This is a genomic window from Enterobacter sp. V87_3, from assembly GCF_029967835.1.
GTDB lineage: Bacteria > Pseudomonadota > Gammaproteobacteria > Enterobacterales > Enterobacteriaceae > Enterobacter > Enterobacter cancerogenus.
The window spans coordinates 1-57,053 of the sequence record NZ_JASCAM010000025.1 but is presented as its reverse complement, the minus strand read 5'-3'; the positions used below and the strand labels follow the sequence as shown (position 1 = coordinate 57,053).

Genomic DNA, 57,053 nt, shown 5'->3' with positions numbered 1-57,053 from the left:
CACCTCATCTGCGGTTTGTTCCAGTTCGGGATCGGGTTTTTGGCACAGCGACCACGCCACGGCCTCAAGCCATTTCGCCACGTCGCTGTCCTGAAATACCATACCGTAAAACTCCCCGTCCTCCAGACCTGCCGCAATGCGGAAGTTGGTGATGGCGTGGCTTGGCTCCGCATCCGCAACGCGGTCGTTCAGCGCATTCCACTGATACGGGATCACCACGTCGCGCACCAGCCGCTGGTACTGGCCGAGAAACGGATCGTTAATTTTCAGGTTATGCAGGTTGGCTTCCATTAGGGTCATGACATTCTCCTCAGGACGAGACGTGACGCTGGCGCAGATCGGTGGCAATGCGCGACATCATCGGGTTATTAAGCCTGCACCAGCGGATAGAGATCGCCAGCAGCAGGTGGAAAAGAGCAGGGAGCAGCGTCTCCATGGCGGTAATGCCCTGCAAAGAGGCCGGCGTCTGGTTACCCGCGCCCGGCTGGTAGGCGACTGCGATGAACACCAGGCTGATGATCCCGGCGCTGGACGCCCACGCCAGCTTGATGAAAAACAGATTGAAGGCGAAGTTCATACCTGATGAACGCACGCCGTTTTTCCACTCGCCGTAGTCATCTGCGAAGGCCATCAGGGAGAAGTGCAGTGGCAGGGTAAAGCCCAGGATCACGCCGTTGCTGAGAATGACGACCAGCCAGAGCGTTTGATGGGCCGGCCCGCCCGGCAGGAACCACATACCCAGGGCAACAGCGGCCAGCACCAGGTTGGTGTAATAGTAGAGTTTGACGGTATCAATACGCCGGGACAGCGGATTGACGATCACCGCGCCCAGGATCGCCGCAAAGGTCACCATGGTGAAAAACAGTGAGGTATAAACGGTACTTCCCTGCAAAACGTAGGTGATGAAGTACATGTATCCGCCGCCGCGAATGTTAAAGACGTTTATCAGCAGAAATGACATCACCAGCATCAGCAGTAGCTGATCGTTCTTACGCAGGCCCGCGAGATGCTCGCGTAGCGTGAATTTGCCCATCAGCGCCAGCGGCACGCGCTCTCGTACCCAGAAGAAGCAGCACAGGAACATGATCACGGCGATGGCGCACAGCACGCCGACCCCAAGCTGGTAGCCACGGGCGGTGTTACCTTGCCCCAGCTCTGCGACCAGCCACGGCAGCCCAACCGAGACCAAAAACCCCGCGACGCCGCACAACACAAAGCGCCATGACTGGCAGGCGATCACTTCGTTGTGGCGGGTGGTCATGGTGTTGATCAGCGCGCAATAGGGCACGTTGATGGCGGTATAACCTACGGACAGGAGCAGATAGGTTCCGAACGCCCAGGCGATTTTGACCCCCATGCTGGCGTCCGGAACGGTAAAGGTCAGAACGCCGATAATCCCGATGGGAACCGCCACCCACAGTTGCCAGGGACGAAAACGCCCCCAGCGGCTCTGCGTGCGGTCGGCAATAACCCCCATCACCGGATCGGAAATGGCGTCAAACACGCGCAGCGCAATAAACAGTGTCCCCACCAGCGCGGGGGTCAGGCCAAAAACGTCGGTATAGAAAAAGGTAAGAAAATTCATAATTAAGCAGGTAATCACCGTTCCGCCCGCATCGCCGAGGCCATAGCCTATTTTTTCGCGAATGGATAAACGGTCATCTCTCGCCCGCTGTGCAACATCAGACTTTGTAATCGGTGTGGAAGTCATCAGGTCACTCCTCGGTAATCGAATTTTATTATTTTTTGCAAGGTACCTCTTTTATTCTGCATTGAACGGCTATGCCAACAAGGGAAGGGAAAAGTATAAAAAGATGACGATTCCGACCTGATGATGAAAATGTGAGTTCGATCGAGCAGCGCTGGCACTATTTGTTATTATTCAATAAATAAACGCAATTAATGCGGAGATAAAAGCGGAATGGTGAATATCTATGCTTGAATTATCCATAGCGCTTCCGATTAAAGTACAAAACGGAGGGTTATTTATTTCCCGGGGCGTGGGACGCCATCCGTCGCGTAAATTAACGTCGTGGGAAATTATCTTTGTCGAAAAGGGGACATTAACGATTCAGGAAGACGACAGGGTGTTTGAGGTAAAAGCGGGCGAGAGTTTACTGCTGTGGCCGGGCCGTCGACACGTGGGGACAGAAGACTTTCCGGGAGATCTGCGCTTCTACTGGCTGCACTTTGATATTGAGCGCGTTAATGAATCCCTGCCGCAGGCGGTTCCGCTCGGAATAGAGCAATATTGCGTTGTCAGGGATCCGCAATATGTCACCGCGCTATTTCGACAATTCCTGAGCGAACAGGAAAAGTTACAGCGAAGCGTGGCGCTGGAAATCATCGTTCTGCTGATTTTACAGCAGGTCTCACTTTCCCGGGGCTACGAAGATAAAAGCGATGAAGCGAGTACGGCCATTGCGTGGAAAGCCAAACAGCTTATTCGCACGCAATTTCATTTGCCGCTTTCCACCTCGCAGCTGGCAAAAGCGTTGCACTGTAATGCCGATTATCTCGGTAGGGTATTTCGTAAAACCTTTCATTTAACCCTGACCGAGGCCATTCACCGCCAGCGCATCAGGGCAGCAGAAAAGCTGTTATTAAGCGATGCAGCGTCAATAACCGAGGTTGCCACCCGATGCGGATTTAACGACGTTGGCTATTTCCGGCAGATATTCTCTAAACATACCGGGCTGACGCCCGCCGTCTGGAAACGGCGGTACTGTAAGGAACATATTAATTCCGGGTAATTACTGGCCGTAATAGGCATTCGCACCGTGCTTGCGCAGATAATGCTTGTCGAGCAGCGCCTGCTGCATGTCCGGTAGCTGCGGTGCAAGCTGGCGCGAGAACAGGCCCATGTAGGCACACTCTTCCAGTACGACGGCATTATGTACCGCATCGGCAGCATCTTTGCCCCACGCAAACGGGCCGTGAGAGTGCACCAGTACCGCCGGAACCTGCATTGGGCTCAGGTCTCTTTCTTCAAAGGTTTTAATGATCACTTCACCCGTCTGGTACTCATATTCACCCTCAATTTCTGCCGTGGTCATCAGCCGGGTGCAGGGTATCGCGCCGTAGAAATAGTCCGCGTGGGTGGTGCCCCAGGCCGGGAGATCTAACCCTGCCTGCGACCAGATTGTGGCGTGGCGTGAGTGGGTATGGACAATGCCGCCAATCTCCGGATAACGGCGATAGAGCGCGAGGTGGGTTGGCGTGTCTGATGAGGGTTTTTTGCTGCCCTCAACCACCTGGCCCGTGGCGATATCCACGATAACCATATCTTCAGCGGTCATCACGTCGTATTCCACGCCGGAAGGCTTAATCGCCATAAGACCGCTTTCACGGTCAACGGCGCTGACGTTGCCCCAGGTAAATGTCACCAGCCGGTGGACGGGAAGCGCCAGATTGGCCGCCAGCACCTCGGCTTTGAGTTGTTCTAACATGTCATGCCTCCTTCCTGCATACGGGCTTCAATCCAGCGGCGTGCCTGGATAATCTCCAGCACCGGTTCTTTTGCTTTTTCGGTCCACATTTCAACCAGAAACGCGCCGCGATAGTTCAGCTTCTTCAGCGTGGAAAACACGCTCACGAAATCGACGCAGCCCTCGCCAAACGGTACGTCGCGGAACTGTCCGGGACTTTGTGCGGTAACGGGCTGGGTGTCTTTCAGGTGAATAGCCGCGATACGGTCAATACCCAGCGTCAGTTCGGCGGTAACGTCGTTGCCCCACGCGCTCAGGTTGCCGACGTCCGGATAGACGCTGAACCATGGGGATGCCAGCATCTCGTCCCACTTTTTCCACTTGCTGATGGAGTTCATAAAGGCGGTGTCCATGATCTCCACCGCCAGCATCACCTGCGCGGCAGCCGCCTGCTCAACGGCCCATGCCAGTCCTTCGGCAAAGCGCTGCTGCGTACCTGCATCATGCTCTTCGTAATAAACGTCGTAACCCGCCAGTTGAATGGTACGAATGCCCAAATCGCGCGCCAGCCTGATGGCTTTGGTCATGATCTCGCGGGCGCGTTCACGCACGGTTTCGTCGCGGCTGCCAAACGGAAAGCGACGATGGGCGGACAAACACATCGACGGGATCGACACGCCTGTCTCCAGCATGGCTTCGACCAGAGAGGCGCGCTGCGTAGTATTCCATTCCAGACGCGATAGTCTCTCGTCCGTCTCATCAACCGACATCTCAACAAAATCAAACCCGCAGCTTTTCGCCAGAACTAAACGTTCCGGCCAGGAGAGATCTTTCGGCAGCGCTTTTTCGTATATACCCAACGGATGCTGTCGCATGGTTACTCTCCCCAGATGTCGCGGATTTGCTGGTGGAATGCCTGTGCCACCTGCGGCGGATGTTCTGCGCCTGCCAGGGCACGCCCGGCGATAAACGCCTTAACGTTGATTGACTTAAACAGCGGCAGGTCGGCGGGGGTAATGCCGCCGGTAATCGAGAGCTGCAAACCGATATCGGAGAGGGCCTTCATTCTGGCGAGATCCGCTTCGCCCCACTGTTGCCCACTGGCCTGTGCGTCACGTCCGCGGTGATAAATCGCCTGCTTAACGCCAGCGCGGTGCCAGGCGCGGGCATCTTCCAGCGTCCAGTTGCCAAACAGTTCCATCTGGATTTCGCCGCCGCAGCGTTGAGCCACCTCATGACCTTTTTCGACGGTGGCCAGCGGTGCGGCGCAGATGATGGTCATCCAGTTGGCGCCTGCGCCGAACGCCTGTTCCGCCAGCGTCCCTCCGGCGTCGGCCACTTTCCAGTCCGCGACGATGATGTTGTCCGGGCATTGCTGACGCAGCGCACGCACCGCATTCAGCCCTTCGGTCAGACACAGAATGGTGCCCGCTTCGACGATATCGACGCAGTCCGCTAATAACGCGACGTCGCGCTGTGCAGCTGACAGTGAAGTGTGGTCGAGCGCCAGCTGAAGTAATGGTCGGCTCATAAGTCGTACTCCTTAACGCGGGCGTGATAGCCCTGTAGTGCTGATATCAGTAACTGGTAGCGGTGGTATTTACGCTGGTAGGCCGCATGCGCGTGCATATCGGGTTCGATAACCCTGCAGGCATGGGTGAGGGCGCGCTGCGCGGTGTGAAAATCGGGATAGACACCCGTTCCCACGAGTGCGGCCAGGGCCGCGCCGGAACAGCCGGTCTCCTCTACCTGCGGCAGTTCGATAGCCAGACCACTGACGTCCGCAAGCATTTGCATCCACACATCCGAATGAGCAGGGCCGCCCGTGACGCGCAATGCCCGCACCTGGGTAAAGCGCTCCAGCAACCGGTTAAGGTGAGTCATATGGCTGAACACCACGCCTTCGTAAACGGCCTGGAGAAGGTGCGCGCGAGTGTGCAGCGCCTGCATACCGTAGAACCCGCTGGTCATCTCCAGCCCGGCATTGCTGCCGTAGAGAAATGGCAAGAAGATCACCTCACTTCCGGCTTTCGGCAAGCTGGCGACGGCGCGGTTTATCTCATCAAATGACATATCGCCCCATTGCGCTGTCAGCCATTCGAGATTGCCGGAGGACGTCGGGCTGGCCTCGTGGACGATGTAATGCTGCGGGTGAACATAGCGGCCATAGACATAAGGAAATGGCTCGTTGTCGCGAATGCCGTTGGCAATACCGCTGGTGACGGCCCATGTACCCATTACGGCATTCAGGGTGTGTTCATCATGCAGCCCGGCGCAGATCGCGGTGGAAACCACATCAAACAGTCCACCAACGACGGGCGTGCCCGCCGCGAGACCGGTCAGTGCGGCTGCCTGAGCGGTGATTTCCCCGCAAATTTCTGCTGAACCGACAATGGGCGGCAGCGCGCCGTCGATTTCATCAATACCCAGCCAGCGCGTGAGCTGTGGGTCGTACCGGCCTGTCTGCATGTTGTAGAGGTTGGATTCGGAGATATTGCTCTCTTCGCAGCCTTTTACGCCCGTGAGGCACCAGCGCAAATAGTCATGTGCCATCATCACGCAGCCAATCTGTTGATACCGCTGCGGTTCGTTTTCTTTGACCCAGCGCAGAAGCGACACGGGATGCCCCGTCCACAGCGTCTGGCGCGTTTTCGGATAGAGTTTTTCGGGAATGCCGTCCTGCTGCCAGCGCTGCACAATCTCCAGGGCCCGGCGGTCGGAGGAGAGCATCGCGTTGCCGAGCGGTTTATCCCGTTTATCGAGAAGAAACAGCCCCTTGCCCTGCGCAGAAATGCCAACGCCTTTGATCTGTTCGCCGTCTACGCCTGAATTTTTCAGCAACCGGGCGACGGTTGCATGGCAGTGCTGCCAAAGCGCGTGCATATCCCGCTCGGCGTAGCCTGCATGTGGGCTGAGCGTGGCCACCGCACGGCGTTCGATACAAACTTCTCTGCCCTGGCTGTTGTACAAACCGGCTTTCAGATAAGTACCGCCACAATCGATACCCAGCCAGAAGGGTTCTTTTTCACTCATCTTTGCTTCCCTTGCTTGCCGGGTGGCGCTTCGCTTACCCGGCCTACGATTTGGTTTTTCCCCTCTCCCGGTGGGAGAAGGGGAAGGACATCAGGCCACATGCTTATGCGGGTTCACCGAGGGATGAGGCTCTGCTCCGGCATCGCATTTTGCCGGTAATAGCAGGGCCAGCAGTGCGGCCAGTGCCAGTGATACCGCCAGGCAGTAAACGCCGGCATCTTTGCTGTAGAGGGTGATCAGCACGCCGACTGCATACGGGCCGCAGAACCCACCGAGATTGCCCAGGGCGTTAATCACGCCGCGCGCGCCGCCCGCCATCTCGGCGCTGAACAAACGCGCCGGAATCGTCCAGAACACCCCTGCGGCCGATTGCAGGAAGAATCCGCAACCCACCAGCGCGGCATAGGCCAGCCAGATGTTCTCTTTTAAGGTCACCGAGAGGAACATGCAGAGCGCAAAACCAATCAGCGGCAGGGAGACGAACAGCTTGCGTTTACCGGTGCGGTCCGAGAGTGATGAGAACAGGAACATGCCTGCAATCGCGCCGACGTAAGGCAGAACGGCGAGCATCCCCACCTGACCGATGCTGGTATGCGTCAGCTCTTTCAGGATGGTGGGCAGCCAGAGGGTGTAACCGTAAATACCGGTCTGATAGAAGAAGTTCAGGGCGATCAGCTGCCACATGGTTTTGTCGGAAAGCACAGCGCTCAGTGACGCGTTTTTTACCTCTTTACCGGCAATCGCGCGCTGCTCTGCGGCCAGCGTTTGCACCAGATAGTGCTTCTCCGCTTCAGAGATCCAGCGAGCTTCCTGCGGTCGGTCGTAAACGGTGAAGGCCCACAGCATCAGCACCACTACGGACATCAGCCCTTCGATGATGAATAACCAACGCCAGTCGAGCGCGGTGATGATCCAGCCCGATAACGGTGCGGTGATGATCCCGGCGATAGGCACAAACATAATCACAATCGCATTCGCGCGACCGCGCTCGGCATCCGGGAACCAGTTGCTGATCATCGTAAGCACCACGGGCAGCATTCCGCCTTCCGCCACGCCGAGTAAGAAGCGCAGGACCAGGAGCTGGTACTGGTTCGTGACGAGGCCCGTCAGCACCGAAATAACCGCCCACGCCACGAGCGACCAGCCGATGAATTTCTTGCCACTGCCGTGAACGGCAATCTTGCCGCCCGGTACCTGGAGAAACAGGTAGCCAATAAAGAAGATGCCGCCCGCCAGGCCCGCCATCGTGGCGGAAATACCGAGTTCTTCGTCCATACCACCGGGCATAGCAAACGCAATATTTACGCGGTCCATATAGGAAATGATGCAGGCGATAAGAATAGGGGGAATGATTCTTAGCCAGCGCTGGCGCGGAATGTTCGCGTGTAGAGCATGATTAGAAATATTCATATTTAATATCTCAGTGAATGTAACCGGAATAAGTGTTTTTATTTTTATTGTGTTGCGTTATGGAGAGCGCTAATGCCGTCGCGCAATATTGCGATGCGATGGCTGACATCAGCATTAGCATTTATTTCAAGTAATTTAATACCGGAGAATTTCAGGGATGCGGCGTTCGCCGCAGTAAAAAGTGTTTTTGCATGTTCGGTGCTGAGTAAACTGTCGATGCAGAACGAAGAAAACGGCGCATGCAGATCCTGCCATTCACCATATTCCCCACGGGTGGTCGTACCCGAAAACATCAGCGCCCCCAGTTTTCCTGCCCTGAGTGCCGCCTGGACATGCTCAAGCGGAAGGGTGGTGTTGCGACCTTCGATAGCAGAACGCGCCCAGTTGATGCAGACGCTGATATTCGTTGTGCTCACCACGTCAAGCACCTGCTCTAAAGGTAAGAATCCCTTACGTGGCGCTGGGCCGGTCATGGAATCGCAGTGTTCCAGTATCAGATCGCAGGGCCAGTCCCAGCCCGCGATCTCCTTGATGGAACGGGAGAACGCCTCGGTGGCTTGCCCTACATTGTCGTTGCCCGCCTGCGGTGCCGCCTGCATTTCCAGAGCGATTACTTTTCCCGGAAAACGGGCGTTCACGGCGGTAATTTTCTGATGAAGATGGCGGTAATATTCAACGCAGGCTTTACGCTGGTCTTCGTCGGCTGACGCCAGGCCAAATGCGCCGTTGGTAGCGCGGCGACGCATGGTTTCCATCACTGCTGTCACCACCATGCGCCAGTCGCCTGGGGTGTGCCGGAATAACCATTCATCGCCAAACGGATGAAGGTTTTCAAGGCACGGTTGTTCCAGACCGCGTATATAAGGCGTGTCGGCAAGTTCCCGCCAGAAGGCTTGCTCTTGTTGTTCCCCTTTCTGGTGAAACGAGGGTGCGCAGGGGTACGCACCAATAATAAAACCGGTGTTGGTCATTTCGCGTTCCTGTATTTATCAGTAAATTACTGTAATTCGCTGACTGCTACTTTCACCACAATCTTACGAATTTCAGAACTTGTGTTCTTAATACAGGCAGGACGGTGCACATCCTGCGGAAAAAATATGGCATAGCTGCCGGGTATCATTTCGATAAACGATTCATTTTCGCTGTCGTGATAAAAAATAATATCCCGCTGTTCGAGCAGTGATTCGCTGATTTTGTTATTACCGGTATCAATGGCGATACCTATTTTCTCTTCACCCGATGCCAGAAATTGAATATCCAGATAACGACGATGTACTTCCGGGCGATTTTCATGCGGTTCCCGGGTCGTCAGGTCGAGCACCTGGGCAAAAATAGTGCGTCCATCAATTTCGACGACACCTGGCTCAAACGTGGCGAAATCGGTAGTGCGCAGGAAATTAAGTGCTTTTTCAATTGCCTGCGGCAGGCGGCACGGATTTGGCTGTGAAATATGTCCGAATATCATGGCCCCTCCTTACAGAGACTGGATTTTCGCCCACACGCTGTCGTCGATGGTGATGCCGTCCCGGCGGTTCTCCTCCAGCAGGCGCGTAAACTCATGCCCAGGCAGACGGACGGCGACGTTTTCATCGGCGCGTTCGGCGGTGGTGATGAAGTCCATAATGCGCTGCAGTTTGGCGTCACGGGTTGGGCCGTCGATCAGGCGATCTACCTCGATGGCAATGAAGATTTGCGATACGCCGTACTCATCGCTGTTGTCCTGGGTGACTTCCGCCACGGAGGAACCGTTGGAAAGCAGGGTGGCGATCATATCCAGCACGATGGAGAGGCCAGAACCTTTCCAGTAACCCATCGGCAGAATGCGGCGATTTTTCTCAATGACGCCCGGTTCACGGGTCAGGTTGCCGTCGTCGTCGAATCCACCGTCCACCGGCAGCTCGCGTCCCGCCAGGCGATTCACTTCCAGCATGCCGTAAGAGAACATCGACATTGACATGTCCACCATGGTGATGGGGTTGGACGGGATCGCCACGATCAGTGGGTTCGTGCCGATACAGCACGCTTTTGATCCCCAGGCGGGCATGACGGCAATCGAGTTGGTCCAGCAAATGCCGATATAGCCCTTCTCCGCCGCCTGCCAGCCGTAGCTGCCGCCGCGCATCCAGTGGTTTGCGTTACGCAGTGCTACCAGACCTATCCCGTGATCGGACGCCAGCTCGGTAGCACGATCCATCATTTTTTTCGCCGTCAGGTTACCGATGGCGCGTTGCGCATCCCACTGTTCAATGGCGCCCAGCGTGGTGATCCGTTTTGGCTGAGCGTCAGGAATGATGTCGCCAGCATCAAGTTGCTGAATAAAACGCGGGAAACGGTTCACACCGTGGGAATAGACGCCGGATTCCGTGGTGCGGGCGAACATCTCCGCGCAGGCATCTGCAGTGTCTGCTTGTATGCCGCGCGCGATCAGTACCCGATTGAACGCCGCTTTCAACTCATCAAAGGTCACTTTCATCCCTGTTCTCCTGTGCTTTTAAGGGGCAAGTGTGAGTGCTTTTTTATCGCTAAATTTCACTATGCGAAATCTGATTTCAAATATAGCGATCAATTTTTGTCAGATCAACGACATTCATGATTTTCAAAATCGATTAAAATCAACTGGTTGTGTTTTTTCTGTTGAGATCGTGAACTGAGCCACACTTTGCGCTACCATCGGAGCGCGAGAAGAAAGGAGCTAATCAATGAGCATGAAAGAGAGCGAAATGACGCAAGAAAAAGAGAGGCCAGCAGGTAGCCAGAGCTTGTTTCGCGGCCTGATGCTGATTGAGATCCTCAGCAACTATCCGAACGGGTGTCCTCTTGCCCATCTCTCCGAGCTTGCCGGGCTGAATAAGAGTACGGTTCACCGGCTACTGCAGGGGTTGCAGTCCTGCGGGTATGTCACGCCAGCTCCTGCGGCGGGCAGCTATCGTTTGACCACCAAATTTATTGCCGTCGGGCAAAAGGCGTTGTCATCCCTGAACATCATTCATGTGGCGGCACCGCATCTTGAGGCGCTGAACATCGCGACCGGCGAGACGGTGAACTTCTCCAGCCGTGAAGATGACCATGCGATCCTGATTTATAAGCTTGAGCCGACAACCGGAATGCTGCGCACCCGCGCCTATATCGGCCAGCATATGCCGCTCTACTGCTCGGCAATGGGCAAGATTTATATGGCATTTGGCCATCAGGATTATGTTGCAAGCTACTGGGAAAGCCATCAGGACCAGATCCAGCCGCTGACGCGTAACACCATCACTGAACTGGATGCGATGTACGGCGAACTGGCAGAGATCCGTGAGCACAGCATGGCCCGGGACAAGGAAGAGAATGAACTGGGGGTATCCTGTATCGCCGTCCCGGTCTTTGATATTCATGGCCGCGTGCCGTATGCCATCTCCATTTCGCTGTCGACATCGCGTATGAAGCAGGTGGGCGAAAAGAACTTGCTTACCCCGCTGCGTGAAACCGCAGACGCCATCTCAAAAGAGCTTGGGTTTACGGTACGCGAGGCATAACAGACGAATCGGGCTGGTGGGGTACTATGCCCGAGCGCTGAACCGCTTCAAAAACGCCAGATTTCGCACTGAACGGCAGCGAAATCTGGCATAAGATCTTACTGGCCGCCTTCGCGCCAGGCGTTCTCAATCTCTTCGGCGAGAATTTTCACGCCCGCTTCGATTTTTTCCGGATCCGGCACGTAGTTCATGCGCATGCACTGATGCGTGTGCGGCCACGGCTTATCCAGCCCGGGGAAGAAGTAATCGCCCGGCACCATCAGCACGCCGCGTTTTTTCAGGCGCTGGTAGAGCAGTTCGGTGGTGATCGGCAGGTCTTTAAACCACAGCCACAGGAAAATGGCGCCTTCAGGTTTGTGGATCAGGCAACGTTCTTCCGGCAAATAGCGGCGAATGATCGCGATAGTCTCCTGGACTCGCTGGTAATAGAACGGCTTGATCACCTCATTGGACAGGCGCAGCAGGTCGTTATTTTTAATCATCTCGCACATCATGGCCGGGCCTATACCGCCGGGAGAGAGGCTGATAATGCCGTTCATGTTAGTAATGGCGGTGATGATTTTTTCATTGGCGATAATGATGCCGCAGCGGCTGCCCGGCAGGCCGAGCTTGGAGAGGCTCATGCACAGAACAATGTTCGGGTTCCACAGCGGGCGTGCTTCGCTGAAGATAATGCCCGGGAACGGCACGCCGTAGGCGTTATCGATAACCAAAGGGATGTTGTGCTGATTGGCGAGCGCATCCAGCTTCATCAGCTCATCGTCGGTGATGACGTTGCCGGTCGGGTTAGTTGGCCGCGAAACGCAGATCATGCCCGTCTCTTCACCGATGTGCAGGTGCTCGAAATCGACGTGATATTTGAACTGGCCTTCCGGCAGCAGCTCAATGTTCGGGCGCGCAGAGACAAACAGGTCTTCTTCGAGGCCGGAATCGGCGTAGCCGATGTACTCTGGTGCCAGCGGGAACAGCACTTTTTTGGTGGTGCCGTCGGCGCGACGTCCTGCGAACAGGTTAAACAAGTAGAAAAATGCGCTCTGGCTGCCGTTTGTCAGTGCAATATTCTGCGGTTCGATATCCCATCCGAGCTCGTCACGCAGCATGTTGGCGAGGAGCTTCAGCAGTTCGGTTTTGCCCTGGGGGCCATCGTAATTGCACAGCGCGTCGGTAGCTTTGCCGCTTTCCAGCATCTGCGCCAGCAGCGTCTGGAAATAGGTATTCATCTCCGGGATCTGCGCCGGGTTTCCGCCGCCAAGCATGATTGCGCCCGGGGTGCGCAGTCCGTCATTGAGATCTTCCATCAGGCGGGTAATGCCTGAATGGCGGGTAAATTTGTCGCCGAAAAGTGAAAACGTCATAGCAGGTGTTCTGTCTGGCTTATTATGAAAGTGGGTAACCATAACGCTAGCATCGGACAGGTGCAAATCGGGAGGAGAGGGCGGTGTTGATGTTTTATATGGTGGGTTTTGATTTATTCAGTGTATTGTTCTGATGCTTTTTCTCCCCTCACCCGGTCCTCTGCCCAAAGGGGCGAGGGTTAGGGTGAGGGGGACGTAGCGCTTAATCTCCTGCCCACACCACCATCGCTTTATCGCCGTTGTGCTCGCGCACAAAGCCGTATCCCTCCTTAAGCGACAGCGTTTTTTGAACGCCTTCACCTATTGCCGGATGGCGGGCGCGGAACTGGCCTAAAATCTGCCAGTGGGCGACGGTGGCAGCATTTTTACCCGTGACGTCCTGCCAGTTCATGTCCGAGCGCGTCCCCTGCAGCGGGTCGGAGCCGGTTGGACCAAATGGCCGCTCTGATTCATCTCCGTAATAGATCTGCACACTCCCCGGCGCGAGCAGGAGCAGCTCTGCCGCACGCTGGCCCCCTTCGCGGAAAAGCCGCGTATCATGCGACGAGAGATAGCTCAGGACGTTATAGCTCTGCAGTTTTTCGGCCATCTGCTGCCAGGTCAGGTCGATGTCGGCCAGGCAGTCCACCGCTTTCGCCGCCTGCTCCTGATAATCAAAGTTGATCATCGCATCGAAACCGTGGCGGTAGTAATCGCTCTGCATAACGCCGTGGCCCCAGGACTCTCCCGTCATCCAGAACGGGGCGTTATCGACTTTTTTGTCCGGGTTAGCGGCTTTCCACGCCGCCAGCGCCTGGCCTGCCTGGTCTTTCAGCTGTTGCCACGCATCAAGCTCAACGTGCTTCGCGGTATCGACCCGGAAACCGTCAATGCCGTAATCACGCACCCACTGGCTAAGCCAGTGCGTCAGGTAATCACGCGGGGTGAAGCCCGGAATGGCTTTCGCGTTCGTATCAGGCTTGTGCTGATAAAAGTTCGGCAGGCCGGAAGCCTCGGTCGATTCCGTTTTCAGATCCGGTAAAAAGGCCAGCGACATCGTTAAATCGTCAAAGCCAGGGTTGTCATAATCGCCGATGTCGGTGCGGATCCATTTTTTACCCCACCATGCTTCCCACGCGGCTTTATCGCTGAAATTAATGTAATCGTTAAAGCTGTGCCAGCTTTGTCCGGCCCTTGGTTTCCAGTCCGTCCAGCGCTCGCCCAGGGTTTTCTTCAGCTCATCACCTTGCAGGTATAGCGCGCCAAACTGAAACGCCTGCATGTCTGCCAGCGTGGCGTAGCCCGCGTGGTTCATCACGATGTCGAAAAGAATACGGATGCCGCGCTTGTGCGCTTCATCGACCAGATGGCGCAAATCATCTTCGTTGCCCATGTTGGCATCGAGGGTGGTCCAGTCCTGAGTGTAATAGCCGTGATAGGCGTAATGGGGGAAGTCACCTTTGGTTCCACCGCCTACCCAACCGTGGATCTGCTCCAGCGGGGAGCTAATCCACAGTGCATTGACGCCGAGCTGCTGCAGGTAGTCGAGTTTACCGGCAAGCCCTTTGAGATCGCCTCCGTGGAAGGTTCCAATTTCCTGCATGCCGTCTTTATGGCGGCCATAGCTGTTGTCATTGGTAGGATCGCCATTGACGAAGCGGTCCGTCAGCACGAAATAGACGGTGGCGTTTTGCCAGCTAAACGGCGCGGGTTTATCGGTTTCGGCGCGCTCAAGCAACAGCAGGCCGTTGCTGTTCGCCGCGGGCTGGAGGGTGATTTTGCCGTTTTGCACCGTCGCCGTCTGCTTGCTGTAAAAATCACGCACCACGGAGCCTTCCGGGAAGGTGTGGCTGACGTCGAGCGTAAGCGGTTTGCCGTCCCACGCTGGACACTGGCGGATAACGTTCGCGACGGTTTTTTCCGCCTCGCGTTGTACCGTCAACATCAGCGTCGGCGTGCCTGAGCGGGTATCAATCCGCATCTGATAGCTGCCGTCGCGAAACAGACGCCACTGCGGCGGCGTGCCTTCGCAAGGTTTGAGCGACAGCATCTCGTTGAGTTTTATCGCATCGGTCGGCTGCCAGCACGCGTTGTCAAAACTGAGCGTCAGTGGGCGGGTACCCTTCGTCAGCGTTGCCTGGCTGGTGAAAACGCCGGTGCCTTCAGCCTTAAACGCGGCAAAGCCCGGTGATGACCAGTCTGCCTGCGCCAGTGCCGGTAAAAGCAGAAAAGCGAGTGCGGTGCGTTTCATTCCAAATTCCTTCGCGGCTTTTTTAACCAGTGTGCCATCGGGAAGACGGGAACAACTCCTCCCCGCGCACGTTCTGCCAGGAGGATGCGAAAGGATGAGTGATCCCGCGCAAAATTAGGCGGTTATCTGCGATATCGCGCACATTTTTTCAGAATTGATGATTTCGTGAACACGTTTCAGATGACATGGTTTCGGATTTGGACTATTTCTATACGTGCTCTTGAAGTCTATTTTTGCTATGATTTGAGATTCCGCTCTCAAATTCGAGAAAAAAATAAGGTGTTGGAATGATGAAATCCGACCAGGAGACCTAATGATATCGACTCCCATTCGACGATATGGGGCCGCGATACTCATGTTACTCACCATGGCATTTTCGGGTGAGGTGCTTGCGAAGACGCACACGGATACAACGAGTAAGAAAGCCCACGTAATAAAGACGACAAGCAGTAAGGTTAGCAGTAAACAAGAGTATTCTCGCAATAGTGCAAAGAGTAGTTCACTTCCTGATTTGCGAAAATACCCTTCCGGGACACCACGAAAAAAAGCGTTTCTCCGGACGGTAATGCCTTACATCAAAAGTCAAAATGCTGCGATTACCGCAGATCGTAACTGGCTGATCTCGAAACAGTACGAGAGCCGCTGGTCGCCGTCTGAGCGCACGCGTCTTAAAGACATTGCGAAACGCTACAAGGTGAAGTGGAACGGTAACACGCGTCGCGTGCCGTGGAACTCGCTGTTAGAGCGTGTGGACATTATTCCAGGCAGCATGGTCGCCACCATGGCCGCAGCCGAAAGCGGCTGGGGAACCTCGAAGCTGGCGCGTAACAATAACAACCTCTTTGGCATGAAATGCGCAAAAGGTCGTTGTACTAACGCGCCGGGCAAAGTAAAAGGTTATTCGCAGTTTGCATCGGTTAAAGATTCAGTAAACGCCTACGTGGTGAACCTGAATACGCATCCGGCCTACTCGTCGTTCCGTAAGTCACGCGCCCAGTTGCGTAAAGCGGATCAGGAAGTGACGGCCAGCACGATGATCCACAAGCTGAAAGGGTATTCGACTCAGGGACAGCGTTATAACAACTACCTGTTCGCCATGTTTCAGGATAATCAGCGCTTAATCGCCTCGCACATGTAATGTAAAAAAACGCCTTCCATCGGAAGGCGTTTTGTTTTCTAGATAAGCACCTCGCTGTGCCGCTCCCGATACTCTTTCGGGGTGGTGTCATACTCTTTCCTGAACACCGAGTAAAAATACTGAAGCGACGGGTAGCCGCACATCTGTGAGATTTCGTTGATCGACAGCGACGTTGAGATGAGCAGGCTGCGCGCTTTCTCCAGTTTCTCCGCATGGATCACCGCATGGATGGTTTCGCCAACCTCCTCTTTAAACCGCTTCTCCAGGTTCGAACGCGAAATGCCGACGGAATCCAGCACCTGATCGACCTTAATGCCCTTGCAGGCGTGGTTGCGGATGTAGTGCATCGCCTGAATAACGGCCGGATCGCTTAAGGAGCGGTAATCGGTTGAACGGCGCTCCACCACGCGCACGGGCGGGACCAGTAACCGTTGCAGCGGTAGCGATTCGTTATCCAGCAGCCGATGCAGTAGCTTCGCCGCCTGATAGCCCATCTGGCGCGTTCCCTGAGCGACCGAGGATAGCGCCACGCGCGACAGGTAGCGCGTCAGCTCTTCGTTATCAATACCAATGACGCACAGCTTTTCAGGCACCGGAATGTGCAGATGCTCGCAGACCTGAAGCACGTGGCGGGCGCGGGCGTCCGTGACGGCAATAATCCCGGTTTGCGGCGGCAGCGTTTGCAGCCAGTCTGCCAGGCGGTTTTGCGCGTGCTGCCAGTTTTCCGGTGCGGTCTCCAGCCCCTGATACACTACGCCGCGATATTTCTCCTGCGCGACCAGCTGACAGAATGCGTGCTCACGCTCCACCGCCCAGCGTTTGCCGCTTGAGGCGGGCAACCCGTAAAAGGCAAAACGGTGCACGCCTTTCTCTTTTAGATGGAGAAAGGCGGCTTCAACCAGGGCATGGTTATCGGTGGCGATGTAGTGCACCGGCGGGTAGCTGTCGGGGGAATAATACGAGCCGCCGACGCCGACGATGGGGACATCGACGTCCGTCAGCAACTGCTCAATCACCGGGTCGTCATAGTCGGCGATAACGCCATCGCCCAGCCAGTCCTTGATGTTCTCGAGCCGGGTGCGGAAATCCTCTTCAATAAAAATATCCCATTCGGATTGCGACGCCTGCAAATATTCACCAACCCCTTCGACCACCTGACGGTCGTAGGCTTTATTGGCATTGAATAACAACGTAATGCGGTGACGCTTCTCAAACATGGCTGCTTTCCCAAATAAGTAACGATGCTGTTCTCAGGCTCGCCGCTTGGTGGCGGAGTCCATCCAGACCGCCAGCAACAGAATGGCGCCCTTGACGATATACTGCCAAAACGTTGGAACGTCCATCATACTCATTCCATTATCCAGCGAAGCCATAATAAATGCGCCCATCACCGCACCCGCGACGCTACCGATCCCCCCGGCAAGGCTGGTTCCACCAATCACACAGGCGGCGATGGCATCCAGCTCGGCGATGTTCCCGGCTGACGGCGAACCGGCTCCGAGGCGGGAGCTGAGGATCAGCCCGGCAATCGCGACCATCAGGCCGTTGATGGCAAAGACCGCGAGTTTGGTGCGTTCTACGTTGATACCCGACAGACGCGCCGCCTCAAGATTGCCGCCAATGGCATAAATACGCCGGCCAAACGCTGTGCGCGTTGCCATAAACATGCCGCCCAGCAGCAGAAGGGCCAGCAGTAAAACCGGCGTCGGCACGCCGCGATAATCGTTCAGTAGCCAGATTGCCCCCAGCACGATCGCCGCCGTCAGCGCCTGACGCCCCACCACGGCGGTGGACGCAGGTGCTGCCAGCCCGAGCGCCTGACGGCGCATACGGCCGCGCCACTGCCACGCGATAAAGGCCATCAGCCCGACCACGCCGATCGTAAAGCCGATGCCATCGGAGAGGTAACTCTGCCCAATTTGCGACATGGCGGCGCTGGTAGGGGAGACGGTAGTGCCGTTGGTCATGCCAATCAAAATGCCGCGAAAGGCGAGCATGCCCGCGAGGGTAACGATAAACGACGGGACTTTGCGGTAGGCGACCCACCATCCGTTCCATGCCCCGAGCAGCAGGCCCAGCACCAGCGTGACCGCTACGGTCAGTGGCAGCGGCCACCCGAGCCAGACGTCAAAAATGGCCGCTACGCCGCCGAGCAGGCCCATCATCGAACCGACCGACAGGTCGATTTCTGCGGAGATAATCACGAACACCATCCCCACGGCCAGAATGCCCGTAATGGCCGTCTGGCGCAGCAGGTTAGAGACGTTGCGCGCGCTCAGGTAAGAGCCGTCGGTCATCCAGGTAAAGAACAGCATGATGGCGATAATCGCCGCGATCATCACGAAAACCTGCAGGTTGAGCGCCTTAAGCCCGGAAAACGCGCCGGGCGTCGGAACAGCGACTTTGATATCAGACGGATTGCTTTTCGACATGACGTTCGCTCCTTAAAGCGGCTTCCATCACCTGCTCCTGCGTCAGGTTCTGGTTGATCAGGTTGGCTTTGAGTTTCCCTTCGTGCATAACCAGCACGCGGTCGCTCAGGCCCAGCACTTCAGGTAATTCAGACGAGATGACAATGACGGCAATCCCTTGCTGCACAAGCTGGTTGATCAGCTTGTAGATTTCATATTTCGCACCGATATCAATCCCGCGCGTCGGCTCGTCCAGAATCAGAATCCGGGGGTTGAGCAGCAGACAGCGCGCCAGGATAGCCTTCTGCTGATTGCCGCCGCTGAGACGCCCGATGGCCAGGTCGGGAGAGGAGGTTTTCACCTTCAGCCTGGCGAGCGACTGCAAAATGCACTGCTGCTCCGCCGCGTCGTCCAGGGCCGTCAGTGCACCGGAAAACTGACCGAGCGCGGCAAGCGTAACGTTTTGACCCACGGCCATGACCGGCACAATGCCGTCTTTTTTGCGATCTTCCGGTACCATCGCGATGCCGTGGGCAATCGCCTGCTGGCAGTTGGTGATGTGTACTGGCTGACCGTCGATAAAAATGTTGCCCTCCCAGCGTCCCGGCCAGACGCCGAAGAGACACTGAACGGCTTCGGTCCGTCCTGCGCCCACTAACCCTGCAATACCGAGGATTTCGCCACGGTACAGCGAAAAGGAGAGGGTGTTGACGCGCTTGATATGCCGGTTAACGGGGTGCCACGCGGTGAGGTTTTCGACGCGCAGGATCTCCTCGCCCACGGTATGTGGCTCGTTCGGGTACAGCGCGGTCAGTTCGCGGCCAACCATCATGGTGATGATGTCATCCTCACTCATCCCGGCGGCGTCGCGCGTGCCGATGTGCTGCCCGTCGCGGATCACACAGATGGTGTCCGAGATGGCTTTCACCTCATTAAGCTTGTGCGAAATATAGATGCAGGCAATGCCGTGATTTTGCAGGTCGCGGATGATGTTAAGCAGAACCGCCGTTTCCTGCTCGGTGAGTGAGGCGGTAGGCTCATCAAGGATCAGCAGGCGTACCTGCTTGTTCAGCGCCTTGGCGATCTCAACCAGCTGCTGCTGGCCCAGACCCAGATCGCCCACGCGCGTGTCGGGTGAAATCGCAAGGCTGACCTGCGCCAGCAGTTTTTCACAGCGCAGCGTCATGGTGTCGTAATCCAGCACGCCGTGACGGGAAATTTCAGCCCCGAGAAAGATGTTCTCCAGCACGGTAAGATGCTTCACCAGCGCCAGCTCCTGGTGAATAATGGCAATCCCTTTGCGCTCGGTATCGCGGATGTGCGCGGCCTGGAGCGTTTCGCCGGCAAACACAATTTCGCCTTCGTAGCTACCGTGAGGATAGATCCCGCACAGGACTTTCATCAGCGTGGACTTCCCCGACCCGTTCTCGCCGCACAGCGACATCACTTCGCCAGGGTTGAGCCTGAGGCTCACGTTGTCGACGGCCTTCACGACGCCAAACGCTTTGGTGATGCTTTTCATTTCAAGTAAATAAGACATAACTGCTCCGCTGACCCGATAAAGAAACAGGACATGTCGATGCGCCCCCGCAGAGCAGGGGCCGCGCTGGATTACAGTTCACTCTTTTTGTGGAAACCGTCTTTAATGACGGTGGCATCAATATTGTCTTTATTGACTTCAATAGGGGTAAGCAGGCGAGCCGGAACGTCTTTCATGCCGTTGTTGAGCGAGGTATCGGCTTTAGGCTGTTGGCCATTCCCCAGCTCAACGGCAATTTCTGCCGCCGTGTTCGCCAGTTCGGTGATGGGTTTGTAAACCGTCATGGTTTGGGTGCCTGCGATAATGCGCTTCACCCCGGCGAGGTCGGCATCCTGGCCCGAAATAGCCACTTTCCCTGCAAGCCCCTGCGCGCTGAGCGCCTGAATCGCCCCGCCTGCGGTGGCATCGTTCGACGCCACAACGGCATCAATTTTGTTATTGTTCGCGGTTAAGGCATTTTCCATAATTTTCAGCGCGTTTTCAGGCAGCCAGCCGTCAGCCCACTGATCGCCGACGACGTGAATTTTGCCCTCGTCGATATACGGCTTAAGCACTTTCATTTGCCCTTCGCGGAACAACTTGGCGTTGTTATCGACCGGCGAACCGCCCATCAGGAAATAATTCCCCTGAGGCACTTTGTCGACCAGACTTTTTGCCTGTAATTCGCCGACTTTTTCATTATCAAACGAAATATAAAAATCAATATCCGCATTATTAATCATGCGGTCATAGGCCAGCACTTTTATGCCTTCCTGTTTTGCTTCTTTAACCACATTACTGAGTACCTGGCCGTTATAAGGGATAATGACCAGCACATCGACGCCACGGTTAATCATATTTTCAATCTGTGACATCTGGGTTTCTTCGTTGCCGTTAGCGGATTGCACAAACACTTCGGCACCCAGTGATTCCGCTTTTTTAACAAAAATATCGCGATCTTTTTGCCAGCGCTCCAGGCGCAGGTCGTCAATCGCCATGCCGATTTTGACCTCTTTGGCGTGTCCGGCAAAGCTGGCTAGCAGGAGAGTAGTGCAGAGAGTAAGGGTCAGGTTCTTTATCTTCATAATTATCAGGCCTTTTTGTAGGGGTATGTGTTGCTGAGATAAAAGAAACATTCACTGCTGAGACGCAGCAAATTCTTAACGTGGAGAGGCCTGCTGGCAATTACAGATTTTTATCTTCTCATTATGATATTTGGTTTATTTCCGAATTTATGACCGCGATCGGATTTTAAAATGCGTAACGTACTAATTACATTTGATTCTGGAATAAGCGCAGAAAAATCGTTGCCAGCGCATTATTTTGCGAGCCAGCGCACAGTTGTGCATTCTCTCAATAGCAGTGTGAAATAACGTAATTGAGCAACGTTAAATGTCTATTCACTATTACTCCTGTCGCACTCTTACGCCGAATACCCTGATTATGGAGCTGAATATGCAAGCTTATTTCGACCAACTCGATCGCGTTCGTTACGAAGGCACGAAAACGACCAATCCTTTAGCATTTCGTCACTACAACCCGGATGAGCTGGTGCTGGGTAAGCGTATGGAAGATCATCTGCGCTTTGCCGCCTGTTACTGGCATACCTTCTGCTGGAACGGTGCCGACATGTTCGGCGTGGGCGCGTTTGATCGCCCGTGGCAGCAGCCGGGTGAAGCCATTGAACTGGCGAAGCGTAAGGCAGACGTTGCCTTTGAATTCTTCCACAAGCTGAACGTGCCCTACTACTGCTTCCATGATGTGGACGTGTCGCCGGAAGGCGCATCGCTGAAAGAGTACCTGAACAACTTTGCGCAGATGACGGACGTGCTGGCTGAAAAACAGCAGCAAAGCGGCGTAAAACTGCTGTGGGGCACGGCGAACTGCTTTACCAACCCGCGTTACGGCGCAGGCGCCGCAACCAACCCGGACCCGGAAGTGTTTAGCTGGGCTGCCACGCAGGTGGTGACGGCGATGAATGCCACGCACACGTTAGGCGGCGAAAACTATGTACTGTGGGGCGGGCGTGAAGGCTATGAAACCTTGCTCAATACCGACCTGCGTCAGGAGCGCGAACAGATTGGTCGCTTTATGCAGATGGTGGTCGACCATAAGCACAAAATCGGATTCCGCGGTACGCTGTTGATTGAGCCGAAGCCGCAGGAGCCCACCAAGCACCAGTATGATTACGACGTGGCAACCGTGTATGGCTTCCTGAAGCAGTTTGGTCTGGAAAAAGAGATCAAAGTGAACATCGAGGCTAACCACGCAACGCTGGCGGGCCATGCCTTCCACCATGAAATCGCCTCGGCTATCGCGCTCGGCATTTTCGGCTCCGTGGATGCTAACCGTGGTGACCCGCAGCTGGGCTGGGATACCGACCAGTTCCCGAACAGCGTCGAGGAGAACGCGCTGGTGATGTATGAAATCATCAAGGCGGGCGGCTTCACTACCGGTGGCCTGAACTTCGATGCCAAAGTACGTCGTCAAAGCACCGACAAATACGATCTGTTCTACGGCCATATCGGCGCGATGGATACCATGGCGCTGGCGCTGAAAGTTGCCGCCCGTATGATTGAAGACGGTGAACTGGATAAACGTGTGGCGAAGCGCTACAGCGGCTGGAACAGTGAGCTGGGTCAGCAAATTTTGAAAGGCCAGTTATCGCTTGCCGAGATCGCGAAGTACGCTGAACAGCATCAGCTGGCGCCGCAGCATCAGAGTGGCCATCAGGAGCTGCTGGAAAATCTGGTCAATCACTATCTGTTCGATAAATAACAGGTCTCGCCGGGCAGCGCGTTGTGTGCCCGGCCTCCGGTTTTTGTAGGCCCGGTCAGCGCAGCGCTACCGGGCATGTTCAGTTAAGGAACCCACAATATGTACATTGGGATCGATCTGGGTACATCGGGCGTGAAGGCCATCCTGTTAAGCGAGCAGGGAGATGTGCTGGCCTCGCAAACCGAGAAATTGCAGGTTTTGCGCCCGCATCCGCTGTGGTCGGAACAGGACCCGGAACAGTGGTGGCAGGCGACGGATCGCGCGATTCAGGCGTTAAGTGAACAGCACAGCCTGCAAGAGGTGAAAGCGCTGGGAATTGCCGGGCAGATGCACGGCGCAACGCTGCTGGACAGCCAGCACCGCGTGCTGCGGCCCGCCATTCTCTGGAACGATGGCCGCTGTGCAGAGGAGTGCGCACTCCTCGAAGAACGTGTGCCTGCCTCTCGCGAGATAACCGGCAACCTGATGATGCCAGGGTTTACGGCACCCAAACTGCTGTGGGTGCAACGCCATGAACCGGAGATTTTCCGCCAGGTGGCGAAGGTTTTACTGCCAAAAGATTACCTGCGCTTTCGCATGACGGGCGAGTTTGCCAGTGACATGTCTGACGCGGCGGGCACGATGTGGCTCGACGTGGCGAAGCGCGACTGGAGCGCAGCCATGCTGGATGCCTGCCATTTGACGCGCGACCAGATGCCTGCGCTCTTCGAAGGCAGCGAAGTGACCGGAACTTTAACGCCGACGGTGGCGCAACGCTGGAAAATGCCAGCCGTGCCCGTCGTCGCCGGTGGCGGTGATAACGCGGCGGGAGCGGTTGGCGTGGGAATGATCGAGGTGGGCCAGGCGATGCTCTCGCTGGGTACTTCCGGGGTCTATTTTGCCGTGAGCGACGGCTATCGCAGTAACCCTGAGAATGCGGTACATAGCTTTTGCCATGCGCTACCGGGTAAATGGCATCTGATGTCGGTGATGCTGAGCGCCGCCTCCTGTCTGGACTGGGCCGCAAAACTGACCGGCATGGCGGACGTTCCGGCGCTGATTGCCGCCGCGCAGCAGGCGGATGATCAGGCTGGCGCGGTGTGGTTCTTACCCTATCTCTCCGGGGAGCGTACGCCGCATAACAATCCGGAAGCGAAAGGCGTGTTCTTTGGTTTAACGCATCAGCACGGCCCGGCCGAGCTGGCGCGCGCGGTGCTGGAAGGCGTCGGTTATGCGCTGGCGGATGGCATGGATGTGGTGCACGACTGTGGTCTTACGCCGTCGAGCATCACTCTGATTGGCGGCGGGGCGCGCAGCAGCTACTGGCGGCAGATGCTTGCTGATATTAGCGGGTTACAGCTTGATTATCTTACCGGTGGTGATGTCGGTCCTGCGCTGGGGGCGGCGCGTCTGGCGCAGATTGCGCTGAACCCTGAAAAGTCTTTGCCGCAACTTCTGCCCCAGTTGCCGCTTGAGGCGCAGCATTTTCCTGACGAGAGAAACCATGCTCGCTACGGCGAGCGGCGCGACGTGTTCCGCAAAATTTATCAGCAGCTTTTACCGCTGATGTCTTAAACAGGTGCCGGGTGGCGCTGACGCTTACCCGGCCTACACTCCACCTGTATCGGCTTAGCTTACAAACCTGCGCGTATCGATTTTCTGCAACAGCATGGACAGCAGCAGGCTCGCTGCCAGCGTGGCGGAAAAAATCCAGATAATGTCCAGCAGTGGCCAGCTTTTCAGCTCAACGCCGCGCGTACGAAGCGCGTGGATCACCAGCGCGTGAAAACCGTAAATCCCCAGCGAGTGGCGTGAGATAAAGCCCAGCACCGGAAGCGGGCGGCTGTTCAGGGTATTTTTCACAAGCGTGAGCAGGGAAACCGCACAGATAAAGACCATCGGCCCACAGTACAGGTACCAGGTATCGGCAAAGTTGCCGCGCCACTGCAGTTCGTGCAGCGTGCCTCGTGAAATTATCCCCACGCTGAGGATAAACGCCGCCCCGCAAAGCAGGTTTAGCCCCCGTTTGCCGGTATCCATCATGCCGATGGCGCGCCCCAGCATGCCGTACAGCACGTAGTAAAACGTGTCGCCGTTGATATAAAGATCGACGGGCAGCCACTCAAAACCAGCGACTTTCTGCGAGACGGTATTCGGGTTTGCCACGATGCCAATCACAACCATTAAAGCCAGCAGCATTTTGCCGCCAATATTTTTTACCTGGATCAGCGGAGAGACCAGGTAGATAACGATAATGGCGAAGAAAAACCACAGATGATAGAACACCGGTTTTTGCAGCAGATTTTTCAGCGACAGCCCGGCGTTGATTGACGTAAACAGCGTGATGTAGAGCAGCGCGACGGCGCTGTAAAACAGCAGACACGAAACGATGTGGATAAAGTGTCTTGGCTGTGCGCTACGCTCGCCAAAAAAGAGAAAGCCAGAGATCATAAAGAATAACGGCACGCTGACGCGGGAGGCGGAGTTAAGAATATTCGCGATATCCCAGTTAACCTGACTGATACTGTGCGAGTTGGTGACATACCAGGTGGTCGTGTGGATCATCACCACCATCAGGCACGCTATGCCCCGCAGGTTATCAATCCAGTTAATTTTTGACTGCATCAGGCCCTCTGTTGTCCGGATAAAGAAAGTGTGACCATCATTGTCTTAATGCTTTCCCTTGGAAAAATCTGAGTTTTATTCATTAAACTTGTCGTCGAGACGAGAGGTTCGCAGAATGCTGACACATAATCTATAAAAGCGTTGATACTAAAAATAACAGCCCCAGACGAGGCCGGTAATAAAAATGATGATGAAGCGTGTAGTATCTCTCTTTCTGCTGTTGATGCTCGCAGGATGCAGTACGTCGCAGGAAGCCCCAGTGCAAAAAGCGCAGCAGGGGAAAATTAGCCCGGAACGCACGCTGGGCATGGAGCAACTCTGTAAAGATCGGGCGGCCCATCGCTATAACGCTGAGGCGCAAAATATTGCCGTCACCGGCTTTGAGCATTTTCAGGGGAGCTATGAGATGCGGGGGCATACCGCGCGTAAAGAGGGCTTTGTCTGTTCATTTGACGCGGACGGCCAGTTTTTACACCTCTCGATGCGCTAGAGTGCGCGTATAATCAGCAATCAGGCCGTTCATGGATTTTAGCGTGGCGGCTTATTTCCCAATTTTCCCTAAACAACCCCGTTTCGTACTGTATATCTTGCAGCCAGCGGGTATACTGATCCCTTCCTTTTGAAACCACACGTATCCAGCACGAAATACTATGCAAAAGTTTGATACCAAGACCTTCCAGGGCCTGATCCTGACCTTACAGGATTACTGGGCTCGTCAGGGCTGCACCATTGTTCAACCTTTGGACATGGAAGTCGGCGCCGGCACTTCACACCCAATGACCAGCTTACGCGCATTGGGGCCAGAGCCAATGGCTACTGCCTATGTTCAGCCTTCCCGTCGTCCGACCGATGGCCGTTACGGCGAAAACCCGAACCGTCTGCAGCACTACTATCAGTTCCAGGTGGTGATTAAGCCATCCCCGGAAAACATTCAGGAACTGTACCTTGGGTCGCTGAAAGAGCTGGGCATGGATCCGACCATTCACGATATTCGTTTCGTGGAAGATAACTGGGAAAACCCAACGCTGGGTGCCTGGGGTCTGGGCTGGGAAGTGTGGCTGAACGGTATGGAAGTGACGCAGTTCACTTACTTCCAGCAGGTGGGTGGTCTGGAATGTAAACCGATCACCGGTGAAATCACCTACGGTCTGGAACGTCTGGCGATGTATATTCAGGGCGTAGACAGCGTTTACGACCTGGTCTGGAGCGACGGCCCGCTGGGGAAAACGACCTACGGCGACGTGTTCCATCAGAACGAAGTGGAGCAGTCCACTTACAACTTCGAATACGCGGACGTGGACTTCCTGTTCACCTGCTTCGAGCAATACGAGAAAGAGGCGCAGCAGTTGCTGGCGCTGGAGACTCCGCTGCCGCTGCCAGCCTACGAGCGTATTCTGAAGGCCGCCCACAGCTTCAACCTGCTGGACGCCCGCAAAGCCATCTCCGTGACTGAACGTCAGCGCTATATCCTGCGTATTCGCACCCTGACCAAAGCCGTTGCAGAAGCTTACTACGCGTCCCGTGAAGCCCTTGGCTTCCCGATGTGCAACAAGTCTGTAAACTTACAGAATAAATAAGAGGCGGCCATGTCTGAGAAAACTTTCCTGGTGGAAATTGGCACCGAAGAGCTGCCACCAAAAGCCCTGCGCAGCCTGGCTGAATCTTTCGCTGCGAACGTAACGGCCGAGCTGGATAACGCTGGCCTGGCACACGGTAAAATTGAGTGGTTTGCTGCACCGCGTCGTCTGGCGCTGAAAGTGGCAAACCTGGCGGCGTCACAGCCGGATCGTGAAGTGGAAAAACGTGGCCCGGCGATCGCTCAGGCGTTCGACGCGGAAGGCAAACCGAGCAAAGCGGCTGAAGGCTGGGCGCGCGGCTGCGGTATCACCGTTGATCAGGCCGAGCGTCTGACCACTGACAAAGGCGAGTGGCTGCTGTATCGCGCTCATGTTAAAGGCGAAAGCGCAGAAGCGCTGCTGCCAAACATGATTGCAACCTCGCTGGCTAAGCTGCCTATTCCAAAACTGATGCGCTGGGGCGCGTCCGACGTGCACTTCGTGCGTCCGGTTCACACCGTGACCCTGCTGCTCGGCGATACCGTTATTCCTGCTACCATTCTCGGCGTCGCGTCCGATCGCGTGATCCGTGGTCACCGCTTTATGGGCGAGCCGGAATTCACCATCGACAATGCCGACCAGTACCCGCAGATCCTGCTGGAGCGCGGTAAGGTCATTGCCGACTACGAGCAGCGTAAAGCCAAAATCAAAGCGGATGCCGAAGAAGCGGCACGCCAGATTGGCGGCAACGCAGACCTGAGCGAAAGCCTGCTGGAAGAGGTGACCTCTCTGGTCGAATGGCCGGTTGTGTTGACCGCGAAGTTCGAAGAGAAATTCCTCGCCGTTCCGGCTGAAGCTCTGGTGTACACCATGAAGGGTGACCAGAAGTACTTCCCGGTTTACGCCAACGACGGCAAATTGCTGCCAAACTTCATTTTCGTGGCGAACATCGAATCGAAAGATCCGTCCCAGATTATCTCCGGTAACGAGAAAGTGGTGCGTCCGCGTCTGGCAGACGCCGAGTTCTTCTTCAATACCGACCGTAAAAAGCGTCTGGAAGATAACCTGCCGCGCCTGCAGACCGTGCTGTTCCAACAGCAGCTGGGTACGCTGCGTGACAAGACCGACCGCATTGCGGAGCTGTCCGGCTGGATCGCCCGCGAAATCGGTGCAGACGTCAATCACGCTACCCGCGCGGGCCTGCTGTCCAAGTGCGACCTGATGACCAACATGGTGTTCGAATTCACCGACACCCAGGGCGTGATGGGCATGCACTACGCGCGCCATGACGGTGAAGCGGAAGACGTGGCTGTCGCCCTGAACGAGCAGTACCAGCCGCGCTTTGCGGGTGACGATCTGCCGTCCAATCCGGTGGCCTGCGCCGTCGCGATCGCCGATAAAATGGATACCCTGGCGGGCATCTTCGGTATCGGTCAGCATCCGAAAGGCGATAAAGACCCGTTTGCGCTGCGTCGTGCCGCACTTGGCGTGCTGCGTATCATCGTTGAGAAGAACCTGAATCTGGATCTGCAGACCCTGACCGAAGAAGCGGTGCGCCTGTACGGTGACAAGCTGACAAACGCGAAGGTTGTGGATGACGTTATCGACTTCATGCTGGGGCGTTTCCGCGCCTGGTATCAGGATGAAGGCTACACCGTTGACACCATTCAGGCGGTGCTGGCGCGTCGTCCAACCCGTCCGGCAGATTTCGATGCGCGCATGAAGGCGGTTTCTCACTTCCGTACCCTGGACGCGGCGGCTGCGCTGGCTGCGGCCAACAAGCGTGTCTCTAACATCCTGGCGAAATCCGACGAGACGCTGAACGAGCGTGTTAACGCCGCCACCCTGAAAGAGCCGGAAGAGATCGCTCTGGCGATGCAGGTTGTGGTGCTGCGTGACAAACTGGAACCGTTCTTCGCCGAAGGTCGCTACCAGGAAGCGCTGGTCGAACTGTCTGAACTGCGTGAAGCGATTGACGCTTTCTTCGAGAAAGTGATGGTGAACGTAGAAGATCAGGAACTGCGTATTAACCGCCTGACCATGCTCGAAAAACTGCGCGAACTCTTCCTGCGTGTAGCGGATATTTCGCTGCTGCAGTAATGCGCCTTTTGCCCGGCGGCGCGTCGCTTCGCCGGGCCTGCAAAGGCTATAAACCCGCTTCGGCGGGTTTTTTATCGGCTAAATTTCCCCCTATCCCATCCTTCTCCCCGTGCGGTGAGATCCACCGAGGGCGCAACCGCGATTCCACCGGCATCATAGAAAAAAGCGGATGTTGTAAAATTGTAGATGGTGCCATACACCGTAAAAGAAACGTTATTGCCTATTCCGTCCACTTTTGCGCTGGGGGTATTGGCCGTAAGTGTCGGGGCTATGCCTTGTTTTTCCAGCATGACCAGGGGGTCGCCGTTTAACTTACCTGATAAGAAATAGCGGTAGACGTTACCCGTAGTCATATTGGCCCCCGCATATTCAGTAATATATAACCATGTTCTGGGAGTGAGCTGACGAGTCTCGTAGAGCTTGTCTCGAACTGTTATGCGTTGCTCGTATTGAAGATAAAAATGACCAAAAATCATGGCCGCCATGGTTATAGTGATGACCCAGTGTAGCGCCTTAAAGGTGGTGCTGTTTAACATAGTCTATGCCTTGCTGTATCCAGAATTGATCTATTGGGTCATCTCCATACGGGAGATGATTAGAATAGAAATGTCCCCAGCGCTCGGTATCAGATGTGCCGGCTATTTCTTGAGCTGCGCCGCCAGCGATATGTAATATTTTTTCGGGTATACAAGCGGCGTAACCCACAGCACCGTAATGAAAATTACCAAAATCAGCCCACGATCTGCTTCTTTGTTTGTAATCCCACGGGCCTCTGTTTCGTACTCGTTGATAAAACCATAAATAGGTTAAGGGCGTTGCCATTTCCTGTACTTCTCTACGAGCACGCGCTTGCCGGATGTGCTCATTTAATGTGTCTAATCCCTTAGGCGGATAAAGAGGAATACAAGCCATTGTAATAGTCCTTTCGTTTAATGGAGAGAAGAAAATAAGATGATTATATTTGTTATGAAATGCTTAAGATCAAACTCTATTACGTTATATTCAATTAATTCATGAATGAATTAGAGTGTGCTATCATATTTATTAATGACACAAAAGGTATTAAATAATTTTTTCTTTTTATATGTACTGTATGCTCATTCTTATTGAGGAAAGAAAATGGCAATCCCAGCGTACCTTTGGCTTAAAGATGATGGCGGCAGTGATATCAAAGGATCTGTTGACGTTAAAGATCGTGAGGGCAGTATAGAGATTTTAGCATTTAGTCATGGGCTACTTGTGCCTACAGATAATAATACCGGTAGGATAACCGGTACTCGTTTGCATTCACCTCTCACATTCGAGAAAGAGTTCGATTCATCCAGTCCATATTTTTATAAGGCTGCTGCAACCGGGCAAACGCTTAAAAGTGCTGAGTTCAAGTGGTACAAAATCAACGATGCAGGGCAGGAAGTTGAATATTTCAATATGCTTCTTGAAAATGTACGTGTTGTGAGTGTTAATCCCGTAATGCATAATTGCAAAGAACCCTCACTGCAAATTCATAACCATAATGAAGGCATACAATTACGCTATGAGAAAATTACATGGAAATACTGTGATGGGAATGTTCAATTTGCAGATTCATGGAATGAACGTCAGACAGGTTAAGCGAGCGCTTATTCTCTTAGATCTGCCTTTTACAGGACTTGCTAATTGTTATACCTCTCTGGTCGGTGCTTAACCAGCGCAGCGCTTTTAGCGTATCTGCAAAGTAGCCGACCAGTTCACACACTCAATCTTCCATCATGATTATGGATTAGTGCGGTAGCGAACTGCTCATTTTCAGCTGCGTAATTTCCTGCCAGTAACTTTCCAGTTGGTCGCATTCGAGTTCGAAAACCGGAAGGCGTGACGGAAGGTCTTCCTGGTCCAGGGTGCTTACAATTTTCAGGCAGTTCACCGGGATAGCGCTCTTACCCCTCACCCTGGCCCTCTTCCCGCAAGAGCACAAGGGGCGGGTCCGTGCACATATTTATTTGGAGAGAAATATAAAGCTGAAAATTTAACCTTGAAATGGTCAACAAATTACCGTTATCCTTACTCCTGCTAACGTCTTTCCGCTGGAGCGCCCCCCAAAAATGAACAAACACGACTGATGAATTTCGATCCTTGCTAAACGCTACCGCGTGAGCAGGGGATGTTTTGATTTCATTCAGGAGTGCTTATGGCTCATTTTGCGCAGTCCCCTTCTTTTATTTTGCATCAGGTCACCTGTCAGTTTGCGACGGGCGATATCCTTTTTGGTCCGCTGAATTTGTCGCTGGAACCCTCTCTGTGCGCGCTGGTTGGGCGCAACGGCAGCGGTAAAACGCGCCTGCTGCGTCTGCTGGCGGGGCTGGATCTCCCGGCTGGCGGCCACATTGAGCGCTTCGGAACAAGCGCGTATGTGGCGCAACAGCACGTTATTTCTCCGCAGCTTACGCTGGCTGAACTGCTCGGCTATGAGACGATTTTCGCGGCGCGAAAACGTGTCGATAGCGGCGATGCTGAGCCCGAGGATCTGGATATTCTCGACGGGCACTGGGATCTGGCGGAACGGCTGAGCGACGCGTTTATCGCCGCTAAACTTCCGCCTTTTGATCCCGAAAAGCGGGCTGATGAGCTGAGCGGTGGGGAGCGCATTCGCGCCCTGCTGTGCGGCGCGTTTACCGCCGGGGCAGATTATCTGCTGCTGGATGAGCCCACCAACCACCTCGACAGAGAAGGCCGGGCGTGGTTCTACGACCAGCTTGCCCGCTATCCGGGGGGCGTGCTGGTGGCGTCTCACGATCGTGAGTTACTGGCCCGGGTGCCGCGTATACTTGAGCTGAGCGCGTCCGGCTTGCGCAGTTTCGGCGGGAACTATGCCACCTGGCAAACCCAGCGCGAGGCAGAACAACAGGCCGCCCGCGCGGCGCTGGAACATGCGGCGACCGAGCGCAAGCGTACCCGTGCCCGCATACAAAAAGAACATGATGACAGCCAGCGGCGTTCGGCTAAAACGCTGCGCACGGTGGATACGCTGAATATTGCCTCGTTTGAGCGCGTGAAATACAAAGGGGCGGCGAAAGAGCGTGTTGGTTCCTGGAAAAAACAGCATAGCGATCAAAATGACGCGCTGAATGCCGCGGTTAGCAAGGCGCGCGAGCGGGTTGAAGAAGAAAATCCCGTGATGTTTACCTTGCCGGAAAGCCATATTGCGCAGGGGAAACAGGTGCTGGTGATGGACAATCTGGTTCTGCCCTATGTCGATCTGCCGCCAACTGACTGGCGGATGAATGGTCCGATGCGCGTGGCGCTGCGTGGGCCGAACGGCTGCGGCAAATCGACGCTGTTGAAGGTCATTCTGGGGCAGATCGCGCCGCTGTCAGGCACCTGCCGTCTGTCGGTATCATGCGCGTATCTGGATCAGCATCTTACGCAGCTGGATCTCTCCCGGTCGGTGATGACGCATCTGAACCTGCATAATACGCCGCTTGAAGAGGGCACGCTTCGGACCCGGCTGGCCCAGCTTCAGCTTGGCGCGGACAAAGTTACGCTTCCGCTGGCCGAACTGAGCGGAGGCGAGCGCCTGAAAGCCGCACTGGCCTGTGTTTTATGGCGAGAAGAGGCGGCCCAGCTGCTGCTGTTAGATGAACCCACCAACCATCTTGATTTGGCGTCGGTGCAGGCGATTGAAGCGGCGCTGGCCGATTTTCCCGGCGCGCTGCTGGTGGTGTCCCACGATGAGGTTTTTCTAAAAGGATTAAAACTGACGCATGAACTGGTGTGGCAGGAATCGGGATGGCGGTGCAAAAGCCTCTAAAACACAAACCCCCGCAAGGGCGGGGGCGGGTTATCTTTATTACGCTATCTGTTTACTAAGGGCAGGGTTGGCCTGAATCAGGCGCATCAGCTTTAATTCAGCCGGTGTGGGTTTTTCACGTTTTGATTCCCATTCCAGCACCATCGATACGCTGACACCCATCGCTCTTGCGAATTCATCCGTTTTAAGTCCTGACGCTTTACGTAACCGCTCAAATTCAGTAAAGGGATTGGACTTTTGTTTCAGGGTAATCGTCTGCGGTACATCTTTAAAAATAATCTGTTCCAGGCTGCTCAGCAGCTCAAACTCAGGATCTTTATATTCCATTGAGAACTCCTCATAAATCTCACAGCGGGATCATGAACATCAGAGAGCCTGTTAAGAATAGTCCCTATTGCAAATCGTGGATCATCACGGCAGTGATTATTTGTACAGTAAGGGTAGGTTGATTCGTTTCAGCGAAGTGGATAGTTATGCTAATCCACTGATTACACATCCTTAGGCTGCTATAGGTATTTTTTTGTAAATACTCAGCACAAAAACGGTAATAGCCGTTTTGCATGAAAAGGGTATCTTGCAGGGCTGACCTGGACTATTCTTGTAAGCCGTCAGGCACGCGTGTGCCGGTGTGCGCTTTTTTGGGTGAAAGGAGTATTAAAATGGCGACAGGAAAGTCCTGCTCTCGCTGGTTTGCGCCTATTGCGGCGTTGTTGATGGTTGTTAGCCTGAGTGGGTGTTTCGATAAAGAAGGCGATCAGCGCAAAGCGTTTATCGATTTTCTGCAGAATACGGTGATGCGCAGCGGCGAGCGTTTACCAACGCTGACTGCGGATCAGAAAAAACAGTTTGGTCCTTTTGTTTCTGATTACGCCATTCTTTATGGTTATTCGCAGCAGGTGAGCCAGGCGATGGACTCCGGTCTTCGTCCGGTGCTGGATAGCGTTAACGCAATCCGCGTGCCGCAGGATTATGTGACCCAGCGTGAACCGCTGCGCCAGTCCAACGGTGCGCTCGGCGTGCTCAGCCAGCAGTTGCAGAATGCCAAAATGCAGGCCGATGCTTCGCGTTCTGCGCTGAAGCAGGGCGAGGATCTCAAGCCGGTCTTTGATAAAGCGTATGAGAAAGTGGTCATCAAACCTTCCGACGCTTTGCAACCGCTGATCCCGGCCGCGCAGATCTTTACGCAGCAGCTGGTGCAGGTAGGGGACTTTATTAACGAACAGGGTACGCAGGTGAGCTTCGTCTCTAACGGTATCCAGTTCCCGACCTCACAGCAGGCAAGCCAGTACAATACGCTGATCGGGCCGCTGGCGTCGCAGCACCAGGCCTTTAGTCAGGCGTGGACGGCAGCCGTCGCGGCAACCGAGTAAACAAAAAAACCCCGCATCAGGCGGGGTTTTTTATAGATAATAAAAATAATGCTTGTCATTCACCTACCACATCGGTATAACTATCCCCGTCGGTTTGTTACACAGACCTAAAGCAGTTTAGTTAAGCAGTCCAGATTGTTATCCATAGATACCCTTCGTAGTGACCCTTCCTTCATCGCTTAAAAATCTGTAACGCAACCATCGCGCCGGAAGGCACAACAAATTTTTAATAAGGTAATTTCTATGTCTGGTAAAATGACTGGTCTGGTAAAATGGTTCAACGCTGATAAAGGTTTCGGCTTCATCACTCCTGACGATGGCTCTAAAGACGTGTTCGTACACTTCTCTGCTATCCAGAACGAAGGCTACAAATCTCTGGACGAAGGTCAGAAAGTGTCCTTCACCATCGAAAGCGGCGCTAAAGGCCCAGCAGCTGGTAACGTTGTAAGCCTGTAAGCTTCCAACTCAGCAGCAAAGAATTCTAAAACCCGCCTTCTGGCGGGTTTTTTCGTTTTTACTGTTGCACCTGCGGGTTAACGCAGTTCTGTTTAACCTTACCGCCCAGCGCGGCAATCAGGTTATCTACTGCGGTGGCCGCCATGTTGTAGCGTGTCTCGTGCGTTGCTGAGCCAATGTGGGGCAGGGCCACAACGTTGGGCAATGTCAGCAGCGGTGAATCGACCGGCAGCGGCTCCTGCTCAAACACATCCAGACCGGCTGCATGGATCTCACCATTTTGCAGTGCCTCAATCAGCGCCTTTTCATCCACAACCGGGCCACGCCCCGCGTTGATGAAAATGGCCGACGTCTTCATCTTCTCAAACGCAGATTTGCCAATCAGATGATGGGTTTCGTCCGTCAGGGGCAGGATCAGACAGACGTAATCCGCTTCCTGAAGCAGCGTATCCAGCTCGCAGTAGCGCGCGTTAAACCGTTCCTCGGCTTCAACGTGATGACGGCGGGCGTTGTAGAGGATCGGCATGTTAAAGCCGAAATACGCGCGCTGCGCCAGCGCCAGACCGATGCGGCCCATGCCGACGATCCCCAGCGTTTTGCCATGAACGTCCACGCCAAACCAGTCCGGGCCAATGCTCTTTGTCCACTCGCCCGCTTTGACGCGTTCGGCAACCTCCACAACGCGGCGGGCAGTGCTGAGCACCAGCGCCATCAGCGTGTCGGCCACGGTTTCAGTCAGGGCATGTGGTGTGTGCATCAGCAGGATCTTGCGGGCGTTGAGGGCATCCACGTCAAAGTTGTCATATCCTACGGAAACCGTAGAGGTGGCACGAAGCTTCGGCATTTTTTCCAGCAGTGCGGCATCCACTTTTTCGCTGGAGCCCAGCAGCCCTTCGGCATGGGCGAACGCATCGGCGTGTTGCGCTACGGTCTGCGGGCTAAGGTCTTTCACCTGGGTCACGGTGAAATGTTCTTCCAGGCGGTGGTGCAGATCGTCAGGCAAGGCTTTATACAAAATGACGGACGGCTTCATGCTAATCTCCGTTGATTTGAAAGGGTTCAGGCGTGGCGTGCGCCGACGGGTAGCTGTTGATTATTAGCAGGCTTAACAATCAGAGTTAGCCACACTGAGACGAAAAGTGCTACCCCCATAAATATGTACGATGCTGACGGGCTGCCGGTTGCGCCATTAAGATAACCAACGAACCACGAGCCAAAGAACGACCCCAGCGCGCCCATGCTGTTAATTAAGGCCATTGCGCCGCCCGCCACGTTACGCGGCAGCATCTCCGGGATAATCGCGAAGAATGGACCATAAGGTGCGTACATGGCGGCACCCGCAATCACCAGCAGGGTGTAAGAGGCCCAGAAGTGATTAGCCCCGACGGCCCAGGAGCCGATAAACGCAAAGGCAGCAATCAGCAGCAGCGGCCAGACGAACAGTTTACGGTTTTGCAGCTTGTCCGAGGCCCATGAGGCGATAATCATCGCAATGGTCGCCGCCAGATAGGGCACCGACGACAGCCAGCCCACCTCGACCATGCCGAGATTTTCGCCGCCGCTGCGGATAATGGACGGCAGCCACAGCACAAAGCCATACACGCCAATGCTCCATGTGAAATACTGTGCGCACAGCAGAATGACGTTGCGCGAGCGGAAGGCCTCGCCATAGTTGCGTACCGCCTTCAGGCCATGCTGCTCTTTGTCCAGCTGCGCCTGAAGCGCAGCTTTTTCATCTTCTGAGAGCCATTTCGCCTGAGAAGGTTTGTCTTTCACCAGCACCCACCAGCAGAATGCCCAGATAACCGCCGGGACGCCCTCGATGATAAACATTTCGCGCCAGCCGAAAGACTGGATCAGGTAGCCAGACACCACGGACATCCACAGTACCGTCACCGGGTTACCGAGGATCAGGAACGTATTCGCCCGGGAGCGCTCGGATTTAGTAAACCAGTTGCTGATGTAAATCAGCATTGCGGGCATAACTGCGGCCTCCACCACGCCGAGGATAAAGCGAATGGCGGCCAGCGCAGGAATGTTGTTCACCACGCCGGTCAGTGACGCACATCCACCCCACAAAATCAGGCAAATGAAGATCAGTTTGCGCACGCTGCGGCGTTCGGCGTAGATAGCGCCCGGGATCTGGAAGAAGAAGTAGCCGAGGAAGAAAAGCGCGCCCAGCAGCGAGGAGACGCCTTTGGTGATCCCGAGATCCTCGGTGATCCCTGCGGCGGATGCGAAGCTGAAGTTGGCACGATCGAGATACGCCAGGCTGTACGTGATGAACACGATAGGCATGATGTACCACCAGCGTTTTACTGCATTGGTCGAACTGTTCATAGGCTTGCCTCTGTTGTTGAGGTTGTTACCCCCTCACCCGAACCCTCTCCCCAAAGGGGAGAGGGAATGATTAGCACCCTCTCTGTTAGAGAGTGGGGGGAAGGATCTATTCGTTAAGCTGTGCGCGCGTCGGTAACCCTTCGCTGTCGCCCTGGACCTGAATGGCCAGCGAGCCGATTTTATTGCCCCGGGCGACGGCCTGCGGTAAGGCTTTACCCTCCAGCAGTGCGCTAATAACTCCCACGGCAAAACCATCGCCTGCGCCCACGGTGTCGACCACGTTCTCAACCTTGATCGCAGCGACGGCACCCTGCTCGCCGTCGGCGGTTTTGAACCATGCGCCATCCGCACCGGTTTTCAACACCACGGCTTTTACCCCCTGGTTCAGATAAAAGTCGGCAATCCCTTCCGGCGTGCTTTCGCCGGTGAGGATCATCCCCTCTTTGATGCCGGGGAGCACCCAGTCGGCCTGGAACGCCAGACGGTTCAGCTTCTCGACCATCTCCGCTTCACTTTTCCAGAGCACCGGACGCAGGTTCGGATCGAAAGAAATGGTTTTTCCCTGCGCTTTCATGGCAGCCGCAGCGTGATCCAGAAGCGCATATGAGCTTGCCGAAAGCGCAGCCGCCACGCCGCTCAGGTGCAGATGGCGCGCCGCAGAAAAGTAGGGCGCATGGTAGTCCTCGACGGAGAGATGGCTTGCCGCCGATCCTTTACGGAAATACTCCACGGTGGGATCGGTTCCATTTTCAACTTTCGATTTGAGCTGAAAGCCGGTGGCGAAACGCCCATCGAGAGTCACGCCTGCGGCATCAATGCCCTCTTTTTTTAAGGTGTCGAGAATGAAATGACCAAAGCTGTCGTCGCCCACGCGGCTGACCCAGCCGACGTTCAGGCCCAGACGGGCAAGCCCGGTGGCGACGTTCAGCTCTGCTCCCGCCACGCGCTTCATAAAGTGTTCTACCGTGCTCAGCTCGCCCGTTTCGGTGGCGACAAACATCGCCATGGCCTCGCCGACAGTGATGACATCCAGCGTCTTGTGCATGGTTTACTCCTCGCGCAGCAGGTTAACGTAATGACGGGTGACGGCCATTAAATCCGCCCCTTCCAGTGGGAACTCAATGCCGCGCGGTGCATCGGCTGGAAGCTGGTTGAGCAGATCCAGCCAGCGCGCGTCGGCGTGGTCCGGGGGAATGGCGCGGAACTGCGCGTTATGCGCAACGGCGGCTTTAACGTGGATATAGCTCACCGCGGGAGCCAGATGGCGCGCGGCCTCCTCCGGTGAGTCACCGACCCAGAGCCAGTTGCCCATGTCGAACGTCAGCGTGACGGGCAGCGCCATCACCCGGCAGGCCGCCTTGAAGCGCTGCATCGGAGCGAGTTGACCGCAGTCGGTTTGGTCGTTTTCCACCACCAGCGCCATGCCGCTTGCATTCAGCAGGGCACGCAGGGCCTCAAGAGGCTGCTTGTCGTTGAAATGACCCAGAGAGACTTTCAGCCAAAGCGCGTTTAAGGTGCTGGCTTCCGATAAATAACGCGGGAGGTCCGGGTTAAGCGTGCCGTCCGGCATAAACAGGGCGGCAGGGGCGGAGTAGCACGCCAGCAGGCCCAGCAGTTCGATCGTTTCGCTCAGCGCGGGCAGCGTCAGCAGCTCGTCATGGCTGAACAGTTCGCGGCGGATCTCCACGCCGTCGGCACCGGCTCCAGCAATCACGGGGAGCATCGCCCGTTGACCGCCTGCCTGCCGGACCTGGTCTGTGCCATAGGCGGCGGTGACCACCATTATTTTCCTGCTCATTGCCTGACTCCATCGCAACATTGATACTATTACGCTAGATGGAACCGGTTCCAAAGAAAAGTTCAGGATGTTGAATTTATGATCGGCATCACGGAGGGAGGGTTAACGGGCGGTAGAGCCGCGAACGATCAGTTCGCCGGAGAAGACCTGCTCGCGCACGGCCTCGCTGGCCCCTTCAATGCGGCGAACAACCTGTTCCACGGCGGCGTAGCCTATCTGCCAGGTCGGCTGTTTGAGGGTGGTAATGCCCACGCCGGCCAGTTCCGCCCACTCCAGTTCATCAAACCCGAGCAGGCCAATATCGCTGCCCCAGTGCAGGCCGATGCGCTTCAGCGAGCGGGCAACCTGGAGCGTCAGCGCCCCGTTAGCGGAAATCACCGCTTTGCGCATCCCCCGGTGGCGGGTGTGAAACTGGCGCAGGGTGTTATCGAGCTGGCTGGCTTCGTGAAGCGCGACTTCCGCATTTTCAGCGATCGCGCCGGTATACCGCTCCAGCGTGCTGCGAAATGCCGCGAGTCGTTCACGGCGGGTGTTGACCATCCCCAGCGGCTCGCTGAGGAACAGGATCGCCTCGAAGCCTTGTTCAATCAGATGCTCGGTGGCGGTGGTGGCGGCCTGCGTGTTATCCAGCCCAACGACATCACAGGCGAACTCCGGGATTTTCCGGTCGATCAGCACCATAGGCAGGGAGGATTGCTGCAGGCGATTTAACCCCTCTTCACGCATCCCCACCGCGTTGACCACGATGCCTTCTACCTGGTAGCTGCGCAGCAGGTCAAGATAGTGCAGCTCCTGGTCCACTTCGTTATTGGTATTACACACCAGCGGCGTAAAGCCTTTTTCGCGGCAGGCTGCTTCGATACCGCTCAACACGTTAACGGAGTAGGGGTTGGTGATATCGGCGATGATCAGGCCAATAAGGCGGGTGCGCCCACGCTTGAGGCCGCGCGCCATGATGCTGGGGCGGTAGTCGAGTTCGGCAATGGCCTGTTCAATACGTGCCAGCAGCGCGTCGGACAGCAAATGTTTCTCGCCGTTGAGATAGCGTGAAATGCTGGTTTTACCGGTTCTGGCGGCTTTCGCCACGTCGCTGATGGTAGCCCGTGTTGATTTGCTCATCGCTAATTTCCCTGAAGTGCTTGAGAACACCTTAGCGGGAAAATCTGACGAATCAAGTCATTTGCCCGGTGGCGCTGCGCTTACGAGAAGTTGCGGTCTGATGCCCTCATCCCAACCCTCTCCCACGGGAGAGGGCGCAAACACTAAAAACGGCAACGGGGTTGCCGTTTTGCTTTTACCTACTGCACAGGACTTAACGTAATCTCTACGCGGCGGTTCTGCGCTTTGCCTTCCGCCGTGCTATTGCTGGCGATCGGATTCGCCGGCCCCATGCCGCTGGTGCGGATACGGTTCGCGGCGACGCCCTGGGTGATCAGGGCGCTGGCCACGGAATCAGCACGTTGCTGGGACAGACGCATGTTCAGATCCTGGCTGCCGGTGCTGTCGGTGTAGCCAATCACGTTCACGGCGGTTTTGCTGTACTCTTTCAGCACCATCGCCACGCCGGTCAGGGTGTTCGCGCCAGCCGGTTTCAGCGTTGCGCTGCTGCTGTCGAAGGTGACGTTGTTTGGCATGTTCAGAATGATGTTATCGCCGCTGCGCGTCACGCTAACGCCGGTACCCTGCATTTTGTCGCGCAGTTTCGCTTCCTGCACGTCCATGTAATAACCGACGCCGCCGCCCAGCGCCGCACCGGCTGCTGCGCCAATTAACGCCCCTTTACCGCGATCTTTCTTAGAGGAGGAGAGCGCGCCAACGCCCGCCCCGACCAGCGAGCCAATGCCCGCGCCGATGCCGGATTTACCCGCTTCGCGCTCACCGCTATAAGGGTTTGTTGTGCAGCCTGAAACCGCCAGGGCGCCGCTCACCAGAGCAGCAATGACGAGTACACGTTTCTTCATCTTATTTCCTTAATCCTTTTTATTCTTTGCCACTACGCGCGTGGCAGTTGATTATGACGTCCGGATCTGGAGAAAATTCCGGGTATAACTCTGAAATTTGTGACAAACCATAAACAGCCTCAATAAGAAGGCCGTCAACCTGCACGCAACCAGGAGCGCACGCTTTGAGCACCTCGATAAAAACCATTCTGACCGCCGCCCACTGGGGGCCGATGCTGGTCGAAACGGACGGCGAAAATGTGCTGTCATCCCGCGGGGCATTGCCTACGCAACACCCTAACTCCCTGCAGACCGCCGTTCGCGATCAGGTGCACAGCAACGCCCGCGTGCGCTGGCCGATGGTGCGTAAAGGGTTTCTGGCGTCGCCGGATAAGCCGCAGGGCATTCGCGGCCAGGACGAGTTTGTCCGCGTCAGCTGGGACGATGCGCTGGCGCTGATCCACACGCAGCATAAGCGCATTCGCGAGAGTTACGGACCCTCGTCGATTTTTGCAGGATCGTACGGCTGGCGTTCTAACGGCGTGCTGCATAAAGCCGCGACGCTGCTGCAACGCTACATGAGCCTGGCGGGCGGCTATACCGGACATCTGGGCGATTACTCGACCGGCGCGGCGCAGGCGATCATGCCTTACGTGGTGGGGGGTAACGAGGTCTATCAGCAGCAGACCAGCTGGCCGCTGGTGCTGGAGCACACTGAGGTGGTGGTGCTGTGGAGCGCCAACCCGCTCAATACGCTTAAAATTGCGTGGAATGCCTCCGACGAGCAGGGCATGTCCTACTTCGACGCGCTGCGTAAAAGCGGCAAGCGCATCATCTGTATTGACCCCATGCGTTCAGAAACCATGGATTTTCTCGGCGACAGCGCCGAATGGCTGGCCCCGCACATGGGAACCGACGTGGCGATGATGCTGGGGATTGCCCATACGCTGGTCGAAAAAGGCTGGCAGGATGAAACATTCCTCAACCGCTGCACCACCGGTTTTGATCGCTTCGCGGAATACCTGATGGGGAAATCCGACGGCATCGCCAAAACGGCGGAGTGGGCGGCGGACATTTGCGGTATTGAGGCCGATAAACTGCGTGAACTGGCCGCGTTATTCCACAACCACACCACCATGCTGATGTCCGGCTGGGGGATGCAGCGTCAGCAGTATGGTGAGCAGAAGCACTGGATGCTGGTGACGCTCGCGGCCATGTTGGGGCAGATTGGCACGCCCGGCGGGGGTTTTGGTCTTTCTTATCACTTTGCCAACGGCGGTAACCCAACGCGTAAAGCGGCGGTACTGGCGTCGATGCAAGGCTCGGTGCAGGGCGGCGTGGATGCGGTCGATAAAATTCCGGTGGCGCGCATCGTTGAAGCGCTGGAAAACCCAGGAGGTTTCTATCAGCACAACGGTATGGATCGCCACTTCCCGGATATTAAGTTTGTCTGGTGGGCGGGCGGGGCAAACTTTACCCACCATCAGGACACCAACCGCCTGATCCGCGCCTGGCAAAAGCCGGAGCTGGTGGTGATCTCCGAGTGCTTCTGGACCGCGGCAGCTAAACACGCCGACATCGTTCTGCCTGCGACCACCTCGTTTGAGCGTAACGATCTCACCATGACCGGGGATTACAGCAACCAGCATATGGTGCCGATGAAGCGCGTCGTCCCCCCGCGTGATGAAGCGCGTGACGATTTTGAGGTGTTTGCGGCGCTGAGTGAGCGTTGGGAAGCGGGGGGCCGCGAGCGCTTCACCGAAGGTAAAACGGACCTTGAGTGGCTGGAAACCTTCTACCAGATCGCCGGAGAGCGCGGCGCAGCCCAGGGCGTGACGCTGCCGCCTTTTGCCGCCTTCTGGGAAGCGAATGAAATTTTTGAGATGCCCGAGAGCGAACAGAACGCCCGGTTTATCCGCTTCGCGGAGTTTCGTCGAGATCCGGAACGTTACCCTCTCAAAACCGAGAGCGGGAAAATTGTTATTCACAGCCAGCGCATTGCCAGCTTTGGGTATGCCGATTGCCCGCCGCATCCGATGTGGCTGGAGCCGGACGAGTGGCACGGCAACGCGCAGCCGGAACAGTTGCAGGTGCTTTCTGCCCATCCGGCGCACCGTCTGCACAGCCAGTTGAACTACAGCTCACTGCGCGAACAGTATGCGGTTGCCGGGCGAGAGCCCGTCACGCTGAATAGTGCTGATGCAAAAGCGCGGGGAATAGCCGACGGCGACGTGGTACGCGTGTGGAACGCACGCGGGCAGGTGCTGGCCGGCGCGGTGGTGAGCGAGGGCATCCGCCCTGGCGTTATCTGTATTCATCAGGGAGCATGGCCCGACCTGGAGCCGAGCGAAGGCGGGATCTGTAAAAACGGTGCCGTTAACGTCTTAACCAAAGATCTCCCCAGCTCGAAGCTGGGGAACGGCTGTGCGGGAAACACGGCGCTGGCCTGGGTTGAAAAGTATCAAGGGCCGACGCTTACGTTAACGGCGTTTGATCCGCCTGCCAGCACATGATCCACGTTGGGTGGTGGGTATCATCCTGCCAGGCGCTGTCTTCAATACGAAAGCCCTGTGCGTGATAGAAATTCACCGCCCGCTCGTTCTTCTGATACACCTCCAGGCTTAAATAGGGGTAGAGCTGCTGTACATGGTTCAGCAGCGCACGCCCAATCCCTTTGCCAATAAAGGCTGGCGCGACAAACAGCGCGCCGACAAACTGCGAGTGCATCACGCTGATAAACCCGCAGAGTTGCCCCTCATCTTCCCATACCCACGTTTGCGCCGCCGGGAGATAGACGTCCCGCACCATCGCTTCGTTCTCTTTCCAGTACTCTGCGTCGATAAAGGGATGCGCGACGGTGGTGCTTTCAAGCCACAGACTGAGGAGCGGAGCGGTATTTTCACTTTGCCATTGGCGGATCATCGTGGCCCCCCGGGTGGCAGAAACATTCCGTAATATGGTCGTTCACCAGCCCGCAGGCCTGCATAAAGGAGTAGCAGATGGTGGTGCCGGTGAATTTGAAGCCGCGTTTTTTCAGCGCCTTTGAGAGGGCGTCCGAGGCGGGCGTAGAGGTTGGGATCTCCGCAAGCGTTGCGGCCCGGGTCACGACGGGGGTGTTATTCACAAACGACCAGACAAACGCCGAGAACGGCTCGCCGCTTTGCTCCATGGCAAGCCAGGCACGGGCGTTACCAATAATGGCCTGAATCTTCCCGCGATGGCGGATAATACCGGCATCCTGCATCACCCGTTCGACATCCTCGTCGGTCATGGCGGCGACGGCGACAGGGTCAAACTGATGGAAAGCGTTGCGGTAGTTTTCTCTTTTTTTCAGCACGGTGATCCACGACAGGCCCGCCTGTTGCCCCTCCAGACAGATCATCTCAAAAAGTTTTTTGCCGTCGGTTTCCGGTACGCCCCATTCCTTGTCGTGATAGTCGATATAAAGCTGATCCTGGCTTACCCAGCCGCAACGTTGCATAGGTTATCTCCCTTATGGCTTCAGAAAGTGCAAAATTTTCAATCTGTCAGGCTTGACGTGTCTGCTAAAAAGACAATAGTTAATACAAGGCTATCTGCCTGCAAACTCTTCCCAAATAATGACAAATATCGCCGAATTCGGCTCTCTCTGGAGTCGCTTTGATGATGATAAATACGATCAGTGGTCGCCATGCTGTTTTTGGCCTGGTGGGTATTTCAGCGTGCGTGCTTTATTCGCATAGCGCGTTTGCCTGGCAACAGGAATATATCGTTTCAGACGCCCAAAATAATACGGCAGAACGTTATACATGGGACGCCGATCACCAACCGCGTTATGAAGATATTCTCGCAGAACGCATTAATACGTCACAAAATTCGGCGGGCTTTACCCTGAATACCGCCTCTGGCTTACCCTCCGAAGCGCCGGAAGGGGTGAGCATCGGGTGGAATTTTCCCCTGCAGGGGCAGATGACGACAGGTCCGGTTGCGGAATGGCGCTACGATGGCTCGGCACCTTCGATGGCGAATGAGTTTGGCGATACGCTAACAACCCAGTCGCTGACCGACCCGCTCTGGCATGCCAGCATCAGTTCGCTTGGCTGGCGTCTGAACACAAAGGTGGGCGATCTTCGCCCCTGGGCGCAAATCAGCTACAACCAGCAGTTCGGGGAAAACCAGTGGAAATCGCAGTATGGGATGCCCCAGACCCCCGCACCTGCGCAGAGCGGCAGCTGGATGGATGTGACCGTCGGAACGGATATCCCATTCAATACCCATATGGCAGCCTATGCGTCTTTAGCCCAGGGCGAGGGGAACATCGCGGGTGAGGAGACGCTCTATACGCTCGGCGTGAGCGCTAAATTTTAACAATGCGGTTTTTTTTAACGTTGGCTTTACATTGAAAGCATAATATTCACGCGGTTTTCAGCGATAGTAGACACTAACATTATTGCGCTTCGTTCGCTGGCAAGGCCGTTCATTCCCGATTAATGGCATTTCATTCCCGTCTTCCTGCATTTCATGCCATTTTCCCCCAGGTAAATCACGGTTTTGTTTATCGTTGTCCATAGCGAATTCCTTTACTTTCTCTTGCAGGACAACTGCCATGAACACATCGACATATAACCGCACCCGTTGGTTAACGCTATTTGGCACTATCGTTACCCAGTTTGCGCTGGGATCGGTCTACACCTGGAGCCTGTTTAACAGCGCACTCTCCGATAAGCTTGGCGCATCGGTAAGCCAGGTGGCGTTCTCCTTCGGCTTGTTGAGTCTCGGGCTGGCGATCTCCTCCTCGGTTGCCGGTAAGCTTCAGGAGCGCTTTGGCGTGAAGCGCGTGACCATGGCGTCCGGTATTCTGCTGGGCCTGGGCTTTTTCCTGACGGCACATTCCAGTAACCTGATGATGCTCTGGCTGAGCGCCGGCGTGCTGGTCGGGCTGGCGGACGGTGCGGGCTATCTGCTTACCCTGTCGAACTGCGTTAAATGGTTCCCGGAGCGTAAAGGCCTTATCTCCGCCTTTGCCATCGGCTCTTATGGCCTGGGCAGCCTCGGTTTTAAATTTATCGATGCCCATCTTCTGGCCTCTGTGGGCCTCGAAAAAACCTTCATGATTTGGGGCGCTATTGTCCTGGTGATGATCCTGTTCGGCGCAACGCTGATGAAAGATGCTCCTCAGCAGGAGGTCAAAAGCGTTAACGGCGTGGTGGAGAATGACTTCACGCTGGCGCAGTCCATGCGTAAACCGCAGTACTGGATGCTGGCCGTCATGTTCCTGACCGCCTGCATGAGCGGCCTGTATGTGATTGGCGTGGCGAAAGATATCGCGCAGGGCATGGTCAAACTGGACGTGGCGACGGCAGCTAACGCGGTGACCGTGATTTCCATCGCTAACCTCTCTGGCCGTCTGGTGCTGGGTATTCTGTCGGACAAAATCGCCCGTATCCGCGTCATCACGCTGGGGCAGGTGGTGTCGCTGGTGGGCATGGCGGCGCTGCTGTTTGCTCCGCTGAATGAAGTGACCTTTTTTGCGGCGATTGCCTGCGTGGCCTTTAACTTCGGCGGCACCATCACCGTGTTCCCGTCACTGGTGAGCGAATTCTTTGGTCTGAACAACCTGGCGAAGAACTACGGGGTAATTTACCTGGGCTTCGGTATCGGCAGTATTTGCGGGTCGCTGATTGCCTCTCTGTTTGGCGGTTTCTACGTGACCTTCTGCGTCATATTCGCGTTGCTGATTATTTCCCTGGCACTGTCGACCACCATCCGCCAGCCGCAGCGTGAGGTGTATAACGAAGCACATGCCTGATGCAGCAAAAAGAGGCCGTCACGGCCTCTTTTTTTGCGCTGCAGAATGCGCTTCCAGACTTGTTTTTTTGTAAAAATTTATACGAATCACATTCTCTGCTGCCACTTTTCTCTTCCGCTGTGGTCTACTTACCGCGCTTGTAGACGTTTCTGATAACGCTTTCCTACGCACATACTTACTCTGTCTGCTTTCTCCATGAGATTCAGCGGGTCTTTATACCCCTTCCCCCAGGGTTGTTTGCATGAAATACATTAGGTCTCTTACCCAGCAAAGATTATGTCTGATGCTGGCTGTCTATATCGGATTATTTCTGAATGGCGCGGTACTGTTCAGACGAGTGGAAGGTTATTTCGAGCACCTCACCGTAAGAAATGGAATTTTTGCTGCTATTGAAGTGTTCGGCTCTATCCTCGCCACCTTCTTCCTGTTACGCCTGCTCTCTCTTTTTGGCCGACGCACCTGGCAAATTCTGGCCTCGTTGGTGGTGATCATTTCTGCTGCCGCCAGTTATTACATGACCTTTATGAATGTGGTCATTGGTTACGGCATTGTGGCGTCGGTAATGACCACCGATATCGATCTCTCCAAAGAGGTAGTCGGAAAAGGCTTTATCGTCTGGACGATTTTAACCTGCCTGGTCCCGCTCTTCTTTATCTGGAGTAACACCTGTCGTTATACGCTGTTACGTCAGCTGCGCACGCGTGGGCAGCGGGTCCGTAATGTCGTCGTCGTGTTGCTGGCCGGCCTGCTGGTGTGGGCGCCTATTCGCCTGATGGAAAAACAGCAAAAGAGGATCGAAAAAGCGACGGGCGTGGATATGCCAAGCTACGGCGGCGTGGTGGCCAACTCCTATTTGCCATCAAACTGGCTGTCGGCTTTGGGCCTGTATGCCTGGGCACAGGCGGATGAATCCAGCGATGTGAAATCGCTGATTAACCCAACGAAAAAATTCACCTATCAGGCACCGGCTGACGGGCTTGATGATACCTACGTCGTCTTTGTCATCGGCGAAACGACGCGCTGGGATCATATGGGTATTCTTGGTTACGATCGTGATACCACGCCAAAACTGGCGCAGGAGAAGAACCTGGTGGCTTACCGGGGTTATTCTTGTGATACCGCGACCAAGCTCTCACTGCGCTGTATGTTTGTTCGCGAAGGCGGAGCCAGTGATAACCCGCAGCGCACCCTGAAAGAGCAGAACGTGTTTGCCGTGCTCAAGCAGCTTGGGTTCAGCTCAGATCTTTTCGCCATGCAAAGTGAGATGTGGTTCTACTCGAATACCATGGCGGATAATATCGCCTACCGCGAGCAGATTGGCGCCGAGCCGCGTAACCGTGGCAAAAATGTGGATGACATGCTGTTGCTTGCAGAGATGTCACAGTCTCTGAAAAACCATCCGCAAGGTAAGCACCTGGTTATTCTGCATACCAAAGGGTCGCATTACAGTTATTACCAGCGTTACACGCGCGATTTTGCCAAATGGCAGCCTGAGTGCGTGGGCATTAATAAAGACTGCAGCAAGCAGGAACTGATTAACGCCTATGATAACTCGGTGCTGTATGTCGATACTTTCCTGAGCCGGGTGATTGACGAGCTGCGCGATAAGAAAGCCATTGTTATTTACGCCGCCGATCACGGCGAGTCTATCAATGAAAAAGAGCACTTGCACGGTACACCACGCAAGCTGGCACCGCCTGAGCAGTTCCGCGTGCCGATGATTATGTGGATGTCCGATAAGTATCTGGAAAACCCGGAAAAGGCGAAGATGTTTGCGCACCTCAAGAAAGAGGCAGAGATGAAAGTCCCACGCCGCCACGTTGAGCTGTACGACACCATTATGGGCTGCCTGGGGTATACTTCACCGAACGGTGGGATTAACGAAAATAACAACTGGTGTAAACTTCCCGATAATGCTGCAAAAGCCGCGCAGTAGCGGGGCTGGCGAGATTATCGCCAGTTGAATGGCTTTTTTAAATTAAGGGATTGACGGGGGCGCACCTCAGCAGTAAGATGCGCTCCGCATTCGGCGAGTAGCGCAGCTTGGTAGCGCAACTGGTTTGGGACCAGTGGGTCGGAGGTTCGAATCCTCTCTCGCCGACCACATTTAAAAAAGGGCTAACCGCAAGGTTAGCCCTTTTTGCATTAGCAGCTTACTGATCCCGAGTAGCCAAAATCCCCCGTAGGCCTGCATCTTCCTGCCTGATAACTATTTTGTGACATAATCCATTGTATTTTTTTATATATGGATTGATCTTTTTTCGCGTTGCTTATGGATAACCTCAGCATTTTTCGCTGTGCGTTTTAACGTTCGCGGAATTTAGTGCTCAGATATTCACCATTCCGCAAGAAAATTTACCCGATCTGAATAAAAGTTAATCACTGGATGTTGCAGAATATGAAGATATTTGTGCTGCAACATGGCGATTAGCATAAATTTCCCTGCTGAAAACGGGCCCCGAAGGTTTTTTTAATCTTTGTTTGCGGTTTCTCACACTCCGCGTAAATCCCCGCCACCTGTATTGACGTTTTCACATTCTGTTGACAGATTGTAGGGCATGAGGGGCATTTCAGGGAGGATCTGCGCTGCAACTCAAACGCTCTTCTGAAAGGATTCTCCATCCCTTTAACGCCTACGGGCACCACCGACCAGACCGGGTAAAAAATAAATAAAGGTCAGGCGGCGTAACACAACAAAGCAAAACATCACATTGGAGCAGAATAATGAGTATTTCCTTGAAGAAGTCAGGGATGCTGAAGCTTGGTCTGAGCCTGGTGGCTATGACCGTTGCAGCAAGTGTTCAGGCAAAAACCCTGGTTTACTGTTCTGAAGGCTCGCCGGAAGGCTTTAACCCACAGCTCTTTACCTCTGGTACAACCTACGACGCTAGCTCAGTACCTATCTATAACCGTCTGGTTGAATTCAAAACCGGTACTACGGAAGTGATTCCGGGTCTGGCTGAGAAGTGGGATGTCAGCGAAGACGGTAAGACCTATACCTTCCACCTGCGTCAGAGCGTGAAGTGGCAGGACAGCAAAGAGTTCAAACCTACGCGCGATTTCAACGCCGACGACGTGGTGTTCTCCTTCGACCGTCAGAAAAATGCCCAGAACCCGTACCATAAAGTGTCCGGCGGCAGCTATGAATACTTCGAAGGCATGGGTCTGCCTGACCTGATTGCTGAAGTGAAAAAAGTGGACGACAAAACCGTTCAGTTCGTGCTGACGCGTCCGGAAGCGCCATTCCTGGCCGACCTGGCAATGGACTTCGCCTCTATTCTCTCTAAAGAGTATGCGGACAACATGCTGAAGGCCGGTACGCCTGAGAAAGTGGATCTGAATCCTATCGGGACCGGTCCGTTCCAGCTGCTGCAGTACCAGAAAGACTCCCGTATTCTGTACAAAGCCTTCCCGGGCTACTGGGGTACCAAGCCGCAGATCGACCGTCTGGTCTTCTCCATCACGCCTGATGCTTCTGTGCGCTACGCAAAACTGCAGAAAAACGAATGTCAGGTTATGCCGTACCCGAACCCGGCCGACATTGCGCGCATGAAGCAGGACAAAAACATCAACCTGCTGGAGCAGGCGGGCCTGAACGTGGGTTACCTCTCCTTTAATACCGAGAAGAAACCGTTTGATGACGTGAAAGTCCGTCAGGCGCTGACCTACGCGGTAAACAAAGAAGCGATCATCAAAGCCGTTTATCAGGGCGCTGGCGTTGCCGCGAAGAACCTGATCCCACCAACCATGTGGGGCTATAACGACGACATCAAGGACTACACCTACGATCCTGAGAAAGCGAAAGCGCTGCTGAAAGAAGCGGGCCAGGATAAAGGCTTTACCGTTGAGCTGTGGGCGATGCCTGTTCAGCGTCCATACAACCCGAACGCGCGCCGCATGGCGGAAATGGTTCAGGCTGACTGGGCGAAGATCGGCGTTCAGGCCAAGATCGTGACCTACGAGTGGGGCGAATACCTCAAGCGTGCCAAAGCGGGCGAGCACCAGGCGGTGATGATGGGCTGGACCGGCGACAATGGGGATCCGGATAACTTCTTCGCGACGCTGTTCAGCTGTGCGGCAGCGAAAGACGGTTCCAACTACTCTCGCTGGTGCTACAAGCCGTTTGAAGACCTGATCCAGCCGGCGCGCGCGACCGACGATCACAACAAACGTATCGAACTGTACAAACAAGCGCAGGTTGTTATGCACGATCAGGCTCCGGCGCTGATTGTTGCTCACTCCACCGTGTACGAGCCAGTGCGTAAAGAAGTGAAGGGCTACGTGGTTGATCCACTGGGCAAACATCACTTCGAAAACGTGTCTGTTGAATAACTAAAAGCGTAAGGGGTGCAGTAGCACCCCATGCCCGGCGGCGCTGCGCTTGCACGGGCCTACGAGTGTAGGCCGGGTAAGCGTAGCGCCACCCGGCAGTAGTGCTTTATTTCCTCTCTGAAGGGGAGGGAATAAGATTTGTGAGCAATACAGACGTCGCGCCGTTGGGCGTGCGTCATCAGAGAGAATCCGGGTTATGTTGCAGTTCATCCTCCGACGTCTGGGACTTGTCATCCCCACGTTTATCGGTATCACCCTTCTCACTTTTGCCTTCGTCCATATGATCCCCGGCGACCCGGTGATGATTATGGCGGGCGAGCGTGGTATTTCCCCTGAACGTCATGCCCAACTGCTGGCGGAACTCGGCCTTGATAAGCCGATGTGGCAGCAGTACCTCCATTACATCTGGGGCGTTCTGCACGGCGATTTAGGGATTTCACTGAAAAGCCGTCTTCCGGTGTGGGACGAGTTCGTGCCGCGGTTTAAAGCGACGCTGGAACTGGGTATCTGCGCCATGATTTTTGCAACCGCGGTGGGTATCCCCGTTGGCGTACTGGCTGCCGTTAAGCGCGGTTCAATTTTCGATCATACGGCCGTTGGCCTCGCGCTGACCGGCTACTCCATGCCTATCTTCTGGTGGGGCATGATGCTGATTATGCTGGTGTCGGTGCAGTGGAATCTGACGCCGGTGTCCGGGCGCGTCAGCGATATGGTCTTCCTTGATGATACCAACCCGTTGACCGGCTTTATGCTGATCGATACGGCTATCTGGGGCGAGGAGGGCAACTTCATTGATGCCGTGGCGCACATGATCCTGCCTGCAATGGTGCTGGGCACCATTCCTCTGGCGGTCATCGTGCGTATGACCCGTTCCTCGATGCTGGAAGTGCTGGGCGAAGACTACATCCGTACCGCGCGTGCTAAAGGGCTGACCCGTATGCGCGTAATCATCGTTCACGCCCTGCGTAACGCGATGCTGCCGGTGGTTACCGTTATCGGCCTGCAGGTGGGAACACTGCTGGCAGGGGCGATCCTGACGGAAACAATCTTCTCCTGGCCGGGGCTGGGACGCTGGCTGATTGATGCATTGCAACGCCGTGACTATCCGGTGGTGCAGGGCGGTGTGCTGCTGGTTGCGACGATGATTATTCTCGTCAACCTGCTGGTCGATCTGCTGTACGGCGTGGTGAACCCGCGTATTCGACATAAGAAGTAAGGGGCCATCATGTCACAAGTAACTCAAAATAAAGTGGTCGCGGCGCCGGTTCCTATGACCCCGCTGCAGGAGTTCTGGCACTATTTCAAGCGCAACAAAGGCGCGGTTATCGGGCTGGTCTATGTCACCATCATGATTCTGATTGCGGTGTTTGCGAACGTGCTTTCACCGTATAACCCGGCGGATCAGTTCCGCGATGCGCTGCTCGCGCCACCTGCCTGGCAGGACGGCGGCAGCCTGACACACCTGCTGGGGACCGATGACGTGGGCCGCGACGTGCTGTCGCGCCTGATGTACGGTGCGCGCCTGTCGCTGCTGGTCGGCTGTCTGGTGGTGGTGCTGTCGCTGATCATGGGCGTGGTTCTTGGTCTGATTGCCGGCTACTTCGGCGGTATTGTAGATAACATCATCATGCGCATCGTCGATATCATGCTGGCGCTGCCAAGCCTGCTGCTGGCTCTGGTGCTGGTGGCGGTCTTTGGGCCGTCGATAGGTAACGCCGCCCTGGCGCTGACCTTCGTGGCCCTTCCGCACTATGTCCGATTAACCCGCGCGGCCGTTCTGGTTGAAGTGAACCGCGACTATGTGACCGCTTCACGCGTGGCGGGAGCAGGCGCCATGCGCCAGATGTTCGTCAACATTCTTCCTAACTGCCTTGCTCCGCTGATTGTTCAGGCGTCGCTTGGTTTCTCTAACGCCATTCTTGATATGGCCGCTCTTGGCTTCCTTGGCATGGGTGCGCAGCCGCCAACACCGGAGTGGGGCACCATGCTCTCCGACGTGTTGCAGTTCGCACAAAGCGCCTGGTGGGTCGTCACCTTCCCGGGTGTGGCGATTCTGCTGACGGTGCTGGCATTTAACCTGATGGGTGATGGTCTGCGTGATGCACTTGATCCCAAACTGAAGCAGTAAGAGGCACGAGATGGCGTTATTAACTATAGATAAATTATCGGTGCACTTCGGAGACGAAGGCACACCGTTTCGCGCCGTGGACCGCATCAGCTACAGCGTAAATCAGGGCGAAGTGGTCGGCATTGTTGGGGAATCTGGTTCCGGTAAATCGGTGAGTTCACTGGCGATCATGGGGTTGATTGACTATCCCGGTCGCGTGATGGCAGAAAGCCTGACCTTTAACGGCCAGGATCTGAAGCGCATCTCCGAAAAAGAGCGTCGTCAGCTGGTGGGCGCTGAAGTGGCGATGATCTTCCAGGACCCGATGACCAGCCTCAACCCCTGCTACACCGTTGGCTACCAGATTATGGAAGCCATTAAGGTGCACCAGGGCGGCAATAAGAAAACGCGTCGTCAGCGGGCTATCGACCTGCTGACGCAGGTGGGAATACCTGACCCGGCATCGCGTCTGGACGTTTATCCGCACCAGCTCTCCGGCGGGATGAGCCAGCGCGTGATGATCGCCATGGCGATTGCCTGTCGGCCAAAGCTGCTGATTGCCGATGAGCCGACCACCGCGCTGGACGTAACGATTCAGGCGCAAATCATCGAACTTCTGCTGGAGCTACAGCAGAAAGAGAACATGGCGCTGGTGCTGATTACGCACGACCTGGCGCTGGTGGCTGAAGCGGCACATAAAATTATCGTGATGTACGCAGGGCAGGTTGTGGAAACCGGCAACTCGCACGATATCTTCCGCGCGCCGCGTCACCCGTATACCCAGGCGCTGTTGCGCGCGCTGCCGGAGTTTGCTCAGGATAAAGCGCGTCTGGCCTCGCTGCCGGGCGTGGTGCCGGGCAAATATGACCGTCCGCAGGGCTGTCTGCTTAACCCGCGCTGCCCGTATGCGACGGACAAATGCCGTGTCGATGAGCCAGAGCTGAATATGCTGGCTGACGGCCGCCAGTCGAAATGTCACTACCCACTCGATGATGCCGGGAGGCCAACACTATGAGTACGCAACAGGCCGCCATGCAACACATGCTGTTGCAGGCCATCGACCTGAAAAAACATTACCCGGTCAAAAAGGGGATGTTTGCCCCTGAGCGTCTGGTGAAAGCGCTGGATGGCGTATCCTTTACCCTCGAACGCGGTAAAACGCTGGCGGTGGTGGGGGAGTCGGGCTGCGGTAAATCTACCCTGGGCCGTCTGCTGACGATGATCGAAACGCCGACCGGCGGTGAGCTTTATTATCAGGGTCAGGATCTGCTCAAACACGATCCGCAGGCGCAGAAACTGCGTCGCCAGAAAATCCAGATCGTCTTCCAGAACCCGTACGGTTCTCTGAACCCGCGGAAAAAAGTGGGGCAGATTCTGGAAGAGCCGCTGCAGATCAACGCTAATCTGAGCAAAGAACAGCGTCGTGAAAAAGCGCTGGCGATGATGGCGAAGGTGGGTCTCAAAACCGAACATTACGATCGTTACCCGCACATGTTCTCCGGCGGCCAGCGTCAACGTATCGCCATCGCCCGTGGTCTGGTGCTTGACCCGGACGTGGTGATTGCCGACGAACCGGTTTCAGCGCTCGACGTTTCCGTGCGCGCGCAGGTGCTGAACCTGATGATGGATCTGCAGCAGGAGCTGGGGCTGTCGTACGTATTTATCTCGCACGATCTCTCCGTGGTGGAGCACATTGCTGACGAAGTGATGGTGATGTATCTCGGGCGCTGCGTGGAGAAGGGGACCAAAGACCAGATCTTTACGAATCCTCGTCACCCGTACACCCAGGCGCTGCTCTCTGCTACGCCGCGTCTGAACCCGGATGACCGTCGCGAGCGCATCAAGCTCACCGGCGAACTGCCAAGCCCGCTAAATCCGCCGCCGGGGTGTGCGTTCAACGCTCGCTGCCGTCGCCGCTTTGGTCCCTGCACGCAGTTGCAGCCGCAGCTGAAGGATTACGGTGGACAACTGGTGGCCTGCTTCGCGGTCGATCAGGATGAAAACGGCGAGAAGCCGCAGGCGTAAACAAAAAAACCGGCACTGAGCCGGTTTTTTTATACCTGAAAGATTACTTCCGCAACCGGATCTGGTCGACAGCGTGTTTCTCACTCTTGGTGAGGATCAGGCTGGCGCGCTCGCGCGTTGGCAGGATGTTCTCTTTGAGGTTCACGTAGTTGATCTCATTCCACAGCCCCGTCGCGACCTTAATAGCCTCTTCTTTAGAGAGATGCGCGTAGTTATGGAAGTAAGAATCAGGATCGGTGAACGCCCCTTCACGGAACTTCAGGAAGCGGTTGATATACCAGCTTTGCAGCAAATCTTCCGGCGCATCGACATAGATAGAGAAGTCCACGAAGTCAGAAACGAATACGTGATGCGGGTCGTGAGGATAATCCATCCCGCTTTGCAGCACGTTTAACCCTTCGAGGATCAGGATATCCGGCTGCACTACCGTTTTGTCGCCGTCCGGGATGCGGTCATAGATTAAATGCGAATACACCGGCGCGGTCACGTTCGGCGCGCCCGATTTCAGATCAGAGACGAATTTCACCAGCCGGTGCATATCATAGGAGAGCGGGAAGCCTTTCTTCTTCATCAGACCGCGCTCTTTTAACACCTCATTCGGGTGCAGGAAGCCGTCGGTGGTGATCAGCTCCACGCTGCGGTGTTCCGGCCAGCGGCTCAGCAGCGCCTGCAATACGCGCGCTGTGGTGCTTTTACCCACCGCCACGCTGCCCGCAATGCTGATGATATAAGGAATGCGTTGGCCATTGGTTCCGAGGAACTGCTCCAGCACCGCCTGACGGCGCAGGTTGGAGCTTATATAGAAGTTAAGCAAGCGAGAGAGGGGAAGATAGATCTCTGCCACCTCTTCCAGGGAGAGATCTTCGTTTATCCCTTTTAACCGTGCGATTTCGCCTTCCGTCAGCGTCATGGGGACGGAGTCACGCAGGGCAGCCCACTGGCTGCGGTTAAACTGAAGATAAGGCGTCATTAACGTTTGCTCTTTTTTGCTCATAAGCATGCTTCTGTGAACCGCCACAGACCGGCGCGTAACGGCTCATCACATAGTTAATTTTGGACAATGGGCAGGAGGTTAACACCAGATGACAGGAATAATAAGAAAAAATATGGGAAAGCGGTGCGTTACGCGGGAGCCATCACGCCAGAGTAACGCAGGGTAAAACGGGGGGTTCCGCTGATTTTTTGTTCGCGAGTGAATGATTTTACAGCACTCGACGCTACTTTCGAATAAAATGTGAGCGAAAGAACGTTTTATGCAATTTTTTAGTTGCATGACTGCGCAGGTCTCCATAGAATGCGCGCTACTTGATGCCGACTTAGCTCAGTAGGTAGAGCAACTGACTTGTAATCAGTAGGTCACCAGTTCGATTCCGGTAGTCGGCACCATCAAGTCCGGTGGGGTTCCCGAGCGGCCAAAGGGAGCAGACTGTAAATCTGCCGTCACAGACTTCGAAGGTTCGAATCCTTCCCCCACCACCACTTTCTGGCAGCGAATATGCCGCCGGAGCTGGTTGGAAAAATTGACCAGCTCGAACTTAAAAAGAGAGAAATCTCTTTTTTTGTTACAGAAAGAACTGGGTAGCCGAGTTTCAGGATGCGGGCATCGTATAATGGCTATTACCTCAGCCTTCCAAGCTGATGATGCGGGTTCGATTCCCGCTGCCCGCTCCAATACGTGCTGATATGGCTCAGTTGGTAGAGCGCACCCTTGGTAAGGGTGAGGTCCCCAGTTCGACTCTGGGTATCAGCACCACTTCACTTCTCCTCCCTTTTCTCTCTGTTTCAATGTAAATGTATTCAACAGTTCAGGCATTTCGCCTGGTTGATGTGGTGATATCACCGATTTATCCGTGTCTTAGAGGGACAATCGATGTCTAAAGAAAAGTTTGAACGTACAAAACCGCACGTTAACGTCGGTACTATCGGCCACGTTGACCATGGTAAAACAACGCTGACCGCTGCAATCACTACCGTACTGGCTAAGACCTACGGTGGTTCTGCTCGCGCATTCGACCAGATCGATAACGCAC

General features: G+C 55.3%; 52 protein-coding genes and 5 tRNA genes (1 of these 57 running past the window's edge). 27 read left to right on the top strand and 30 right to left on the bottom strand.

Annotation, left to right across the window (positions count from 1 at the left end; all coding sequences use genetic code 11):
- A protein-coding gene (locus tag QLG21_RS14460) for a glycoside hydrolase family 127 protein (RefSeq protein ID WP_282484667.1) crosses the window boundary here: on the bottom strand, positions 1–300 show its 5' portion. It extends 1,656 nt beyond the left edge of the window; only the first 300 of its 1,956 coding nucleotides appear in the window; it begins with the start codon at positions 298–300; the stop codon falls past the left edge of the window.
- A gap of 10 nt (positions 301–310) precedes the next feature.
- Positions 311–1,711, bottom strand: coding sequence for an MFS transporter (locus QLG21_RS14455; RefSeq protein WP_137903447.1), 1,401 nt, complete (start codon positions 1,709–1,711; stop codon positions 311–313).
- A 223-nt stretch (positions 1,712–1,934) separates the two neighbouring features.
- Here QLG21_RS14455 and QLG21_RS14450 point away from each other — a divergent pair, with 223 nt between their 5' ends.
- Complete coding sequence (locus tag QLG21_RS14450) at positions 1,935–2,753, top strand: AraC family transcriptional regulator (protein WP_220710815.1); 819 nt, start codon at positions 1,935–1,937, stop codon at positions 2,751–2,753.
- On the opposite strand, the gene araD is transcribed toward QLG21_RS14450, so the two are convergent.
- From araD to yiaK, 8 genes are all read right to left on the bottom strand, one after another.
- Positions 2,754–3,449, bottom strand: a complete 696-nt coding sequence (gene araD / locus QLG21_RS14445; protein ID WP_137903448.1) for an L-ribulose-5-phosphate 4-epimerase — start codon at positions 3,447–3,449, stop codon at positions 2,754–2,756. It abuts the gene before it with no gap.
- A complete protein-coding gene (locus QLG21_RS14440) occupies positions 3,443–4,303 on the bottom strand; it encodes an L-ribulose-5-phosphate 3-epimerase (protein ID WP_282484666.1) in 861 nt (286 codons plus the stop codon). The genes araD and QLG21_RS14440 overlap by 7 nt, the downstream gene beginning before the upstream one ends.
- Before the next feature lie 2 nt (positions 4,304–4,305).
- Positions 4,306–4,959 (bottom strand): 3-keto-L-gulonate-6-phosphate decarboxylase UlaD, encoded by a 654-nt coding sequence (gene ulaD, locus QLG21_RS14435; RefSeq protein WP_102891737.1) that lies wholly within the window; start codon positions 4,957–4,959, stop codon positions 4,306–4,308.
- Entirely contained in the window at positions 4,956–6,461 is a 1,506-nt protein-coding gene (locus QLG21_RS14430) for an FGGY-family carbohydrate kinase (RefSeq protein ID WP_282484665.1), read from the bottom strand. Before QLG21_RS14430 ends, ulaD begins: the two co-directional genes overlap by 4 nt.
- 90 nt (positions 6,462–6,551) lie before the next feature.
- Entirely contained in the window at positions 6,552–7,871 is a 1,320-nt protein-coding gene (locus QLG21_RS14425) for an MFS transporter (RefSeq protein WP_282484664.1), read from the bottom strand.
- Between the two features lie 44 nt (positions 7,872–7,915).
- Positions 7,916–8,842: a DUF4862 family protein gene (locus tag QLG21_RS14420; RefSeq protein ID WP_282484663.1), complete on the bottom strand. Its 927-nt coding sequence runs from the start codon at positions 8,840–8,842 to the stop codon at positions 7,916–7,918.
- 26 nt (positions 8,843–8,868) lie between these two features.
- Positions 8,869–9,336, bottom strand: a complete 468-nt coding sequence (locus QLG21_RS14415; RefSeq protein ID WP_282484662.1) for a YhcH/YjgK/YiaL family protein — start codon at positions 9,334–9,336, stop codon at positions 8,869–8,871.
- A 9-nt stretch (positions 9,337–9,345) separates the two neighbouring features.
- Positions 9,346–10,344: a 3-dehydro-L-gulonate 2-dehydrogenase gene (yiaK, locus tag QLG21_RS14410; RefSeq protein WP_088209028.1), complete on the bottom strand. Its 999-nt coding sequence runs from the start codon at positions 10,342–10,344 to the stop codon at positions 9,346–9,348.
- Between the two features lie 226 nt (positions 10,345–10,570).
- Here yiaK and yiaJ point away from each other — a divergent pair, with 226 nt between their 5' ends.
- Positions 10,571–11,389, top strand: a complete 819-nt coding sequence (yiaJ, locus tag QLG21_RS14405) for an IclR family transcriptional regulator YiaJ (protein ID WP_101736798.1) — start codon at positions 10,571–10,573, stop codon at positions 11,387–11,389.
- 98 nt (positions 11,390–11,487) lie between these two features.
- Here yiaJ and avtA read toward each other — a convergent pair whose 3' ends face one another.
- Both avtA and QLG21_RS14395 read right to left on the bottom strand, forming a co-directional pair.
- The gene (avtA, locus tag QLG21_RS14400; protein WP_058610514.1) at positions 11,488–12,744 is read right to left on the bottom strand and encodes a valine--pyruvate transaminase; all 1,257 of its coding nucleotides are present in this window, start codon (positions 12,742–12,744) and stop codon (positions 11,488–11,490) included.
- Positions 12,745–12,946: 202 nt separating this feature from the next.
- Positions 12,947–14,974, bottom strand: coding sequence for an alpha-amylase (locus QLG21_RS14395; RefSeq protein WP_282484661.1), 2,028 nt, complete (start codon positions 14,972–14,974; stop codon positions 12,947–12,949).
- Positions 14,975–15,287: 313 nt separating this feature from the next.
- Between QLG21_RS14395 and QLG21_RS14390 the strand changes: the two genes are divergently transcribed.
- The gene (locus tag QLG21_RS14390; protein ID WP_072208901.1) at positions 15,288–16,112 is read left to right on the top strand and encodes a protein bax; all 825 of its coding nucleotides are present in this window, start codon (positions 15,288–15,290) and stop codon (positions 16,110–16,112) included.
- A gap of 38 nt (positions 16,113–16,150) precedes the next feature.
- Here QLG21_RS14390 and xylR read toward each other — a convergent pair whose 3' ends face one another.
- The 4 genes from xylR to xylF all read right to left on the bottom strand — a co-directional run bounded on the left by xylR (position 16,151) and on the right by xylF (position 21,127).
- Positions 16,151–17,329, bottom strand: a complete 1,179-nt coding sequence (gene xylR, locus QLG21_RS14385; protein WP_006177776.1) for a D-xylose utilization transcriptional activator XylR — start codon at positions 17,327–17,329, stop codon at positions 16,151–16,153.
- Between the two features lie 33 nt (positions 17,330–17,362).
- Entirely contained in the window at positions 17,363–18,544 is a 1,182-nt protein-coding gene (gene xylH, locus QLG21_RS14380; RefSeq protein ID WP_137903454.1) for a xylose ABC transporter permease XylH, read from the bottom strand.
- Positions 18,522–20,063 carry a xylose ABC transporter ATP-binding protein gene (locus tag QLG21_RS14375; protein ID WP_137903455.1) on the bottom strand — a complete coding sequence of 514 codons (1,542 nt, stop codon included), beginning with the start codon at positions 20,061–20,063 and terminating at the stop codon, positions 18,522–18,524. Before QLG21_RS14375 ends, xylH begins: the two co-directional genes overlap by 23 nt.
- A gap of 71 nt (positions 20,064–20,134) precedes the next feature.
- The gene (gene xylF, locus QLG21_RS14370; protein ID WP_137903456.1) at positions 20,135–21,127 is read right to left on the bottom strand and encodes a D-xylose ABC transporter substrate-binding protein; all 993 of its coding nucleotides are present in this window, start codon (positions 21,125–21,127) and stop codon (positions 20,135–20,137) included.
- 370 nt (positions 21,128–21,497) lie between these two features.
- Between xylF and xylA the strand changes: the two genes are divergently transcribed.
- A complete protein-coding gene (gene xylA, locus QLG21_RS14365; RefSeq protein ID WP_137903457.1) occupies positions 21,498–22,820 on the top strand; it encodes a xylose isomerase in 1,323 nt (440 codons plus the stop codon).
- A 99-nt stretch (positions 22,821–22,919) separates the two neighbouring features.
- Complete coding sequence (xylB, locus tag QLG21_RS14360; RefSeq protein ID WP_282484660.1) at positions 22,920–24,374, top strand: xylulokinase; 1,455 nt, start codon at positions 22,920–22,922, stop codon at positions 24,372–24,374.
- Positions 24,375–24,428: 54 nt separating this feature from the next.
- Here xylB and QLG21_RS14355 read toward each other — a convergent pair whose 3' ends face one another.
- Positions 24,429–25,424 (bottom strand): acyltransferase, encoded by a 996-nt coding sequence (locus tag QLG21_RS14355; RefSeq protein ID WP_282484659.1) that lies wholly within the window; start codon positions 25,422–25,424, stop codon positions 24,429–24,431.
- 184 nt (positions 25,425–25,608) lie between these two features.
- On the opposite strand from QLG21_RS14355, the gene QLG21_RS14350 reads away from it, so the two are divergent.
- From QLG21_RS14350 to glyS, 3 genes are all read left to right on the top strand, one after another.
- Positions 25,609–25,914 carry a YsaB family lipoprotein gene (locus QLG21_RS14350; protein ID WP_006177783.1) on the top strand — a complete coding sequence of 102 codons (306 nt, stop codon included), beginning with the start codon at positions 25,609–25,611 and terminating at the stop codon, positions 25,912–25,914.
- 160 nt (positions 25,915–26,074) lie between these two features.
- Entirely contained in the window at positions 26,075–27,001 is a 927-nt protein-coding gene (glyQ, locus tag QLG21_RS14345; RefSeq protein ID WP_282484658.1) for a glycine--tRNA ligase subunit alpha, read from the top strand.
- Between the two features lie 9 nt (positions 27,002–27,010).
- Positions 27,011–29,080, top strand: a complete 2,070-nt coding sequence (gene glyS, locus QLG21_RS14340) for a glycine--tRNA ligase subunit beta (RefSeq protein WP_088209036.1) — start codon at positions 27,011–27,013, stop codon at positions 29,078–29,080.
- Positions 29,081–29,151: 71 nt separating this feature from the next.
- On the opposite strand, the gene QLG21_RS14335 is transcribed toward glyS, so the two are convergent.
- Both QLG21_RS14335 and QLG21_RS14330 read right to left on the bottom strand, forming a co-directional pair.
- Positions 29,152–29,616, bottom strand: a complete 465-nt coding sequence (locus tag QLG21_RS14335; RefSeq protein ID WP_282484657.1) for a hypothetical protein — start codon at positions 29,614–29,616, stop codon at positions 29,152–29,154.
- Positions 29,594–29,992: a polymorphic toxin type 44 domain-containing protein gene (locus tag QLG21_RS14330; protein WP_282484656.1), complete on the bottom strand. Its 399-nt coding sequence runs from the start codon at positions 29,990–29,992 to the stop codon at positions 29,594–29,596. The genes QLG21_RS14335 and QLG21_RS14330 overlap by 23 nt, the downstream gene beginning before the upstream one ends.
- Positions 29,993–30,199: 207 nt before the next feature.
- On the opposite strand from QLG21_RS14330, the gene QLG21_RS14325 reads away from it, so the two are divergent.
- Positions 30,200–30,691, top strand: coding sequence for an Hcp family type VI secretion system effector (locus QLG21_RS14325; protein WP_141114011.1), 492 nt, complete (start codon positions 30,200–30,202; stop codon positions 30,689–30,691).
- A gap of 556 nt (positions 30,692–31,247) precedes the next feature.
- The gene (locus QLG21_RS14320; protein ID WP_282484655.1) at positions 31,248–32,867 is read left to right on the top strand and encodes an ATP-binding cassette domain-containing protein; all 1,620 of its coding nucleotides are present in this window, start codon (positions 31,248–31,250) and stop codon (positions 32,865–32,867) included.
- 39 nt (positions 32,868–32,906) lie between these two features.
- On the opposite strand, the gene QLG21_RS14315 is transcribed toward QLG21_RS14320, so the two are convergent.
- Positions 32,907–33,194 carry an HTH-type transcriptional regulator gene (locus QLG21_RS14315; RefSeq protein WP_006177790.1) on the bottom strand — a complete coding sequence of 96 codons (288 nt, stop codon included), beginning with the start codon at positions 33,192–33,194 and terminating at the stop codon, positions 32,907–32,909.
- A 332-nt stretch (positions 33,195–33,526) separates the two neighbouring features.
- Between QLG21_RS14315 and QLG21_RS14310 the strand changes: the two genes are divergently transcribed.
- Both QLG21_RS14310 and cspA read left to right on the top strand, forming a co-directional pair.
- Complete coding sequence (locus tag QLG21_RS14310) at positions 33,527–34,237, top strand: DUF3053 domain-containing protein (protein WP_006177791.1); 711 nt, start codon at positions 33,527–33,529, stop codon at positions 34,235–34,237.
- A 243-nt stretch (positions 34,238–34,480) separates the two neighbouring features.
- Entirely contained in the window at positions 34,481–34,693 is a 213-nt protein-coding gene (gene cspA / locus QLG21_RS14305; protein ID WP_006177792.1) for an RNA chaperone/antiterminator CspA, read from the top strand.
- 58 nt (positions 34,694–34,751) lie between these two features.
- Here the strand turns inward: cspA and ghrB are convergent, their stop codons facing one another.
- The 6 genes from ghrB to QLG21_RS14275 all read right to left on the bottom strand — a co-directional run bounded on the left by ghrB (position 34,752) and on the right by QLG21_RS14275 (position 40,792).
- Complete coding sequence (gene ghrB, locus QLG21_RS14300) at positions 34,752–35,726, bottom strand: glyoxylate/hydroxypyruvate reductase GhrB (protein ID WP_137903462.1); 975 nt, start codon at positions 35,724–35,726, stop codon at positions 34,752–34,754.
- Positions 35,727–35,752: 26 nt separating this feature from the next.
- A complete protein-coding gene (locus QLG21_RS14295; protein WP_282484654.1) occupies positions 35,753–37,033 on the bottom strand; it encodes an MFS transporter in 1,281 nt (426 codons plus the stop codon).
- Between the two features lie 106 nt (positions 37,034–37,139).
- Entirely contained in the window at positions 37,140–38,078 is a 939-nt protein-coding gene (locus tag QLG21_RS14290; protein WP_282484653.1) for a sugar kinase, read from the bottom strand.
- Positions 38,079–38,081: 3 nt separating this feature from the next.
- On the bottom strand, positions 38,082–38,831 hold the full coding sequence (locus tag QLG21_RS14285; protein ID WP_282484652.1) for a sugar phosphate isomerase/epimerase: 750 nt from the start codon (positions 38,829–38,831) through the stop codon (positions 38,082–38,084).
- Between the two features lie 102 nt (positions 38,832–38,933).
- Positions 38,934–39,950: a LacI family DNA-binding transcriptional regulator gene (locus QLG21_RS14280; protein WP_088209040.1), complete on the bottom strand. Its 1,017-nt coding sequence runs from the start codon at positions 39,948–39,950 to the stop codon at positions 38,934–38,936.
- Positions 39,951–40,129: 179 nt separating this feature from the next.
- Positions 40,130–40,792, bottom strand: a complete 663-nt coding sequence (locus QLG21_RS14275) for an OmpA family lipoprotein (RefSeq protein WP_006177799.1) — start codon at positions 40,790–40,792, stop codon at positions 40,130–40,132.
- A 164-nt stretch (positions 40,793–40,956) separates the two neighbouring features.
- Here QLG21_RS14275 and QLG21_RS14270 point away from each other — a divergent pair, with 164 nt between their 5' ends.
- Positions 40,957–43,284 carry a molybdopterin guanine dinucleotide-containing S/N-oxide reductase gene (locus QLG21_RS14270; RefSeq protein ID WP_282484651.1) on the top strand — a complete coding sequence of 776 codons (2,328 nt, stop codon included), beginning with the start codon at positions 40,957–40,959 and terminating at the stop codon, positions 43,282–43,284.
- On the opposite strand, the gene QLG21_RS14265 is transcribed toward QLG21_RS14270, so the two are convergent.
- Positions 43,247–43,693: an N-acetyltransferase gene (locus QLG21_RS14265; RefSeq protein ID WP_282484650.1), complete on the bottom strand. Its 447-nt coding sequence runs from the start codon at positions 43,691–43,693 to the stop codon at positions 43,247–43,249. The genes QLG21_RS14270 and QLG21_RS14265 overlap by 38 nt on opposite strands.
- A complete protein-coding gene (gene tag, locus QLG21_RS14260) occupies positions 43,671–44,252 on the bottom strand; it encodes a DNA-3-methyladenine glycosylase I (RefSeq protein ID WP_282484649.1) in 582 nt (193 codons plus the stop codon). Before tag ends, QLG21_RS14265 begins: the two co-directional genes overlap by 23 nt.
- A 161-nt stretch (positions 44,253–44,413) precedes the next feature.
- Between tag and QLG21_RS14255 the strand changes: the two genes are divergently transcribed.
- Complete coding sequence (locus QLG21_RS14255) at positions 44,414–45,118, top strand: autotransporter domain-containing protein (RefSeq protein WP_282484648.1); 705 nt, start codon at positions 44,414–44,416, stop codon at positions 45,116–45,118.
- A 57-nt stretch (positions 45,119–45,175) separates the two neighbouring features.
- Here the strand turns inward: QLG21_RS14255 and QLG21_RS14250 are convergent, their stop codons facing one another.
- Positions 45,176–45,319, bottom strand: coding sequence for a hypothetical protein (locus QLG21_RS14250; protein ID WP_282484647.1), 144 nt, complete (start codon positions 45,317–45,319; stop codon positions 45,176–45,178).
- A gap of 37 nt (positions 45,320–45,356) precedes the next feature.
- Between QLG21_RS14250 and QLG21_RS14245 the strand changes: the two genes are divergently transcribed.
- The 8 genes from QLG21_RS14245 (at position 45,357) to dppF (ending at position 55,023) form a co-directional block, all read left to right on the top strand.
- Positions 45,357–46,559 (top strand): MFS transporter, encoded by a 1,203-nt coding sequence (locus QLG21_RS14245; protein ID WP_282484646.1) that lies wholly within the window; start codon positions 45,357–45,359, stop codon positions 46,557–46,559.
- A gap of 241 nt (positions 46,560–46,800) precedes the next feature.
- Positions 46,801–48,495 (top strand): kdo(2)-lipid A phosphoethanolamine 7''-transferase, encoded by a 1,695-nt coding sequence (eptB, locus tag QLG21_RS14240; protein WP_101736810.1) that lies wholly within the window; start codon positions 46,801–46,803, stop codon positions 48,493–48,495.
- Positions 48,496–48,586: 91 nt separating this feature from the next.
- A tRNA-Pro gene (locus QLG21_RS14235) sits at positions 48,587–48,663 on the top strand.
- Positions 48,664–49,283: 620 nt separating this feature from the next.
- Positions 49,284–50,891: a dipeptide ABC transporter periplasmic-binding protein DppA gene (gene dppA, locus QLG21_RS14230; protein ID WP_137903468.1), complete on the top strand. Its 1,608-nt coding sequence runs from the start codon at positions 49,284–49,286 to the stop codon at positions 50,889–50,891.
- A gap of 196 nt (positions 50,892–51,087) precedes the next feature.
- Positions 51,088–52,107, top strand: coding sequence for a dipeptide ABC transporter permease DppB (dppB, locus tag QLG21_RS14225; protein WP_006177810.1), 1,020 nt, complete (start codon positions 51,088–51,090; stop codon positions 52,105–52,107).
- A 9-nt stretch (positions 52,108–52,116) separates the two neighbouring features.
- Positions 52,117–53,019, top strand: coding sequence for a dipeptide ABC transporter permease DppC (dppC, locus tag QLG21_RS14220; protein ID WP_137903469.1), 903 nt, complete (start codon positions 52,117–52,119; stop codon positions 53,017–53,019).
- A 10-nt stretch (positions 53,020–53,029) separates the two neighbouring features.
- On the top strand, positions 53,030–54,013 hold the full coding sequence (dppD, locus tag QLG21_RS14215; protein WP_137903470.1) for a dipeptide ABC transporter ATP-binding protein: 984 nt from the start codon (positions 53,030–53,032) through the stop codon (positions 54,011–54,013).
- Positions 54,010–55,023: a dipeptide ABC transporter ATP-binding subunit DppF gene (dppF, locus tag QLG21_RS14210; RefSeq protein ID WP_282484645.1), complete on the top strand. Its 1,014-nt coding sequence runs from the start codon at positions 54,010–54,012 to the stop codon at positions 55,021–55,023. Before dppD ends, dppF begins: the two co-directional genes overlap by 4 nt.
- Before the next feature lie 43 nt (positions 55,024–55,066).
- Here dppF and coaA read toward each other — a convergent pair whose 3' ends face one another.
- Positions 55,067–56,017, bottom strand: a complete 951-nt coding sequence (gene coaA, locus QLG21_RS14205; RefSeq protein ID WP_137903472.1) for a type I pantothenate kinase — start codon at positions 56,015–56,017, stop codon at positions 55,067–55,069.
- A 316-nt stretch (positions 56,018–56,333) separates the two neighbouring features.
- On the opposite strand from coaA, the gene QLG21_RS14200 reads away from it, so the two are divergent.
- The 5 genes from QLG21_RS14200 to QLG21_RS14180 form a co-directional block, all read left to right on the top strand.
- Positions 56,334–56,409 (top strand) — tRNA-Thr (locus tag QLG21_RS14200).
- 8 nt (positions 56,410–56,417) lie between these two features.
- Positions 56,418–56,502: transfer RNA gene (locus tag QLG21_RS14195), tRNA-Tyr, on the top strand.
- A gap of 117 nt (positions 56,503–56,619) precedes the next feature.
- Positions 56,620–56,694, top strand: a tRNA-Gly gene (locus QLG21_RS14190).
- Between the two features lie 6 nt (positions 56,695–56,700).
- Positions 56,701–56,776: transfer RNA gene (locus tag QLG21_RS14185), tRNA-Thr, on the top strand.
- Between the two features lie 117 nt (positions 56,777–56,893).
- The coding region (locus QLG21_RS14180; RefSeq protein ID WP_227507214.1) for a GTP-binding protein at positions 56,894–57,053 on the top strand (160 nt) is incomplete at its 3' end.

Bases quoted from the DNA above. Each gene is read 5' to 3' on its own strand.
- QLG21_RS14455 (WP_137903447.1), bottom strand. From the start codon at position 1,711: ATGACTTCCACACCGATTACAAAGTCTGATGTTGCACAGCGGGCGAGA.
- QLG21_RS14450 (WP_220710815.1), top strand. From the start codon at position 1,935: ATGCTTGAATTATCCATAGCGCTTCCGATTAAAGTACAAAACGGAGGG.
- araD (WP_137903448.1), bottom strand. From the start codon at position 3,449: ATGTTAGAACAACTCAAAGCCGAGGTGCTGGCGGCCAATCTGGCGCTT.
- QLG21_RS14440 (WP_282484666.1), bottom strand. From the start codon at position 4,303: ATGCGACAGCATCCGTTGGGTATATACGAAAAAGCGCTGCCGAAAGAT.
- ulaD (WP_102891737.1), bottom strand. From the start codon at position 4,959: ATGAGCCGACCATTACTTCAGCTGGCGCTCGACCACACTTCACTGTCA.
- QLG21_RS14430 (WP_282484665.1), bottom strand. From the start codon at position 6,461: ATGAGTGAAAAAGAACCCTTCTGGCTGGGTATCGATTGTGGCGGTACT.
- QLG21_RS14425 (WP_282484664.1), bottom strand. From the start codon at position 7,871: ATGAATATTTCTAATCATGCTCTACACGCGAACATTCCGCGCCAGCGC.
- QLG21_RS14420 (WP_282484663.1), bottom strand. From the start codon at position 8,842: ATGACCAACACCGGTTTTATTATTGGTGCGTACCCCTGCGCACCCTCG.
- QLG21_RS14415 (WP_282484662.1), bottom strand. From the start codon at position 9,336: ATGATATTCGGACATATTTCACAGCCAAATCCGTGCCGCCTGCCGCAG.
- yiaK (WP_088209028.1), bottom strand. From the start codon at position 10,344: ATGAAAGTGACCTTTGATGAGTTGAAAGCGGCGTTCAATCGGGTACTG.
- yiaJ (WP_101736798.1), top strand. From the start codon at position 10,571: ATGAGCATGAAAGAGAGCGAAATGACGCAAGAAAAAGAGAGGCCAGCA.
- avtA (WP_058610514.1), bottom strand. From the start codon at position 12,744: ATGACGTTTTCACTTTTCGGCGACAAATTTACCCGCCATTCAGGCATT.
- QLG21_RS14395 (WP_282484661.1), bottom strand. From the start codon at position 14,974: ATGAAACGCACCGCACTCGCTTTTCTGCTTTTACCGGCACTGGCGCAG.
- QLG21_RS14390 (WP_072208901.1), top strand. From the start codon at position 15,288: ATGATATCGACTCCCATTCGACGATATGGGGCCGCGATACTCATGTTA.
- xylR (WP_006177776.1), bottom strand. From the start codon at position 17,329: ATGTTTGAGAAGCGTCACCGCATTACGTTGTTATTCAATGCCAATAAA.
- xylH (WP_137903454.1), bottom strand. From the start codon at position 18,544: ATGTCGAAAAGCAATCCGTCTGATATCAAAGTCGCTGTTCCGACGCCC.
- QLG21_RS14375 (WP_137903455.1), bottom strand. From the start codon at position 20,063: ATGTCTTATTTACTTGAAATGAAAAGCATCACCAAAGCGTTTGGCGTC.
- xylF (WP_137903456.1), bottom strand. From the start codon at position 21,127: ATGAAGATAAAGAACCTGACCCTTACTCTCTGCACTACTCTCCTGCTA.
- xylA (WP_137903457.1), top strand. From the start codon at position 21,498: ATGCAAGCTTATTTCGACCAACTCGATCGCGTTCGTTACGAAGGCACG.
- xylB (WP_282484660.1), top strand. From the start codon at position 22,920: ATGTACATTGGGATCGATCTGGGTACATCGGGCGTGAAGGCCATCCTG.
- QLG21_RS14355 (WP_282484659.1), bottom strand. From the start codon at position 25,424: ATGCAGTCAAAAATTAACTGGATTGATAACCTGCGGGGCATAGCGTGC.
- QLG21_RS14350 (WP_006177783.1), top strand. From the start codon at position 25,609: ATGATGATGAAGCGTGTAGTATCTCTCTTTCTGCTGTTGATGCTCGCA.
- glyQ (WP_282484658.1), top strand. From the start codon at position 26,075: ATGCAAAAGTTTGATACCAAGACCTTCCAGGGCCTGATCCTGACCTTA.
- glyS (WP_088209036.1), top strand. From the start codon at position 27,011: ATGTCTGAGAAAACTTTCCTGGTGGAAATTGGCACCGAAGAGCTGCCA.
- QLG21_RS14335 (WP_282484657.1), bottom strand. From the start codon at position 29,616: ATGTTAAACAGCACCACCTTTAAGGCGCTACACTGGGTCATCACTATA.
- QLG21_RS14330 (WP_282484656.1), bottom strand. From the start codon at position 29,992: ATGGCTTGTATTCCTCTTTATCCGCCTAAGGGATTAGACACATTAAAT.
- QLG21_RS14325 (WP_141114011.1), top strand. From the start codon at position 30,200: ATGGCAATCCCAGCGTACCTTTGGCTTAAAGATGATGGCGGCAGTGAT.
- QLG21_RS14320 (WP_282484655.1), top strand. From the start codon at position 31,248: ATGGCTCATTTTGCGCAGTCCCCTTCTTTTATTTTGCATCAGGTCACC.
- QLG21_RS14315 (WP_006177790.1), bottom strand. From the start codon at position 33,194: ATGGAATATAAAGATCCTGAGTTTGAGCTGCTGAGCAGCCTGGAACAG.
- QLG21_RS14310 (WP_006177791.1), top strand. From the start codon at position 33,527: ATGGCGACAGGAAAGTCCTGCTCTCGCTGGTTTGCGCCTATTGCGGCG.
- cspA (WP_006177792.1), top strand. From the start codon at position 34,481: ATGTCTGGTAAAATGACTGGTCTGGTAAAATGGTTCAACGCTGATAAA.
- ghrB (WP_137903462.1), bottom strand. From the start codon at position 35,726: ATGAAGCCGTCCGTCATTTTGTATAAAGCCTTGCCTGACGATCTGCAC.
- QLG21_RS14295 (WP_282484654.1), bottom strand. From the start codon at position 37,033: ATGAACAGTTCGACCAATGCAGTAAAACGCTGGTGGTACATCATGCCT.
- QLG21_RS14290 (WP_282484653.1), bottom strand. From the start codon at position 38,078: ATGCACAAGACGCTGGATGTCATCACTGTCGGCGAGGCCATGGCGATG.
- QLG21_RS14285 (WP_282484652.1), bottom strand. From the start codon at position 38,831: ATGAGCAGGAAAATAATGGTGGTCACCGCCGCCTATGGCACAGACCAG.
- QLG21_RS14280 (WP_088209040.1), bottom strand. From the start codon at position 39,950: ATGAGCAAATCAACACGGGCTACCATCAGCGACGTGGCGAAAGCCGCC.
- QLG21_RS14275 (WP_006177799.1), bottom strand. From the start codon at position 40,792: ATGAAGAAACGTGTACTCGTCATTGCTGCTCTGGTGAGCGGCGCCCTG.
- QLG21_RS14265 (WP_282484650.1), bottom strand. From the start codon at position 43,693: ATGATCCGCCAATGGCAAAGTGAAAATACCGCTCCGCTCCTCAGTCTG.
- tag (WP_282484649.1), bottom strand. From the start codon at position 44,252: ATGCAACGTTGCGGCTGGGTAAGCCAGGATCAGCTTTATATCGACTAT.
- QLG21_RS14255 (WP_282484648.1), top strand. From the start codon at position 44,414: ATGATGATAAATACGATCAGTGGTCGCCATGCTGTTTTTGGCCTGGTG.
- QLG21_RS14250 (WP_282484647.1), bottom strand. From the start codon at position 45,319: ATGGACAACGATAAACAAAACCGTGATTTACCTGGGGGAAAATGGCAT.
- QLG21_RS14245 (WP_282484646.1), top strand. From the start codon at position 45,357: ATGAACACATCGACATATAACCGCACCCGTTGGTTAACGCTATTTGGC.
- eptB (WP_101736810.1), top strand. From the start codon at position 46,801: ATGAAATACATTAGGTCTCTTACCCAGCAAAGATTATGTCTGATGCTG.
- dppA (WP_137903468.1), top strand. From the start codon at position 49,284: ATGAGTATTTCCTTGAAGAAGTCAGGGATGCTGAAGCTTGGTCTGAGC.
- dppB (WP_006177810.1), top strand. From the start codon at position 51,088: ATGTTGCAGTTCATCCTCCGACGTCTGGGACTTGTCATCCCCACGTTT.
- dppC (WP_137903469.1), top strand. From the start codon at position 52,117: ATGTCACAAGTAACTCAAAATAAAGTGGTCGCGGCGCCGGTTCCTATG.
- dppD (WP_137903470.1), top strand. From the start codon at position 53,030: ATGGCGTTATTAACTATAGATAAATTATCGGTGCACTTCGGAGACGAA.
- dppF (WP_282484645.1), top strand. From the start codon at position 54,010: ATGAGTACGCAACAGGCCGCCATGCAACACATGCTGTTGCAGGCCATC.
- coaA (WP_137903472.1), bottom strand. From the start codon at position 56,017: ATGAGCAAAAAAGAGCAAACGTTAATGACGCCTTATCTTCAGTTTAAC.